The 57,671-nt window shown below is 42.6% G+C and carries 56 protein-coding genes (2 of these 56 only partly in view); 14 read left to right on the top strand and 42 right to left on the bottom strand.

Going from position 1 to position 57,671, the window contains the following annotated elements:
• The 22 genes from J4N37_RS01060 to J4N37_RS00955 all read right to left on the bottom strand — a co-directional run.
• Nucleotides 1-2,011, bottom strand: partial view of a secretin GspD/PilQ domain-containing protein gene (locus J4N37_RS01060; protein WP_252041508.1) — the 5' portion only. It extends 110 nt beyond the left edge of the window; the window shows 2,011 of its 2,121 coding nt (coding positions 1-2,011); its start codon is at nt 2,009-2,011; its stop codon lies beyond the left edge, outside the window.
• Complete coding sequence (locus tag J4N37_RS01055) at nt 2,008-2,535, bottom strand: hypothetical protein (protein ID WP_252041507.1); 528 nt, start codon at nt 2,533-2,535, stop codon at nt 2,008-2,010. Before J4N37_RS01055 ends, J4N37_RS01060 begins: the two co-directional genes overlap by 4 nt.
• A complete protein-coding gene (locus J4N37_RS01050; RefSeq protein WP_252041506.1) occupies nt 2,532-3,158 on the bottom strand; it encodes a hypothetical protein in 627 nt (208 codons plus the stop codon). Before J4N37_RS01050 ends, J4N37_RS01055 begins: the two co-directional genes overlap by 4 nt.
• Nucleotides 3,146-4,261, bottom strand: coding sequence for a PilN family protein (locus J4N37_RS01045; protein ID WP_252041505.1), 1,116 nt, complete (start codon nt 4,259-4,261; stop codon nt 3,146-3,148). The genes J4N37_RS01050 and J4N37_RS01045 overlap by 13 nt, the downstream gene beginning before the upstream one ends.
• A gap of 8 nt (nt 4,262-4,269) precedes the next feature.
• Nucleotides 4,270-5,214: a hypothetical protein gene (locus tag J4N37_RS01040; protein ID WP_252041504.1), complete on the bottom strand. Its 945-nt coding sequence runs from the start codon at nt 5,212-5,214 to the stop codon at nt 4,270-4,272.
• A complete protein-coding gene (locus J4N37_RS01035) occupies nt 5,215-5,922 on the bottom strand; it encodes a prepilin-type N-terminal cleavage/methylation domain-containing protein (protein WP_252041503.1) in 708 nt (235 codons plus the stop codon). It lies immediately after the preceding gene.
• Nucleotides 5,909-6,355 (bottom strand): type II secretion system protein, encoded by a 447-nt coding sequence (locus J4N37_RS01030; RefSeq protein WP_252041501.1) that lies wholly within the window; start codon nt 6,353-6,355, stop codon nt 5,909-5,911. The genes J4N37_RS01035 and J4N37_RS01030 overlap by 14 nt, the downstream gene beginning before the upstream one ends.
• The gene (locus J4N37_RS01025; protein ID WP_072604275.1) at nt 6,327-6,746 is read right to left on the bottom strand and encodes a prepilin-type N-terminal cleavage/methylation domain-containing protein; all 420 of its coding nucleotides are present in this window, start codon (nt 6,744-6,746) and stop codon (nt 6,327-6,329) included. The genes J4N37_RS01030 and J4N37_RS01025 overlap by 29 nt, the downstream gene beginning before the upstream one ends.
• Complete coding sequence (gspG, locus tag J4N37_RS01020; RefSeq protein WP_072604277.1) at nt 6,746-7,156, bottom strand: type II secretion system major pseudopilin GspG; 411 nt, start codon at nt 7,154-7,156, stop codon at nt 6,746-6,748. Before gspG ends, J4N37_RS01025 begins: the two co-directional genes overlap by 1 nt.
• 11 nt (nt 7,157-7,167) lie before the next feature.
• Nucleotides 7,168-8,349 carry a type II secretion system F family protein gene (locus J4N37_RS01015; RefSeq protein ID WP_252041500.1) on the bottom strand — a complete coding sequence of 394 codons (1,182 nt, stop codon included), beginning with the start codon at nt 8,347-8,349 and terminating at the stop codon, nt 7,168-7,170.
• Between the two features lie 11 nt (nt 8,350-8,360).
• Entirely contained in the window at nt 8,361-10,022 is a 1,662-nt protein-coding gene (locus J4N37_RS01010) for a GspE/PulE family protein (protein WP_252041498.1), read from the bottom strand.
• Between the two features lie 24 nt (nt 10,023-10,046).
• A complete protein-coding gene (locus J4N37_RS01005; RefSeq protein ID WP_010445188.1) occupies nt 10,047-10,832 on the bottom strand; it encodes an ABC transporter permease in 786 nt (261 codons plus the stop codon).
• A 286-nt stretch (nt 10,833-11,118) separates the two neighbouring features.
• The gene (rfbC, locus tag J4N37_RS01000; protein ID WP_010445186.1) at nt 11,119-11,655 is read right to left on the bottom strand and encodes a dTDP-4-dehydrorhamnose 3,5-epimerase; all 537 of its coding nucleotides are present in this window, start codon (nt 11,653-11,655) and stop codon (nt 11,119-11,121) included.
• 2 nt (nt 11,656-11,657) lie between these two features.
• A complete protein-coding gene (gene rfbA, locus J4N37_RS00995) occupies nt 11,658-12,542 on the bottom strand; it encodes a glucose-1-phosphate thymidylyltransferase RfbA (RefSeq protein ID WP_252041496.1) in 885 nt (294 codons plus the stop codon).
• A gap of 2 nt (nt 12,543-12,544) precedes the next feature.
• Complete coding sequence (rfbD, locus tag J4N37_RS00990) at nt 12,545-13,435, bottom strand: dTDP-4-dehydrorhamnose reductase (RefSeq protein WP_252041494.1); 891 nt, start codon at nt 13,433-13,435, stop codon at nt 12,545-12,547.
• The gene (gene rfbB / locus J4N37_RS00985) at nt 13,435-14,517 is read right to left on the bottom strand and encodes a dTDP-glucose 4,6-dehydratase (RefSeq protein ID WP_038883485.1); all 1,083 of its coding nucleotides are present in this window, start codon (nt 14,515-14,517) and stop codon (nt 13,435-13,437) included. Before rfbB ends, rfbD begins: the two co-directional genes overlap by 1 nt.
• Nucleotides 14,518-14,913: 396 nt before the next feature.
• Nucleotides 14,914-16,473: a hypothetical protein gene (locus tag J4N37_RS00980; protein WP_252041492.1), complete on the bottom strand. Its 1,560-nt coding sequence runs from the start codon at nt 16,471-16,473 to the stop codon at nt 14,914-14,916.
• Nucleotides 16,474-16,551: 78 nt separating this feature from the next.
• On the bottom strand, nt 16,552-17,517 hold the full coding sequence (locus J4N37_RS00975) for a glycosyltransferase family 2 protein (RefSeq protein ID WP_252041490.1): 966 nt from the start codon (nt 17,515-17,517) through the stop codon (nt 16,552-16,554).
• Nucleotides 17,511-18,428 carry a glycosyltransferase family protein gene (locus J4N37_RS00970; RefSeq protein ID WP_252041488.1) on the bottom strand — a complete coding sequence of 306 codons (918 nt, stop codon included), beginning with the start codon at nt 18,426-18,428 and terminating at the stop codon, nt 17,511-17,513. The genes J4N37_RS00975 and J4N37_RS00970 overlap by 7 nt, the downstream gene beginning before the upstream one ends.
• Before the next feature lie 217 nt (nt 18,429-18,645).
• Nucleotides 18,646-20,895, bottom strand: a complete 2,250-nt coding sequence (locus J4N37_RS00965; protein ID WP_252041486.1) for a DUF7657 domain-containing protein — start codon at nt 20,893-20,895, stop codon at nt 18,646-18,648.
• Nucleotides 20,896-20,904: 9 nt separating this feature from the next.
• On the bottom strand, nt 20,905-21,870 hold the full coding sequence (locus J4N37_RS00960; protein ID WP_252041484.1) for a glycosyltransferase family 2 protein: 966 nt from the start codon (nt 21,868-21,870) through the stop codon (nt 20,905-20,907).
• Nucleotides 21,871-21,882: 12 nt separating this feature from the next.
• Nucleotides 21,883-22,236, bottom strand: coding sequence for an SMR family transporter (locus J4N37_RS00955; RefSeq protein ID WP_072604294.1), 354 nt, complete (start codon nt 22,234-22,236; stop codon nt 21,883-21,885).
• A gap of 305 nt (nt 22,237-22,541) precedes the next feature.
• On the opposite strand from J4N37_RS00955, the gene wecA reads away from it, so the two are divergent.
• The 7 genes from wecA to J4N37_RS00920 all read left to right on the top strand — a co-directional run bounded on the left by wecA (nt 22,542) and on the right by J4N37_RS00920 (nt 29,851).
• Nucleotides 22,542-23,585, top strand: coding sequence for a UDP-N-acetylglucosamine--undecaprenyl-phosphate N-acetylglucosaminephosphotransferase (gene wecA / locus J4N37_RS00950; protein ID WP_252041482.1), 1,044 nt, complete (start codon nt 22,542-22,544; stop codon nt 23,583-23,585).
• Nucleotides 23,586-23,769: 184 nt separating this feature from the next.
• Nucleotides 23,770-24,711, top strand: a complete 942-nt coding sequence (rfaD, locus tag J4N37_RS00945) for an ADP-glyceromanno-heptose 6-epimerase (RefSeq protein WP_010445162.1) — start codon at nt 23,770-23,772, stop codon at nt 24,709-24,711.
• 113 nt (nt 24,712-24,824) lie between these two features.
• Nucleotides 24,825-25,799, top strand: coding sequence for a lipid A biosynthesis (KDO)2-(lauroyl)-lipid IVA acyltransferase (locus tag J4N37_RS00940; protein ID WP_010445160.1), 975 nt, complete (start codon nt 24,825-24,827; stop codon nt 25,797-25,799).
• Nucleotides 25,796-26,854 (top strand): lipopolysaccharide heptosyltransferase II, encoded by a 1,059-nt coding sequence (gene waaF, locus J4N37_RS00935; protein ID WP_252041481.1) that lies wholly within the window; start codon nt 25,796-25,798, stop codon nt 26,852-26,854. Before J4N37_RS00940 ends, waaF begins: the two co-directional genes overlap by 4 nt.
• Entirely contained in the window at nt 26,848-28,125 is a 1,278-nt protein-coding gene (gene waaA / locus J4N37_RS00930) for a lipid IV(A) 3-deoxy-D-manno-octulosonic acid transferase (protein ID WP_252041479.1), read from the top strand. Before waaF ends, waaA begins: the two co-directional genes overlap by 7 nt.
• Nucleotides 28,126-28,127: 2 nt before the next feature.
• Complete coding sequence (locus tag J4N37_RS00925) at nt 28,128-28,808, top strand: acyltransferase (RefSeq protein WP_083388891.1); 681 nt, start codon at nt 28,128-28,130, stop codon at nt 28,806-28,808.
• A 44-nt stretch (nt 28,809-28,852) separates the two neighbouring features.
• Nucleotides 28,853-29,851 carry a glycosyltransferase 52 family protein gene (locus tag J4N37_RS00920; protein ID WP_071234860.1) on the top strand — a complete coding sequence of 333 codons (999 nt, stop codon included), beginning with the start codon at nt 28,853-28,855 and terminating at the stop codon, nt 29,849-29,851.
• 34 nt (nt 29,852-29,885) lie between these two features.
• On the opposite strand, the gene pseI is transcribed toward J4N37_RS00920, so the two are convergent.
• From pseI to rffA, 9 genes are all read right to left on the bottom strand, one after another.
• Nucleotides 29,886-30,869: a pseudaminic acid synthase gene (pseI, locus tag J4N37_RS00915; RefSeq protein WP_407833100.1), complete on the bottom strand. Its 984-nt coding sequence runs from the start codon at nt 30,867-30,869 to the stop codon at nt 29,886-29,888.
• Nucleotides 30,870-30,934: 65 nt separating this feature from the next.
• Nucleotides 30,935-31,639, bottom strand: a complete 705-nt coding sequence (locus tag J4N37_RS00910; RefSeq protein ID WP_252041477.1) for a hypothetical protein — start codon at nt 31,637-31,639, stop codon at nt 30,935-30,937.
• A gap of 10 nt (nt 31,640-31,649) precedes the next feature.
• Nucleotides 31,650-33,839 (bottom strand): HAD-IIIC family phosphatase, encoded by a 2,190-nt coding sequence (locus J4N37_RS00905; RefSeq protein ID WP_252041475.1) that lies wholly within the window; start codon nt 33,837-33,839, stop codon nt 31,650-31,652.
• Nucleotides 33,826-34,950 carry a UDP-2,4-diacetamido-2,4,6-trideoxy-beta-L-altropyranose hydrolase gene (gene pseG, locus J4N37_RS00900; RefSeq protein WP_010445116.1) on the bottom strand — a complete coding sequence of 375 codons (1,125 nt, stop codon included), beginning with the start codon at nt 34,948-34,950 and terminating at the stop codon, nt 33,826-33,828. The genes J4N37_RS00905 and pseG overlap by 14 nt, the downstream gene beginning before the upstream one ends.
• Before the next feature lie 3 nt (nt 34,951-34,953).
• Entirely contained in the window at nt 34,954-35,646 is a 693-nt protein-coding gene (gene pseF / locus J4N37_RS00895) for a pseudaminic acid cytidylyltransferase (protein ID WP_038883463.1), read from the bottom strand.
• Nucleotides 35,646-36,821, bottom strand: a complete 1,176-nt coding sequence (gene pseC / locus J4N37_RS00890; protein ID WP_173399861.1) for a UDP-4-amino-4,6-dideoxy-N-acetyl-beta-L-altrosamine transaminase — start codon at nt 36,819-36,821, stop codon at nt 35,646-35,648. The genes pseF and pseC overlap by 1 nt, the downstream gene beginning before the upstream one ends.
• A complete protein-coding gene (gene pseB / locus J4N37_RS00885) occupies nt 36,818-37,831 on the bottom strand; it encodes a UDP-N-acetylglucosamine 4,6-dehydratase (inverting) (RefSeq protein ID WP_010445113.1) in 1,014 nt (337 codons plus the stop codon). The genes pseC and pseB overlap by 4 nt, the downstream gene beginning before the upstream one ends.
• A gap of 17 nt (nt 37,832-37,848) precedes the next feature.
• Entirely contained in the window at nt 37,849-38,967 is a 1,119-nt protein-coding gene (locus J4N37_RS00880) for a hypothetical protein (protein WP_252041473.1), read from the bottom strand.
• A 2-nt stretch (nt 38,968-38,969) separates the two neighbouring features.
• Nucleotides 38,970-40,106 carry a dTDP-4-amino-4,6-dideoxygalactose transaminase gene (gene rffA / locus J4N37_RS00875; RefSeq protein ID WP_010445111.1) on the bottom strand — a complete coding sequence of 379 codons (1,137 nt, stop codon included), beginning with the start codon at nt 40,104-40,106 and terminating at the stop codon, nt 38,970-38,972.
• 229 nt (nt 40,107-40,335) lie between these two features.
• Here rffA and J4N37_RS00870 point away from each other — a divergent pair, with 229 nt between their 5' ends.
• Nucleotides 40,336-41,013 (top strand): GNAT family N-acetyltransferase, encoded by a 678-nt coding sequence (locus J4N37_RS00870; RefSeq protein WP_010445110.1) that lies wholly within the window; start codon nt 40,336-40,338, stop codon nt 41,011-41,013.
• A 92-nt stretch (nt 41,014-41,105) separates the two neighbouring features.
• Nucleotides 41,106-42,356 (top strand): O-antigen ligase family protein, encoded by a 1,251-nt coding sequence (locus J4N37_RS00865; RefSeq protein WP_010445109.1) that lies wholly within the window; start codon nt 41,106-41,108, stop codon nt 42,354-42,356.
• Between the two features lie 38 nt (nt 42,357-42,394).
• On the opposite strand, the gene J4N37_RS00860 is transcribed toward J4N37_RS00865, so the two are convergent.
• The 3 genes from J4N37_RS00860 to J4N37_RS00850 are packed head-to-tail and all read right to left on the bottom strand — an operon-like array spanning nt 42,395 to nt 45,368.
• Nucleotides 42,395-44,227: a DUF3413 domain-containing protein gene (locus J4N37_RS00860; protein WP_252041471.1), complete on the bottom strand. Its 1,833-nt coding sequence runs from the start codon at nt 44,225-44,227 to the stop codon at nt 42,395-42,397.
• A 29-nt stretch (nt 44,228-44,256) separates the two neighbouring features.
• Entirely contained in the window at nt 44,257-44,976 is a 720-nt protein-coding gene (locus tag J4N37_RS00855; protein ID WP_038883451.1) for a 3-deoxy-D-manno-octulosonic acid kinase, read from the bottom strand.
• Nucleotides 44,973-45,368 (bottom strand): diacylglycerol kinase, encoded by a 396-nt coding sequence (locus tag J4N37_RS00850; protein WP_038883449.1) that lies wholly within the window; start codon nt 45,366-45,368, stop codon nt 44,973-44,975. Before J4N37_RS00850 ends, J4N37_RS00855 begins: the two co-directional genes overlap by 4 nt.
• Before the next feature lie 98 nt (nt 45,369-45,466).
• On the opposite strand from J4N37_RS00850, the gene J4N37_RS00845 reads away from it, so the two are divergent.
• Nucleotides 45,467-46,525, top strand: coding sequence for a glycosyltransferase family 9 protein (locus J4N37_RS00845; protein ID WP_252041469.1), 1,059 nt, complete (start codon nt 45,467-45,469; stop codon nt 46,523-46,525).
• On the top strand, nt 46,512-47,306 hold the full coding sequence (locus J4N37_RS00840) for a glycosyltransferase family 2 protein (protein WP_010445104.1): 795 nt from the start codon (nt 46,512-46,514) through the stop codon (nt 47,304-47,306). The genes J4N37_RS00845 and J4N37_RS00840 overlap by 14 nt, the downstream gene beginning before the upstream one ends.
• On the opposite strand, the gene J4N37_RS00835 is transcribed toward J4N37_RS00840, so the two are convergent.
• Complete coding sequence (locus J4N37_RS00835) at nt 47,275-48,309, bottom strand: glycosyltransferase family 9 protein (protein WP_029560900.1); 1,035 nt, start codon at nt 48,307-48,309, stop codon at nt 47,275-47,277. The genes J4N37_RS00840 and J4N37_RS00835 overlap by 32 nt on opposite strands.
• 83 nt (nt 48,310-48,392) lie before the next feature.
• Here J4N37_RS00835 and coaD point away from each other — a divergent pair, with 83 nt between their 5' ends.
• Nucleotides 48,393-48,887 (top strand): pantetheine-phosphate adenylyltransferase, encoded by a 495-nt coding sequence (gene coaD, locus J4N37_RS00830; protein WP_010445102.1) that lies wholly within the window; start codon nt 48,393-48,395, stop codon nt 48,885-48,887.
• Between the two features lie 49 nt (nt 48,888-48,936).
• On the opposite strand, the gene J4N37_RS00825 is transcribed toward coaD, so the two are convergent.
• From J4N37_RS00825 to J4N37_RS00795, 7 genes are all read right to left on the bottom strand, one after another.
• A complete protein-coding gene (locus J4N37_RS00825; protein ID WP_010445101.1) occupies nt 48,937-50,913 on the bottom strand; it encodes an LTA synthase family protein in 1,977 nt (658 codons plus the stop codon).
• A 150-nt stretch (nt 50,914-51,063) separates the two neighbouring features.
• On the bottom strand, nt 51,064-51,873 hold the full coding sequence (mutM, locus tag J4N37_RS00820) for a bifunctional DNA-formamidopyrimidine glycosylase/DNA-(apurinic or apyrimidinic site) lyase (protein ID WP_038883440.1): 810 nt from the start codon (nt 51,871-51,873) through the stop codon (nt 51,064-51,066).
• A 118-nt stretch (nt 51,874-51,991) separates the two neighbouring features.
• Nucleotides 51,992-52,468, bottom strand: coding sequence for a hypothetical protein (locus J4N37_RS00815; protein WP_010445097.1), 477 nt, complete (start codon nt 52,466-52,468; stop codon nt 51,992-51,994).
• Between the two features lie 176 nt (nt 52,469-52,644).
• Complete coding sequence (gene rpmG / locus J4N37_RS00810; RefSeq protein WP_004410866.1) at nt 52,645-52,815, bottom strand: 50S ribosomal protein L33; 171 nt, start codon at nt 52,813-52,815, stop codon at nt 52,645-52,647.
• A gap of 13 nt (nt 52,816-52,828) precedes the next feature.
• Nucleotides 52,829-53,065 carry a 50S ribosomal protein L28 gene (gene rpmB / locus J4N37_RS00805; RefSeq protein ID WP_005467944.1) on the bottom strand — a complete coding sequence of 79 codons (237 nt, stop codon included), beginning with the start codon at nt 53,063-53,065 and terminating at the stop codon, nt 52,829-52,831.
• Nucleotides 53,066-53,368: 303 nt separating this feature from the next.
• Complete coding sequence (gene radC / locus J4N37_RS00800) at nt 53,369-54,043, bottom strand: RadC family protein (protein WP_252041467.1); 675 nt, start codon at nt 54,041-54,043, stop codon at nt 53,369-53,371.
• Nucleotides 54,044-54,156: 113 nt separating this feature from the next.
• Nucleotides 54,157-55,830 carry a methyl-accepting chemotaxis protein gene (locus J4N37_RS00795; protein ID WP_045386255.1) on the bottom strand — a complete coding sequence of 558 codons (1,674 nt, stop codon included), beginning with the start codon at nt 55,828-55,830 and terminating at the stop codon, nt 54,157-54,159.
• Nucleotides 55,831-56,037: 207 nt separating this feature from the next.
• Between J4N37_RS00795 and coaBC the strand changes: the two genes are divergently transcribed.
• Nucleotides 56,038-57,240, top strand: a complete 1,203-nt coding sequence (coaBC, locus tag J4N37_RS00790; RefSeq protein ID WP_252041465.1) for a bifunctional phosphopantothenoylcysteine decarboxylase/phosphopantothenate--cysteine ligase CoaBC — start codon at nt 56,038-56,040, stop codon at nt 57,238-57,240.
• Nucleotides 57,241-57,396: 156 nt separating this feature from the next.
• Nucleotides 57,397-57,671, top strand: the 5' end (the start) of a protein-coding gene (gene slmA / locus J4N37_RS00785; protein ID WP_010445075.1) for a nucleoid occlusion factor SlmA. 316 nt of this gene lie beyond the right edge of the window; 275 of the gene's 591 nt are visible here — the first part of the coding sequence; it begins with the start codon at nt 57,397-57,399; its stop codon lies beyond the right edge, outside the window.

Here is a 57,671-nt window from a genome sequence, read left to right as displayed (position 1 = left end):
CTAGCTCAGTCGAGTTTTGAAGCTCTGAAGTGTACTTAAATAGATGGCCAATAACAGGAATGTCACCTAGGATCGGGACTTTCTTTTCACTGTTGTTGTTATCTTTGGATATCAAGCCACCCATGTAAATGGTATCGCCACTATCTGCGAGAACACGAGTTTGAAGTGAACGCTTATTGATCGGGATGCTATCACCAGAAGCCACCCCTTGCGAGCTGACCTCTTGGCTGATACTGAGTTCCACCAAGCCATTTTGGTTAATAGTTGGCGTGATATCGAGCGTAATACCTACATCCACATATTGATATGTGATGGTCGCTTTGGAGTCATCTCCACCACCAGACACCTCACCAGTTCGAACCTGAATTTGCTCACCGATGCTGATACGAGCGGGCTCTTGGTCCATCGCGATTACACGTGGGCTAGACAGAATCTGTGCTTTGCCGTTGTCCATTGCGGCAGTAAGGTTGGCTGTCACATCGCCAAATACACCCGTTAGATTCAGGTTACCAGCTTTGGTTAAGATCCCGTCAGTACCACCTGTAATATCCCCTCCAGACAGGGTAAATGATGTACCCAAGATAAACCCATCTTCTACTTTAACTTCGGCTACTGTTGCTTGCAGCAACACTTGACGCGGACGTTGATCTACAAACTTTAACAACTCAATTAAACGTTGGTACTCTGCGTATTGGCCTTGAAAGATCAACGCATTACGTTTGGTGTCGATCACTACACGGTAATCTTTAGACACCACGCTCATAGTTTGCTGTGCTGCTCTTTGGCGAGGTTGATAGCCAGTATTACCAGCGACAGCACCCTCTTGAGCGGATGCAATAATGTCTTGCGTCGGTGTTTCTGGCTGCTTTGACTTGGATTTACCATCACCAAAAATCGCTTCTACCATCTGCCATGCATCGGCCGCTTTGGTGTTTTTCATGTAGTACGCATAAACACCTTGGTTGCCTTCAACTGGTTTGGGGATGTCTAAACGCTTAATCCACTCTTTGGCATAATTCAACCAAGCTTTGGTGCTTGAGGTTATCAACAACTGCTCGGCGCTGATTTGTGACAAAATCACACCATGCGTACCTCTACCAATAGTCGCAGGGATTGAGGCCGCATCTAGAGCTGCTTTTAACTCTTTAGCAAGATCACCTGCCGTTGAGTACGTTGGTTTAATCAGTGTCATATAGTTGGATGACTTGGCAGGCACATCCAACTCTGCAAGTAACTTTTCAAGACGTTCAATATCATCCTGACGAGCTACCACCATTAAAGAGTTAAGATGGTTTTGGACCAACACGGTTCCGCCATTACCCTCGCGCAATAGGCTATTTGCCATGGTTGCAGCTTGGTTAATGGATAAATAGTAAACGGGTACCAACTGCGCCACCTTGCCATAACGCAACATAGGCTTAACCGCTTGGTTCATCAAGCTTGGCGTTTGATTATTGGTTTTGCTCGACGGTATAACTTTAATTAGGTTGTCTTCCAGTGCGAGTGCGACGCCGTTAACTTGTAATACCTCTTCAACTAACCCGAGTAATCGCAAAGGCTCCACAGGTTGGTTAACACGCATGGTAATCGGTGTTGTTTTTTTGGCCAAGTCAGTATCTACCACATAGTTCACGCCTAGCACATCGCCTAATGCAAGGTTGATGAAATGGTTCAGTGGCAGGCCATCGGCGTTCAGGCTTACGGGCTCTTTTGGCAGACCCAAAATGTTCTCAGAAGCGCTGCTTTTCTGTGATGCGTGTAGTAGAGGAGCCGAACGAATAGTGGTATCAACCTGAACATAACCGCCGTTCAGTTTACCTTCTTGCTGGTCTTCTTTTTTCGCATCAGCATCAATAACAGTGATTGAATTTTGATCATTGACCGATGGGGGCTGTGAGTAAACGTTTGGTGGTAAAGGAGCAAAGTTAGCACAGCCAGCCATCAGGCTACTGATCGCTACCGCCATCAGGGCTTTTTTATGTCGCCTTTCCATCATCAATAGGCCGTTCATTGTGTGGTGGTTTCCTCTTGGTTTGGAGACTCTTCTTTTGGTGTTAGATCACCAACTGGGAACAGTCGCCACTGCTTCTCTGCGCCATCAACTCCGGTTGTTGTCGCTTGATTTCCTGTAATTGAACTTAATGTACCGATAGCATCATTAAACTCACCTTCGGCTAATGCAATTCGCTGCTCTTTACCAACGAAGACAGCGTAGGTGTGCTCACCTTGGGTGACGATACTGACCATCACAAAGTCCCCGAGTGTTGCTTTCGCGGAGCGGGCGGCCTCTGCCGCTTGCGCTGCCGCATCAAGCTCAGCTTGTTTGTCGGCATCGACAGCGCGAATCACACGATCCACTTTGAATATATTGCCACTTGGAGCTTGAGGCTGATCTGCGTCCACTTTTGATTGATATGCTGACACACTGAGTAAGTCGTCGGCACTGTTACTAGGCGTTAAACTGACGTAGGTCATTCCCAAAGATGCAACGGCCAATGACGCCGCACCTAGTACTATTTTGGTCTGCGCTATCATTGTCTTGCTCTCATTTTCAGTTCTCTGATCGGTAGCTGACGATAACTGCGAATGTCTACCGCTACTTCGTAATTCGGCACTGTTTGATTACGCGTTGTGCGTCCACGTTTGATTTCAATCGATGTGGGCTCAATGATGGTACGTTGGTTTGCTAATGCATATAGCATGTACAAAATATCATCCGATGCACCTTCTAGGCGCCATTGCGATTCTACTTTCTCACCTAGCCAAGGATAGACATCTGGTTCACCAAAGCGACGACCGCTGAACTTTAGTCCGAATGGGCGATATACGTCTTCAAAAGCATTCACTTGGACCGATATCGCACGGCTATTGGTGCGCTCCTTGATCAGGGACTGCTCCGCAGCTTTGTAATTTGCCTTCAGTTGCGTAATAGAGTCAGTAATGACATCGCTACTCGCCTTCAACTGTTGCAGCCTTTCAAGCTGCAATGTTTTTTGCTCCAGTTGCCCAACAGTTTGAGAACGCCACTCGGTGTATGGGCTGATCGCTAACCACCAAACAAAGATGATGGCACAGAAAAATCCTGCCCACTGGACAACCGGACTCGATAACTCTTCTTTTAAGTTCGAGTCTTGCAGCAACTGATTTAGTTTTTCCATTGGTCTGCCTCCAACAAGATCAGTTCTGCACGGAACTCTTGTCTATCATCATCCACTGGCACGACTTCGCCAAGCAATCGTGCTTCTTTCACTCCTTTTAGAGACGACAACGTTTCTAACAGGCCCAGAGAATCTTGGATGGTACCTTGCAACACAATACGCTCCGGCTTGTATGTTAAGCGTTCTATGACAACGTCTTTTGCAAGCTGTGTAGTAAGCGCTTCAATGATCTGCACTGGTACTCTTTGTCGCAGTTGCGCTAGCTCTATCTGGGTCAGTACTTTACTCGTGTCCTGAGCTTCGCCACGTAGGCGCTGAAGCTGGAAAGTTTCTTGTTGTAACTGGGTAATTTCGTCTTCTATTTGCCCTTGCTTGAAGCTCACTAGAGTGGCATCCGCTCCCATATAAGCAAGCAGAACCAACAGCAGTGCCAATAACGTTCGCCAATATTGCCATGGATTATCCAGATCAAACTGGTTACTACATTTCCCTTCCGATAGCACTGCAGAGCGAGGGACTAGGTTCAGGCTTGCTAGCTCGACGCCTTGAAGTAATGAATGGTGGTCCTGGTTTGAGTAAACATGCTGTTGCTCACTGATTCGCTGTGCCACGGTACGCTGGTGTAGTGGTGAACGCATTGGATACAGTTGCTCAATGACTTTGCCACCTTGCCAAGTGATCGCCCACGACTGTGCCGAAGTATTTTGACCTTCTGTGTAAAGCAGTATGCCTTCAGGTGTATTGACTTTCGCAAGCTCACACGCCATCGCAGGAACGATATGCGTTACAGGCTGAGCAAAAGAAATCTCGCTTTTATCCCAAAACCAAACTGCAACTTGCCAGCGATCTTGGACTTTATTGATCCACGTATGACATTGGTATTCTGGCCAGTCAGCTAGCTGTTCTAACTCGTTATCCACACACTGACGGATCTCGCTTTGTGGTATCAGCTCGGTTTGGTAATAAAATACCTTAAAGAGACATACAGACTGAGGTACTAAGCCAATCACTTTATCCCATTGACGTGCATTTTCGACCGTTTTGGGTTCAAACTGACTTTGCTCAGGCCAAACGTACCATTGCCTTTGTAATTTATGTATCACCTTATTGCCTATGGTTGTGTATGGGTGAAATAACGATATTGGTCGGGAAAATACCACGATATACGAGGCACAGGAAGTGAGTATGCGTATATCTCATATTCACCTCTTGCTCGGACTCCCTTATATTGGAAGCGGATAGTGTAATCCACACTTGGGGACATACTTCCCTCACCAAAAGCCATGCCTAGTGACTGAAAAGTACTTTGGACCCCTCGCCAGTTTGCATTAGCTTTGAGTCGATCTAGCCTTTCAATATCATCGGCATTAAAGCCATATAGCGTTTGTAGTAGAATATCTGGCGTTGCAGCATAGTTAAGTTGATCTTGTCCACCAAGGGTGAGCAAGTCTCTTAATCCATACTTAGGTAGCGGCCTCAACTCATCCATTTCTGGTGAGGGCTCATCACTCGCAATATTCCATCGACCATTATAAATTTCAGGTGTAATTTCAGAGATCAGCATTAGCTCATCTAAACTACGAAACAGAGCTTGCCTAGGCAGCACTGTAGCATCAATAGGAAGCTGTCCCCCCGGCGTTTGCCAGTTAATGATGGCTTGTGTTGTATTGGTATCAAAACCTGGGCCTAAATATGCTCGAAATAGTTCGCTAAGCAATTTACGATCAATAAAACGTAGGCTCATTAAACCCGCATGATCTTGAATCGATACCCAAACATCATTGGATAATTTGGTTGGTGTTCCATCCGTCAACAACAGTGTTTGACCTAATTGATAGGCTCCAGGTTGTTGCTCTCCCGCCAACATCGCGTAAAACACACGTTGCTCTGCGTTGTGAATCTCTAGCCTTGCTTGCCATTGATCGCGCATGTTTTCCGTATCAGCGACTTTGTTTCGATCTCTCACCATTACCACGCTCGCCATTGCTGTGAGAATAGCGAGTATAATAAGAGTCAACGGCAATACGACGCCTGTTTGATGACGATTAATTCTCATCTAGAACACACTCAATCGAGTTTCTTGGCTATAAGCCGCTGTTTTTGTTGGTAGATAAAACTGCCATACGTATTCTTTGCCATTTTGAGTAAAATGAAGTTTCACAGTCTGCGGCACTTCTTGCTCAAAACGTGCATCATATTCCTGAGACCATAAACCTTCGGGTCTACGTCTAAAGGTGTTGTATTTGATTTCCCACGGCGTAGCCTCATCGCGCGGTGCTAGGTAGTACTCCCACTCCAAACTTTGAATGTCTTTAAGCAATACCAATGTGTTGGACTCGGCCGCCTCCTGCGGAATACTCAGGTATGGGTCACTGTATGGCCACTGACGAAATACTAACTGACTCATCCCATTACTCTGACTTTCGAGTGTTAAGTTAACACTCGCATATGTGCCCGGACCCGATATGATTGGTGCATTGCTAATGAACGACACGTCGTTAGCTGTACCTAAAAAATGTGGCGCTTCAGTACCATACGATATTTGAAATGTCGCGCTGTTTGCTTGAGTAAAGAGCTGTTGCAACCATTGCTTACGTTGAAACATATGATAGCTTTGATCCGTAGATCTCATTGCCCTATCCCATTGGCTTCTGCCTTGCTCCAAACCTATTAGGACGAGTGATACGACTGAAGAAAATACGACCAGTGCAACAAGTACTTCAATCAGTGTGAAACCTTTACTATGACGCTTAGCGGGATACACCGGTTTTCCTCTCCCACCCCATCTGATCAAATTCAAAACTGCGCTCTACTTTTTTTTCCTGATAGACCACATTAATCGTAAATATTTGAACATGATTCTGGTTGGTGTTGTCTTCGCTACGTAACCTCAATAGAGGACTAATTGGTGTTGCTCGCCACTGAAACGTGATATCACCTTGCGAGCCAACACCTTGTTGATTCGCCGATGGGTTGATATGTGACAACTCCATAAAAATGGATTGCTCGACATCGACTCGATGCTGAACTTGTTGAATTCGGTTTGCTGTAATTCCCGATTGCTGAAACATCTGGAAAATCACAGAGAAACCCGCGGCTAAAATCGCAAGTGCGACTAAAACTTCAATTAACGTAAAGCCACGTTGAGGCGTTTTACGAGCTTGTGAATTATCGGCGAGCAATGTTAACCGTTCCATCTGGCGTTGCTATTTCAATTTTCCAATACGCTTCTTTTGACTCCACTTGAAGGTTAATTGTACCACCAGCAGTAAAGCCATCCGCACGGACTATAATGACGTCACTTTTTTGTAAAGTAAGGTCGTATTCAGCCGCGAGCTTTTGCCATTTAGGATTTTGCTGCTCAAACACGAAGTTTTCCCCGTGTTTACGTAGCAGCACAGCTCGATCACGAACTTTTCCCCAGAATTTTTCAACTTGTTGCTGCTGTGCGAAGCGAGTGTATTGGCCCCAAAGCTGTGGGACAACAATGGTGCTGACTGCACCAAGCAGTGCAAGAACAACGAGTAGCTCGATCATGGTAAAACCACGAGTACTCTTGATTTTTGCCGTCAGCACCTTAGTTGGCATTACTTAATACCAACGTCTTGATCTTCACCTTCACCACCAGCTTTATTGTCTCGGCCTAAGGTGTATAGTGCGAACTCATAATTTGGTTTTAGTTCGTAATGGTATGCTCGGTTCCATGGATCAAGCGGGATTTCTTTCGCTAGGTATGGGCCATTCCACATAGTGGTATCGCCTGGGTTTTCCATTAGCGCATCAAGGCCTTGTTCAGTGCTTGGGTATTCACCCATATCAAGACGATAAGTATTCAGTGCTGAAGTTAGCAGTTCAATTTGTGCGCCTGCCACTTTAGTTTTTGATGAACCCACTTGGTTAAACAGTTGAGGACCAACCAAGCCAGCTAGCAAAGAGATTAGGACAAGTACGACTAGCAACTCTATCAGCGTAAAGCCACGTTGTTTTTGGTTATTCATTTTTTACCTCTTTATAGGCTGATATTGTTCACTGAAATAATGCCAGATATCAGCACGATCATAATACTACCTACGATCCCCCCCATGATTACAATCACTAAGGGCTCTAGTATGGTAAGGATTTGTTTCAAACCTTTAGAGAGACGACGCTCATACAAATTATGTATTTCTCGGAAACATGGCACGAGAGAAGCCCCCGCCTCGCCGGTATGAATGAGGCGAATAACCATAGGTGGAAATACATGATATTCAGCAAGTGAATCTGCAAGGCCTTTACCCTCGCGTACTTTTACTACGACGTGGTTTAAGCGCTTTCTTAATTGCGTGTCAGAAATGCTATTGAGTGTGATTTCTACAGACTCAACAAGTTCCACTCCAGATTGCAAAAGCTTTTGCATACTACTGGAAAATTGAACTATGTTCCATGAATCGATGAGGTTACGAAACATGGGGATTATGCATAAGGTTTGCATAGCATAATCTTTGAGGTTGCCATACTTTGCGCTGTAATAAACTCCGCCAATCAATGCAGACATTAAAATAAGAATAATAGTTAGGTTATCATTCAAAAGTGCTGAAATATCTAGCAATGTACCGAGTGCGCCGGCGTCTCCTCCACCTTGAACCATATTCTCAAAGTTCGGGATAACATAGAGGAACATGAAGAATACCGTCGCCACACAAACAACCAGCAGGAAAGCTGGGTAGGTCAATGCCGACTTTACTTCACTTACTAGCTTCTCTTCTCGCTCGATACGTTCAGAAATGCTAAATAGCGCCTCTCCTAGCTGACCACTTGCTTCACCCAAACGTAGCATTGAAGAGACGTAAAACGGGAAGGCATCGGGCTGAGCACTAATGGCTTCGGACAAGCTTGAGCCACTCTCAATGTCACTGTATAAACGCTTAAGTACTAACTCCATTTGCTTGTCTTCAACGTTTTCCAGCAAAGAAAGCATACACTGGTCTAGCGGCATGCCACTTTCTCGCAGTGTGGCGAGTTCGCGCAATGTGGTGATCAGGGTTTCACGGCCTAGATTTTTCGCACCACTGGAGCGCTGTTCAGTCAACATAACAACTTGTCGTTGCTGCTGTTGCAACTGCCGTTTCGCTTGCTGCTCGCTTTCTGCTTGTAGCCATCCGTCGATCAATGAACCGTCTTTTCGGCGTGCGACGTATTTAAACTGCTTCATTGGTTAATCCTTTAGCCTACAACACGTAGCACTTCTTCTAGCGTGGTGTCTCCTAATGCTGCTCGCATCAAGGCATCCTGACGTAAATTACGCATATTCTGCTTTTTAGCGACTTGCTGTAACTCTGTCATTTCTAGCTCTGCTGTTTCTTCCTCAGACCAGCCTAACAGTTCGAAAATAGCCAGACGTCCGTGGTAACCAGTGCCATTACATTGGTCACAGCCACACGCTTTGTACCAAGTGACCTGTTGTGGTAACAAGTGCCCCCAACGCGAGTAAACATCTTGGTATCCAAGTGACTGAGCCGCTTGCTCACCATGTCCATCTACTTGCTTACAATGCGGGCATAACTTACGCACAAGACGCTGCGCCATGATGCCAACGACCGTTGATTTAATTAAGTAATCTGGAATGCCGATGTCTTTCAAACGAATAAAGCTGCTTGGTGCATCATTGGTGTGTAACGTCGACAGTACGAAGTGACCTGTTAGCGCAGACTGAATTGCGATTTGTGAGGTTTCTTTATCGCGCATCTCACCAATCAACATGATATCTGGGTCTTGACGAAGTGCAGAACGCAATACGTGAGCGAAGCTCAAACCAATGTCTGAGTTGACTTGGATTTGAGTTAACCCCTTCATTTGGTATTCCACCGGATCTTCTACTGTGATGATTTTAGTTTGATCATCATTGAGCTGGCCAAGAAGTGTATACAAGGAGGTGGTTTTACCGCTACCTGTTGGTCCTGTTATCAGGAAAATACCGGTTTTCTTGCTCAAGATATCTTGAATAATGCCTTTTTGATCAGGCAGCATATCCAGCTCTTTGCGCTGCTGATCTTGGCTTTGCTTCTCGTTCGCAAGCAAACGAAGCACCGCATTCTCACCGTAAACGGTAGGTGTGGTTGCAACACGAATATCGACCTGTAGGCCAGATAGTCGAACACGGATACGACCATCTTGTGGCAGACGCTTTTCTGAAATATCCAAGCCCGCCATTAACTTAATACGCGATAAAATCGCTGAGTGCTGTGCCATTCCTGGCTGATCAACGGTACGTAAAACCCCATCAACACGGTAGCGCACAGAGAATTGTTGCTTGTTTACTTCAAAATGAATATCTGATGCGTTCTCTTTGATTGCACGTTGAATACATTCATTCACAAACTTAACGACAGGAGCCGAACTGCTGTCTTGCTCCGTTAATGCGGTTGCCGTTGTCTGTTGCTCATCTATGGTTGAGAGCAATTGACGCATTTCGTAGTTCGAGCACAACACTGGAATGACATGTAGGTTGTGCGTTCTTAGCAATGACTCAAATACGAAGTCATCCCAAATATCGCTTTGAGCAACAAGTAATTCGTTGTCGTTTTTTAAAAGAGGGAACGCTTGACGCTGCTGCCACCATTCAGCCGGATATAATGACAATGCCAACTCTGACGGTGGCAGATCGCTGCCATAATGCTGCTCTAGAATATCGGCAAGTAAAGGTAACTCTAGCTGTTCACTTAACGCGGCGAGGATATCTTGCTCAGAACACAAGCCATGCGAAACACATAGCTCACCAAAGCGAGCTCGCTTTCCTATCGGGGCTTGTTCCTGAAGAGCGATAATTTGTTCTATGTCCTCATCCGAGATGAGTTGCTTCTGTTTGAGTCGCTCACCTAAAAGCATGATTCCCTCATTTAACATGTTATTTTATAAAATATCTGAAAAGCTCGGACGTAAACGACCGAAGAATTTGTAGGTCATAAAGCCACATACAATGCTCACGACACCCAAAGTGAATAGGTGTGTCATATTTGGCATTTGACCGTACAAGATGCTGCGGATTGCATCCGCTATTGGACTTATTGGGTTGAAGTACAAAACTTGTGCCAGCTCATCTGGCGCAGATTGCGCCGAGAAGAAGACTGTACTCGTAAATAACAATACTGTGATCAAAACCGGCATCATTTGTGACACATCACGAATGAATAGGCCAAGCGCTGACACTAAATATGCGATTGCGGTCAAAGTGCAAACGTACACTAACAAGACCAGTGGCAAATAAATAATGTAGGTATAATCGGCAATGTAGTGGTTGAATGCACCGTAGGCAAATGCAAGCAGTAAACCAAATAAATAGTTCACGCCTGCACTACAAACGGAAATCATTGGCAGCATTGCAACTGGAAAACGTACCTTTTTCACTAGGTTACTGTTGTTTCTAATCACATTACTGGTTGTGGTTAGCACTTCTGCCATATAGGTATGGGTTAAAATACCCACAAACAGCATCAGACCGTAATCGGCTTGCTCTGTCGCTGTTAAATGCCACTTTGCTTTAAATACGGTCAGAAAAACAGTGGAGTAAATGGCAAGCATCATCAAAGGCGTTACAAGATTCCATAGGAAGCCTAGTAATGTACCTTGGTATTTTGCTTTGACTTCTCGACGCACCATAGTGCGGAAAAGTTGACGGTTTTCTTTGGTTGGAAACATGTTTTAGCCAAATTTTGCGAGTCGATATTAATAATGTTGTCTGAATCTGTTCCGTTCAGAGATTGGCTAATTGCCTGTTTTCGACTTTGTGTTCGGTTCTCTGTAGAGGCGAGCATGATACGAAATCTAACCAGAATTTGCACTTTTATTCGGCTATCTTTTGTATCCGCGGGTGTTTTGATAGGTATCAAGATGCAATGGTATTTGATGCATTTACAAAAAGCATAACTCGCCTACTTTTCTATAACGAAAAAGAAAAAAGTGAGGCAATGCCTCACTTCTAATCTTATTTCAGGGAGCTAAAGCTGATGCCTTGCTTGTCTTTCTCTGACAACGCGGGCTCACCCTCTAGCTGCCAGTCAATCGCTAGGTCTGGATCATCCCAACGAATGCTGCGCTCATACTGAGGCGCGTAGTAATCAGTGGTCTTGTAAAGAAACTCAGCGACCTCAGAAAGAACGCTAAAGCCATGTGCAAGGCCTGCAGGAATCCAAAGCTGGCGTTTGTTCTCTGCACTCAGGTTTACGGTAACAACTTTACCAAACGTTTCTGAGTCTTTACGAATATCAACTGCCACATCCAGTACTTCACCAACTGCACAACGTACTAGTTTGCCTTGTGCTTGTTGTTCTTGGTAATGCAATCCACGCAGTACGTTTTTTACTGAGCGAGAATGGTTGTCTTGAACAAATTCGACTTTTTGGCCGATCGCTTCTTCAAAGCGTGCTTGGTTAAAGCTCTCAAAAAAGAAACCGCGATCATCACCATACACTGTCGGTTCGATGATGAATACATCTTTGATTTCAGTAGGGATAACTTTCATGCTTATTCCTCTAGCATGCGCATTAGGTATTGGCCATAAGCATTTTTTGCCAACGGCGCTGCACATTTACGTACTTGATCTGCATCGATAAAGCCCATACGGTAGGCAATCTCTTCCGGTGCTGCAACTTTCAAACCTTGGCGATGCTCGATCGTTTGAATAAAGTTTGTTGCTTCAATCAAACTCTCGTGAGTACCTGTATCTAGCCAAGCATAGCCACGACCCATTCTAGCCACAGAAAGCTCTCCGGACTCTAGGTAAATTCGGTTTAGGTCAGTGATTTCTAACTCGCCACGAGCTGAAGGTTTTAAGCTCTTCGCACGCTCTACCGCTTTCTCATCGTAGAAGTAAAGGCCAGTAACCGCGAAGTTGCTCTTCGGTACTTCTGGTTTTTCTTCTAGAGAAACAGCTGTACCTTCGTCATCAAATTCCACAACACCGTAGCGCTCAGGATCATGAACATGGTAAGCAAATACGGTTGCACCCGAATCTTGGCTGCTCGCTTCCGCCAATTGCTTTTGTAGTGAGTGGCCGTAGAAGATGTTGTCACCCAGCACCAATGCACTCGGAGCACCGTTTAAGAACTCTTCTGCGATAATAAATGCTTGCGCTAGACCATCTGGTGACTCTTGCACTGCGTACTCCAGTGACAAACCCCATTGGCTACCATCACCAAGCAATTGCTCAAAACGTGGGGTGTCTTGAGGCGTACTAATGATCAAGATTTCTTGAATACCTGCTAGCATCAGTGTGCTTAGCGGGTAGTAAATCATTGGCTTATCGTAAATTGGCAGTAGTTGTTTACTTACGGCCATAGTTACTGGGTACAGACGTGTGCCTGAACCACCAGCAAGGATAATACCCTTTCTTTTTTGTGTATTTTGCATTTTTAAGACTCTGTTAATTCTACAAGCATTCGTTCTACGCCGTGCTTCCAATGGGGAATGTTAAGCTCAAATGTTTGCTCAAACTTGGAAGTATCAAGACGTGAATTATGAGGTCTTTGTGCAGGGGTCGGGAAGCTGCTTGTTGGTACTGCATTCACTTCTTTAACGGCCAACTCAATACCGCTACGACGTGCGTAGTCAAAAACGAATTGCGCGTAGTCGTACCATGTGGTTTCACCCGATGCTACTAGGTGGTAAAGACCTGCTACCTCTGGTTTATTTAGCGCAACACGTAACGCATTTGCTGTGCAATCTGCCAACAATTCTGCGCCAGTAGGAGCACCCACTTGATCGTTGATGATTGAAAGTGCTTCTCTTTCTTTCGCCAACTTGAGCATGGTTTTCGCAAAGTTGTGACCACGACTTGCGTATACCCAACTTGTGCGGAAAATCAGATATTTGCTGCAGTGCTGAGCGACTACCTGCTCACCTTGAAGTTTACTAGCACCATACACATTCAATGGAGCAGTTGGAGCTTCTTCTTTACGAGCATGCTCTCCTGAACCGTCGAACACGTAATCTGTAGAGTAGTGTACAAGCCATGCGCCAAGCTTTTCTGCCGCTTTAGCGATAACTTCAACGCTGCCCGCGTTTACTTGATAAGCAACAGCTTGATCATCTTCGGCTTTATCTACGGCAGTGTAGGCTGCAGAGTTAACGATGACGTTAGGCTTAAGCGCTAAAATTGTCTGCTCTAGCCCCTCTGGGTTAGTAAAATCACCACAGTAATCTGCGCTATCAAAGTCGACAGCCGTTACTTCTCCGAGACAGCTTAGGGAGCGTTGCAGCTCCCAACCAACTTGGCCATTTTTACCCAACAATAAGATTCGCATTACTTGCTAGCTCCATATTGCTGGTCAACCCATTGTTGGTACTCACCACTTTGAACGTTCTTCACCCATTCTTGGTTATCTAGGTACCATTGAACGGTTTTTTCGATGCCACTCTCAAATGACTCTTGTGGCTTCCAACCCAGCTCGCGTTCGATCTTGTCTGCGTCAATCGCATAACGACGGTCGTGACCTGGACGATCTTTTACGTAAGTAATTTGTTCTGCGTATGGCGTTGCTTTAGGAACTAAACGATCAAGGATTTTACAGATCGTTTGAACCACTTCTAAGTTTTGCTTCTCGTTGTGACCGCCGATGTTGTATGTTTCACCTACCACACCGTTTAGAACCACTTCTGTAAGTGCACGCGCGTGGTCTTCTACGAATAGCCAGTCACGAATTTGGTCGCCTTTACCGTAGATTGGTAGCGGCTTGTCTGCAAGGGCATTCAAGATAACTAATGGAATTAGCTTTTCAGGGAAGTGGTAAGGTCCGTAGTTGTTAGAGCAGTTAGTCACTAACACTGGCAGACCGTAAGTACGAGCCCATGCACGAACTAAGTGGTCACTTGATGCTTTCGATGCTGAGTACGGGCTACTCGGAGCGTAAGCCGTCGTCTCAGTGAATAGTGGTAGTTCACCGCCTTCAACTTCATCTGGATGTGGCAGATCGCCGTACACTTCATCTGTTGAAATATGGTGGAAGCGAAATGCTTGACGAGCATCTTCTGACAACTCATTCCAATACTTACGCGCACCTTCCAATAGGGTATAAGTACCGATGATGTTGGTATGGATAAATTCAGCAGGGCCGTCAATTGAACGATCAACATGTGACTCAGCAGCAAGGTGCATTACGGCGTCCGGCTGGTACTGTTCAAACAAACGTTTTACGTTGTCCGCATCGCAAATGTCGACCTGCTCAAAGGTGTAACGCTCTGAGTCTGCAACGCTAGCAAGAGACTGTAGGTTGCCTGCGTAAGTCAGTTTATCTACGTTTACTACGCTATGTTCTGTATTCTGAATTAGGTGACGAATAACCGCAGAACCAATAAAGCCTGCCCCACCGGTAACCATTATCTGCACAGCTGATTTTCCTTTGATTGATAATTACTAGATGCCAACTGAATAGCAATCGCGAGATCGTTTCAAACATGCAGCGTGTATTAGGCTACGTATCTGAGACCTCGATAAATATGAAAGACCCAAATCGATCGATAGGGGCATTCTTGATGAACTCTTTCACGAAAAGCCGTCCAAAATCGGAGTCTCTTCGCTCAACCTGTAATCATAACGGCTCTACCCATGAAAATAAAGCATGACCACTGCGGAGGAAAGACTCAATTGGAAATGCGTCAACGCCGTCAGGCAGCCTTGAGAAAATGTGTCAAGTGAGTGCTAATTTTACTTGTGATTACTATCAATTATTTACACACAACAAAAAAGCGCTCCAACAGGAGCGCTTTCGTAGTCAGAGTACTGCTACTTTTTGGTGTTATCCAACAGTAGGTAATCTTTGGTATCTAGAGTAGAAGCATGGTATTTAACATCATAGTCTGTCACCAAGAAACCGAAGCTATCTACGTTAGTATCTGAGTTGTAATCATCCTGTGCGATAGCCATTGGATCGCGATGTACTTTCAGGAACGTATCTTCAACACTTGTATCTGATGTGTAAAGCAATGACGCACTTGCTGAAACTAGGTTAGAACTCCAAATTGCGTCGACGACACTATTACCAAACGAGAACATACCTGGCATATCATTCGGCTTGCTGTAAATAGTGTGACGAATTTGGCCACCAGCATTGTCATCTACGTTTACAAAACTACGTTGAATACGCGCATTGCCTGTGTCTGGAGTCTGGTATGCACGTAAACAGGTGCCTACTTCAGACGCACTTGAACTACAAGCCATTAGCTCTAGTGGTGCGTGCATAGGAACATCTAACGCGCTCATTGAATTGGTTGCATCAATACCCGATGCAGGATTAGACACGCGATCTACTTGACTGAAGTTCCAGTTATTGAACGTACCTTCTGTTTGTAGGTAGTAGTTGCTGCTACCGATGCTGCTAGCAAAACTAAACTGCTCCGGAGCGTTCGGCAGTGCTTGCCACAAATATGAGTAGCCGCTGTACTTAACAAACAACTTCGCACTGTCGATTGTTGCGTCTTGTGGTGGATACCATTGCGGCTTGCTATCAGAATTTGAGTCACCGATTTCTTTTAACTCTAGTGGCTTAGTACCAAGGTTAGTACCTGTGATGAAACGGTACTCTTGAAGTGGACGATAGCGAGACTCTGCTTCTGATTCGTTGATGTTGTCTTGAGTATCGTCAACATGACGGTCGTAACGCACGGCTAGCATTGGTTTGTTACCCAACTCTAACTCAGCGTTAAGTGGTGATACTGACCAGTAGTTGCCGTCCGGCGTGTTAAAACCAAATACGCCTGTTGGTTCGCCACGATCATCGAAAGTTTGTTTCTTAGAAGTAAATGTTGGTGGCTTAGCTCCTGACGTAATACATTTTTTCTCTTGCGTCAGTGTTGCTGGCGGTGTTGTAAATGTCATTGAACCATTTAGTACGTTCTTTTGGTATGACACTGCATCTAAGAATACAATGTTATTGCGCTGAAGCAATTGGTAAGTTGTAAGGTAACCATTTGATGGAATAAGCGATTGGTTAAACGACAACTTGCCGTTTTTCCATTCTGCGGCACCAGGAACAAAGTCTTTGATCATTCGGCCGTTGGCATCGTGAATTGCCACACGAACTGATGGCGAGCTAACTTTTGTCGCTAGGACAACATTTTTGTAGTCAACTTCTGGCTCTTCATCAGGCTTAGCTGGATCAGGGTCTTCGTAGAATACCTCTTCCGCATAAACAGAACATGTCGAGTTACTGCTTGCCGCTTTCTCAACATAAAAAGAAGCAAACTCAATATTATATTTTGGTGCTGGTGCAGAGCCACCGCTACTACCACCACAACCGGCAAGAATTAATGGAGTCAGTATTGCTAAGGGAGTCAGTTTGTTCATCGAATTAAGCCTCGCCAAAAAGTTGTCGTAATTTCCTTTGCTACAACCAATAAGCAATATCGATGCCAAAATATCCAATTATAGTTTCAAAAGAACCACTATCATGAGAAGTACCGTGCCTAAAGCATGGCTACGACCTAACATACCATGTTGATATAGCGATATTTTTTTCATTAGGCTGGATCGAGGGAGCTCGGAAATCCCCCTCAATTGTTCAAGTTCTTTCTTTGCCTCTAGCTCATCCATCTCTTTGCCATATATGCGGAGAAAGGCTGCCGCCTGCTTGACCACATCATGCACACTTTGCTCAAAGCGTTGGAACTGCTTCCCTATCCCGCGTAGCGAGCGCTTTTTAGCTCCAATCGTGTTGAATTGATGCTGACGGTAGGCAATAAGGGGCTTTTCGATAAAAATCAACACTCCAAATTGCTTTGCCACAAGAGCCAACCACCAATCATGCATGTAGGCATCTGATGGGATAGGCAATGATTTATCTATCAAAGCTCGATTAAAAATACTGGTGCAACCAGATACCGTATTTTGCTGTAGTAAGTTGCCCCAATCTGATGGCCATGAATATGGGATGTTCTTGAACTTAAAGTAAGAGTCGGCAATTAACTGGCAACGGTTATCGACAATGTGCATTTCACTGTACGCTAGCGCAGGAATAGCTGAACCAATGTAAGGCTTTATGCTTTCATAGCTGGTAACAATTTTATCTTCAAACCAAACATCATCTTGATCGCACAACATGACTAAAGGGGCAGACGTTAACTCGATTCCGCGACAAAAATTGCCGCTAGGTCCCAAGCTTTTGCCGCTGGATGGCACCCACTTGATTAAAGAGTCAGAACTAGCGTAATCGGCAACAATCGCTTCAGTCGCATCTGAAGAGCCGTCATCAATGATAATGAAAGACTTAACCAAGCTTGAATAAGCTTGGTTATTTTGGATAGATTCAATTTGCTCTTTTAGGTAAACAGCACCGTTGTATGTCGCTAAAACAATATCAATACAAGGCTGAACTTGAAATACGTTTAACACGCCTCACGTTCCAACAGTTCATCTACAGCGCGAGAGCGACTTATTTCAATCGACTCCACCGCATTAATTGGCTTTACAACAACACGTGTGTTTGCGACAACTGGCTGAGCTGAACTGGTTGAGGCCGGAAGGTAAAGGTGAGAGCGCTTTGCTGCGACTTTCTTTCGACTAAAACAGTAACGAAACACACTGCTAACATGCCATACAAAGAACTTACTGAACATTTTTTTGCTGTCACGTTGACGCCAGTGAATCGCCTTTACGTCTTCCACTAACTCTACTGGAATACCAGCCTTTGATGCACGGTAGCAAAAGTCGATATCCTCGCAGTACATGTAATAACGCTCATCCAAACCACCAAGCTTCTTATATAGAGGTGCGTTTATAGCAATGAAAGCACCACTTGCCCAGTAACGCCCATCTTCAGGTAAGCCTTGTTTTCGGTCGATCATCGTTGAGCGGTTGCCTAAGAGGTAGGTTTTTGCAAACTGATACAAACGCGGATAACGCCTGATGTTGTCATCGGTTGTAGTAAAATCTTCATCGAGGAATAGATTACCAGCCAAGATACCTTGAGGCTTATCAGTCAGTGACTTACGAAGCTCTTGAATCGTTGTTGGTGTTAGCTCAACGTCTGGATTGAATAGCACAAAGTAATCATCATCTTGTGGTTCTAAGTGCTCTCGATAGTAAACAAAGTTCAAATTATTATTTACTGCATAACCACACGAATAACGATTCTCAATATAGATAATTTCATGTGCTGAGCAATACTCTCGAAGTCTTGCATCACCAGTATTATCTCGACAAATAACGGTTACATCTTCATTTTCTGCCAGTTGTGCAAGTGAATTTAATTTCGCGATCATTTCATAATGATTGTGTGAAATTGTTGAGATGATTATGCGCATTATTTGCTCTTATATACCTAGCTTCTGAATTTAATTTGTTATTGAGAGCAACTCTCAATAACAAGCCACCAACAGGCGAAATTACCAATTTCAGTACTACAGGATGGGTCAAGATTTCACTTATGGCAAATGTGACATCACGATGATAAAGCGACCTTACGCAGACTTCAACCTTACAAAGTCAGCATTCAGTTAACCTTTAACCAATCAAGTAGACTTAAAACTTACATTGATATCGGCCTAAACCTTGTCCAATATTTAATACAACATCACCAAACAAAGAACTTTTACTTACAATACAGAGCCCCGAGTTATCCAGTTTTGAAAGGTACTTATCTATATTTTGGACATATATTTCAAAGCCAGAATATGCCAGCCTCTTATCATTTAACGCTCGAGCAACATCTGGCCTGAATACACTCCTGGCAAACAAAATATCGTCCTTATCAAACTGCCCAATGAGATCTATTCTTTCGGATGGTGCCCACCCCTGAATTAGCATTTCGTTTTCTTTTAGAGAGACGACATCAATACTACCAGAACGCGAAGACGTACTTGAAAACTGAGCGCTCTGACCTGTTTCATAAGTTAGGTCAACGAACTTCAACTCTTCATGTGCATTTAAGTAAGACTTACTTGGTAAGACATCAACAATAGGCACTGTAACTACGTCAGGTGAAGTTGCTTCTGGGACATCAACTGAGTTAGAAAGCATGATATGAGCATAACGATTGAATGTCACATTCAAAGCTTCATCTGAAAGCTCTGGATACATTTTCGCAAAGAAAGGGATCTTCGGTTGAATCAACACTGTTGTAAACGAGTTCATCCCTAAACCGGATAAAATCGCCCCAGGATAATCTCTAGATACAACCCATTTATCACGTTTATTTGATGAATGAGCACCATCATCATGTTCAACAGCACCAGTAATTCGCTCAATAGGATATGCAGTTGAAGCTAGAGACTTCACTTCAGGTTTGTTATGTAACTCGAAAATTGGAAACGCTGTTTGAGCAGGATTAAACCAAGAATACGAGAGGGCATTAGGTAAGAGGGCAATAAGTAGAATAGCTAACGCGCCTTTTTGATGGCTTAGCGCACCCTTTTTAAATGCAAAGAAACACCAAATACCTAGCACTAATAGCGCTGATAACTCAAATAAGGACTTCTTACCCCAAGGTATCAAAGACAATATTGATGGCAATGAAACTGAGAATACAAAGAAACTCAAGAATAACAACACTCTCAGCGGCGTTAGGCGAATGGTCCCTGTAACCAAAACAACCAGAGATAGGTAGTTAATAACTAAGCCACTTAAAAATACCATCCGATTCGATGGAATTTGGTCTAGTAGCATTATTTTTGCTAGGAACGACGGTACAGGGAGTAGCATCCACGCAGTAGCGACTCCAAAGAGTATAAGAGAACATGTTAATGCGCGCTTAACGAGAGGCTTGGTTGTATCAGGCGTGACAAAGAAGGCCGTTGCAACAGGTAGTAAACTGGCTATTGCACCTACTTCGCAAATGTTCAACCCGATCAAATTATCAAAATTCGAATGTGTTAAGAATGGGACAATCGTAGATAACCACAATAACCATTCACTTTGCCCTCCGACTGAGACTCTTTGCCCCGGGTAAACCGTACCCATCATCGCAGGAATGATATCTTTGTAATAAAACAGCGTTATAGCTACAGCAAATAGGCACGCGATCGCGGTAAAGCATAGTTGAGGAAGTGATCGCTTCCACCAATCACTTTGATGAATAAACAAAAGGAGAACACCAAAGTAAGCAACAGATATGATTACAGGTGGGTATGTATGCGATAACAACCATACAACAGCAACAAAAGTCAGCTTAAAGTAGTGATAGACGGAATGTTTCCATTCTAGAACGACCAGCAAAAGCCAAGAGCTCAGAGCAAGTACTGGCCCCAAGGTCGTCCACCAAAACTGAACAAAGCCTGTAAAAAACAAGGTAAGAGCAAACAGTGCTGAGTAAATACCTCGCGCTTTGGTATCATCCACAAAATCTTCAAGACACTTACTCGCGAGTCGCTTCCAACCGAGTAGAAAGGCAACAATGATCAGCCCGTGATGTAAAGCAAACGCACGTGCTGGTTCAAATATCCAAAATGGCCACATGAGCGGCTTAAATACCAGCGCCCAGTCCCATAAAGGCAGCGCATTAAAACCTCGCAAGTCTTGGTGGTACACTGACAACTCATTAAACCGCTCAAAGCCGTTAAGCACTGCCATTTGCATGTAAGGTGTCCACACCACCCATTCATCAGAACGAATCATTCGTGGCGACGCCCAAAGCAAGCCTTCGCCTTTATAACCAAACAATTCCAATACAATACCGTACGAAGATGGTGTAATAGCAAACACTGTTATTGGGATTAATAATGCAACGCAAAACCAATCGAACTTATCAAGCGCTAGCCGTCTGAGAGATTTCAAATTATGCCCTTACTTTTTCTTTGCACCAGAAAACCAGCGTTGCAATGGCTTACTTGGGACATGTGTCATGTCATGATCAATTGCGCTCAGAAGGAGCTGGAAACCCATGATAATAGGCAATACTGCTAGCATTACAGTACCTGTGCTTGCTTCTTCTCCACTAACAATTGAACCAATCCAGTGGCTTCCACCCCAGAACGTTCCAAATATCATTAGCACTAAAGCAAGTACTAACTCCATGCTTGCACCATTAAAGTCACGCAAGAAGTAATTGTAAAACACGCGTTTGAAGAATGCTTTTAAATAAAGTGGCGGGAAATCTACAAGTACTTTTTTGACTGACAGGTTACTCACCTCATCGCCATAAATCGCGTCCATCGGAATATCTTGTACAACTGCACGTAACGTTCCTAAACGGAATAACATATCACTCTCGAAGAAGTAGCGACGACTTAGCTTCTCTAAAGGCATTAAGCGCAATGCTTGGGCATGGATAGCGGTATATCCATTTGTTGGGTCCATGACGTTCCAGTAGCCACTAGAGACTTTATTGATAAAGGAGAGTGCAGCGTTACCAAATTTACGAACAAATGGCATAGACGTAAGAGATTCAAGAGTAAAGAATCGAGAGCCTTTCGTGTAATCAGCACGGCCTTGAATGATAGGTTCAATGAAGTGAGGCAACAAAGATGGGTCCATCTGTCCATCACCATCTACCTTCACGACAATATCCATGTCATCTTCTAATGCCTGTTGGTAAGCCGTGACAATAGCACCGCCGACACCTTGGTTCTCAGAATGCCAAAGTACTTTAACTCGCTCATCTTGGTTGTTTTCAATCACAAAGTTTCCTGACTGCTCAGGGCAACAATCATCTACTACGTAAATTGTATCAACCTCAGTTCCAATACCTTCGATCACTGAAAGAATGTGAGATTTAACTTTGTAGCACGGGATGGCAACAGCGACTTTCATTTATATAACCCCTTAACGAACAATGACCAGTAGGCCAGAGATGATTAAGCCTGTACCAAACAATGTACGCCATTGAAAAGGCTCATTTAAAAACAGCATCCCTAATAACGGAACAATGACAAAGGCTAATGCCATAAATGGATAAGCAACAGAAAGAGGAACTAAGCGTAGTGCATAAACCCATAAAACAGTTGCCAATCCATATATGATCAAGGCAGAAAATAGGTACTTGTTAAAAACAAAACCTGTTAATGAGGCCATTGATATTGCTGTAGGAAAATATGGTGAGGCAAGTTTGAATAAGATCTGTCCTATCGAAATGCCTAGGACGCACACCAAGATGATCGCGATGTTAAAGAGTGTCATTTTGTGTCGGTTAGTAGTCAATTTATGCGCTAATTTAACACAACACGCAGAACAGTTTCATCATCAACAAGTAAAACTTCGTATTTGAGAAAGTACGATTACCGATTTCTGAGCACTATGACCTAAACAATAAGTTTATTAATAATACTTATCTTCAGAAGATTTTATATCGACCTAGATGATAACGAATAATAAGTACATAATTGATACAAATCTAATGCATGGGTAACTTTTACCTGAGGACAGTTTTGCGTTAAAATTGTCTCGCGACGCGTGACGCCAAGACTGCTAGGTTATCGATTTTTATGCTTGAAGAACTCTTTTATCTTTTTCTCTTTTCTTTTGCTGTTCAGCTGATTATGAGAAAAATTGCCAAAACAATTGGCTTAGCAGATCGCCCTAATGAACGAAAGCTTCATGAGGGGACATTCCCATTAGTAGGTGGCTTGTCTATTTGTATTGTGCTTGCACAATACCTTGTCTTCAGAACTCATGATGTTCCGCAAAGCAATATGTTCGTTATTTGTATCAGCATTCTGGCTGTTATTGGCGCATTTGACGATAAGTTTGATGTTAGCTTTAAGCTGCGCCTTGTGATTCAAGCTCTTGTCTCTATCGCAATGATAAACATCGCTGGTATTGAGTTACATTCACTCGGCAATATTCTCGGTTTAGGCTCCATAGAACTCGGTTTTATCAGTCCAATACTGACCGTACTGGCCGTAATTGCAGCCATCAATGCATTCAACATGATCGATGGTATTGATGGACTACTCGGTGGATTATCTATCGTAACTTTCCTATCTCTTGCTTACCTCTTGGGCTCAGATGCACATAAAGGGCTGAGCTTCCTTTGCTTGTTAATTGTCACCGCAATGCTGCCTTATACCATTATGAACCTTGGCCTATTAGGGAAACGCTGGAAAATTTTCATGGGCGACGCGGGTAGTATGCTGATCGGCTTTACAGTCATATGGCTGCTTCTAAGTGCAAGCCAAACACCAAGTACAACATCTATCCGCCCTGTTACGGCCTTGTGGTTAATTGCAGTGCCATTGATGGATATGGTTACCGTGGTTGTGCGCAGAGCCAAACGTGGTGATTCACCATTCCGACCAGACCGTGAACATATTCACCACATTTTGCAGCGAATTGGTTTCAGCTCTCGTCAAACATTAGCAATCATATGTACGCTCGCAACTGGCTTGGCAGGAATTGGAATTTTAGGTGAAATTTATAACATAGAGGATTACGTGATGTTCTACCTCTTTGTTTTTGCATTTTTAGCTTACGCAAAAATCCTTTCTTACTCACGAAAGACATTCACTCTTGCCAGTCAGAAAAACTAGTCGTCTGCATTAAGCTCAATGACTAATCTATGCATTCATGCCGCTTGATAGGTAAGCCTATCGGTTAATAGCTAGACAGAAGCACTGAGGTAAATACTGCTCTTTTGTTGAATTTCGTATTCTCGCTACTCCAGATATTCTCTGTTATCATCAAGTATTATTCGTTATTTATGGTGGATGTTTTATGATCATCGTAACTGGTGGTGCTGGCATGATTGGCAGCAACATTGTTAAAGCACTAAATGAAGCTGGCATCAATGATATCTTGGTTGTTGACAACTTAAAAAACGGCAAAAAGTTCAAAAACTTAGTTGACTTAGATATCACTGATTACATGGATCGTGATGACTTCTTGACTCAAGTTATGGCTGGCGATGATTTTGGCCCTATTGAGGCTGTATTCCACGAAGGCGCATGTTCTGCTACTACCGAATGGGATGGTAAGTACATGATGCTAAACAATTATGAGTACTCTAAAGAGCTACTTCATTACTGTTTGGATAGAGAAATCCCATTCTTATACGCTTCCTCTGCTGCCACTTATGGCGAAACAGACACTTTCATTGAAGAAGCTGAGTATGAAGGTGCGCTAAATGTGTACGGTTACTCTAAGCAGCAATTTGATAACTACGTACGTCGTTTATGGCTCGATGCTGAAGAACACGGCGAAAAGCTTTCTCAGATTACCGGTTTTCGTTATTTCAACGTTTACGGCCCTCGTGAAGATCATAAAGGTAGCATGGCCTCGGTTGCTTTCCACCTAAACAACCAGATTAACGCAGGTGAAAACCCTAAGCTATTCGAAGGTAGTGAGCACTTTAAACGTGATTTCATCTACGTCGGTGACGTTTGTAAAGTAAATTTATGGTTCCTTGAAAATGGTGTATCTGGTATTTACAACTGCGGTACAGGACGTGCAGAGTCATTTGAAGAGGTTGCGAAAGCAGTAATTACTCATCATAAGCAAGGGGAAATTCAAGCCATCCCATTCCCAGAGCACCTAAAGGGCGCATACCAAGAATTCACTCAAGCTGATTTAACTAAGCTTCGTGCGGCTGGCTGTGATGTTGAGTTCAAATCAGTTGCCGAAGGTGTCGCTGAATATATGGCGATCATTAATAAGTAATAGATACTTAGTAAGCCTCAATTTTCCAAAGTTGAGGCTTAATTCATAATGTCTCTCAGTTGTCATTCAAATAGCTTCTGTCCTTATAAATAACGTTTGTTATGAATACTAAAATGAATACTACTTCTAATGAGTATGAGCCCAAATTCCAATGGGCCTTTTTGCACCCTAAACATTGGGGGCTTTGGCTAGCCATACTTTTTATTTTGCCAATTAGCTTGCTTCCTTTAAAAGTTCACCGCGCTATTGCTCGATTCATTGCCAACAAACTGGCAAACAAACGTAAGAGTACGATTTTAAATGTGTGGGTTAACTTATCTTTATGTTTTCCAGATAAAAGTGATGAAGAAAAAGAAGAGCTACTGCGAAAAACACTTACCGTCGCCGGCACCTTCTTACTTAACTTTCCACTAGTCACTTTACTCGGAAAGAGATACCTAGAAAAAAATACGGTGGTTCATGGGTTAGAGCATCTAGAAGAAGCACAAGCGAAAGGGTACAACATTTTACTTCTTGCTCCTCACTCATGGCCTATTGATATCTTGCCAGTGTTTCTTGCATCTAAAGGTATGCCTGTCGCGGCGATGGCAAAGAAACAGAAAAACCCTATCGGCGATTGGTTGATGTACCGCCAACGAGTCCAGTTTGGTGGGCGCATTCATGAGCGTGACTTAGGCGTAAAACCATTCCTTAAGTCTATTCGCGAAGGCTTTCTCGGCTATTACCTACCCGACCAAGATCACGGTAGAGAGCTAAGTGTATTCGTGGACTTTTTTGGGGTGCCAAAAGCGACCTTACCAGGCATGGGAAAATTAGCTAAACTCAGCAAAGCAGTTGTTATTCCGACATTTTCTCGATTTAACATCAACACTGGTCAATATGAAATATCGATAAAAGAACCTTGGTATGACTTCCCATCAGGGGATGAACTGGTTGATGCTAGGCGTATGAACGCATTTATCGAAGACGAAGTGGTTCAAGACCCAACTCAGTACATGTGGATATTCCAATTACTCAGAAATAGGCCAGACCCAACCGAAAGCAACCCTTACCAACATGAAAAGTTCAAGAAGAAGATCGTAAAATGAAAAAGGTTTTAGTTATCGGTCCGTCATGGGTTGGCGATATGGTAATGTCTCAGGCGTTATATATCACTCTCAAACAAGCGCACCCAGATGTACTTATCGATGTGATGGCCCCTGGCTGGTGTAAACCCATTCTAGAAAGGATGCCTGAAGTTAACCAAGCTATCGAAATGCCTCTTGGTCATGGTGAATTCAATTTCTGGGGGCGTCGAGAGCTAGGTAAAACTCTACGTTCCAACAGTTACGACCACGCTTTTGTCCTACCAAATTCAGCTAAGTCTGCGCTGATACCTTGGTTCGCGAATATCCCAACAAGAACTGGGTGGCGAGGAGAGATGCGTTATGGCCTACTCAATGACCTTCGACCGAATAAAAAGTCATTCCAGTTCATGGTGGAACGTTATGTTGCACTAGCCTACCCTCTGGCGGAAATGAAAGACTCATCGTCTCTTCCTGGGATTGAAAACCTTCCTCGACCTAAATTGTCTGTTGATGAAACGCAACTACAAGATACCATCGCAAAGTTTGGACTATCTCAAAACACTCCGGTTCTAGGTCTGTGCCCTGGGGCTGAGTTTGGGCCAGCCAAAAAGTGGCCAGAAACACACTACGCTAAAGTCGCTGAGGCAAAAGCAAGCGAAGGCCAACATGTCTGGCTGTTTGGTTCTAAAAAAGATTTGTTAACTTGTGAGAACATAAAATCTAACGTAAGTGATAAGTATAAGGACAACATTCATATTCTTGCTGGAGCCACCAGTTTAATTGAAGCTGTTGATTTACTATCAGCCTGCCAAACAGTTGTAAGCAATGATTCTGGCTTAATGCACGTAGCAGCGTCTGTCGGCTGTAATGTGGTAGCAGTGTATGGTTCAACCTCACCTAAATACACGCCTCCCCTCGCGGAAAAAGTCGAAATTGTGCACACCGACATTGAGTGCCGACCTTGTTTTAAACGTGAATGTCAGTTTAAACACCTCAAGTGCTTAAGCGACCTAAGCCCTGAACAGGTCCTAAACAGTATCAAAAAGTTAGAAGCGATAACGGTAGAACCATGCTAATACGAGCCTTCTATACTGCACTACTTTTCATCGTATCCCCTTTTTTACTAATGGGGCTTTACAAGAAAAAAAACAATAAACCCCCATTTGGTTCTCGTTGGAAAGAACATTTTGGTTTCACTCCTCGAATAACCCAAAAACGAGAGGGAAAACCTATCTGGATTCATGCGGTGTCAGTGGGTGAGAGCATAGCAGCAACGCCTTTGATTAAAGCAATCAAAGAGAAAGATCCAGAACAGGTCGTTGTTGTAACTACCACAACGAGTACAGGTGCGGCACAGATTTCTAAGCTGGGCAGCTTGGTTGAGCACAGATACATGCCAATTGACTTCAGCTTCGCAATAAAAGGTTTTTTAAGAGCGATTCAGCCGAAGCAAATGTTAATCATTGAAACTGAACTTTGGCCAAATACGCTTAATACTGTTCATAAGGCAGGAATCCCAATTACGGTTGTCAATGCACGTCTATCAAAGAAATCTTGCAGTCACTATAAGAGGGTTCAACCACTCTTCAATCTTATGATTCCTTGCTTAGATAAACTTCTTTGCCAATCAGCATCTGATGAAGCTCATTTCGCAGAGCTAGGAGTGCCTCAAGATAAACTAGCCGTGACTGGGTCCATTAAATTCGATTTAAAAATTCCTGAAAATGCAATCACCGAAGGGAACCATCTGAGAGCTGGAATTGGTGAAAACAGACCGGTTTGGATTGCTGCGAGCACTCACCCCAAAGAGGATGAAATCGTACTTTCAGCACACTCTAAGTTGCTAAAACATATACCAAGTGCGCTTCTTATCATTGTCCCTCGCCACCCCGAACGATTTGAGCATGTGAGTGATTTGATTACTAAGTCTGGATTTACTAGTGAGAGGCGATCTCAATGCACACAAATCACGCCACAAACTCAAGTCTACCTAGCTGATACAATGGGTGAAATGCTGACTTTGCTACAAGCTTCCGATGCATGCTTTATGGGCGGCAGTTTAATTGGAGAGAAAGTCGGTGGTCATAACGTTTTAGAGCCAGCAGCGCTAGGCATTCCTATTGTTAACGGGCCGAGTTACTATAACTTCAATGAGGTTGTCCCTGAATTGATTAAAAGAAAGCTAATCAAGATATCATCTAATGATGTCGAAATTGCCGACACAATTGGTGAACTACTCACCGACAAAGAGATGTCTATAAATCACCAGCAGGAGCTAAAAGAATTTGTAAGCGATTTTCAAGGCTCTATTTCAAGGACCCTCAACTTTGTTTATAAGAATATATAAAAATGAAATTAGTTAGCAAACTGTACTATTACATTAGAGCTATTCCAAAAACCTTATTGTTTAATTTCTATTACTTACCGTTCAGCCAGGCTATTAAACTGCCCATTATCGTATGTCATAAAACAAAGTTTGAGTCATTAAGTGGGAAAGTGGCACTTATAAATGAACCTTCTTTTGCAAGAGTTCGACTAGGTTTCGGGAAAATTCAAACCATCGATAGTACCAGAGCTAGATTTATATGGAATCTCAGTAAAAGCGGTCAAGTCTCTTTCTCTAAGAATGTCAAAATCGGTGTTGGCAGTAAATTACATGTTGATGGACACCTTTTTTTTGGAAGCTATTGTAACTTTACAGGCGATGTCACGATTATATGTAAGGACAGAATTCATTTTGAAGGGCACAACTTGATATCATGGCAGAGCTTGTTTATGGATACCGACTTTCATCCCATTATTGATAACTCTACTTCATTGCAGGTGAATAAAGACAAGCCAATATATATCGCAAAGCAGGCCTGGTTTGGAACGCGAACCACAGTATTGAAAGGAACAAGGGTAAACACTAATACGATAGTGGCTGCGGGTGCTGTGTTGACAGGAAAAGAGTACCAAGGTTCCTCATATCTAGGGGGAAACCCAGCAAAAGTTATTGGTGATATGAATGGTAAACATTTTGTCGACTAGTATTAATACACTCGCAATAAAAGATTGTTGCAGAGGAGTCTAAAGTGAACTTGTTTTTAGTAACTTCACCATTTCAATATATTTGTGCCTTAGAGGCCAAGAGAGAATACGCTTGCCAGAATAATATATTACTGCTTGTCGACCAGGACTCTGAACCTGGGATATCGCAGCAAGGCAAACTATTAGACCAAAATGAATGGGATTATATCATCCAAATCCCAAGAACCAATAGAAGCAAACAAGTACCGATTGCAATAAAAAAAATAAAAAAAATCTGTAACGATAAGTTCATAAGCTATTTCTTTCATGCTGAATATAATGCATGGAGAACAAAATTAATCCTAAAAAATCTTATTATAAATACTGAAGTTTACTTTGATGATGGCACATTAACCATTAACGAGTATGAAGAAGAAATTCGCCATAAAAGTACTTATTTTAGACCTAGGTTTATTCAGGACATCATGATACGTCTAAATGGTCTGAAGCCTATAGGTAAACTTGAACAAAGTAGTAACTTGGAAATATTCACTATCTTTGACATTCCAAACCCAGAACATGTCATTATAAAAAATTCACTTTCTGTATTAAAAGATAGATTCAAAATTACAAACTTATTCAATCCTAATGCCCCAATTGGTTTTATTGGTCAGGGTGCGATTGGCCACAAAAGACGAAAAACCATTGATGAGTATGTAAATGAAATAAAGCACTTTGTGGAAACGTATAGTAAGCCTATCATTTACTTCCCTCATAGAACCGAAACTGAAGAGATTAAAAATAGAATTTTAGAAATTCCAAACGTTACTTACCATTACAGCGAATTTCCACTTGAGATTGAGCTAATCGATAAGAAGATAATGCTTTCTGGTTTGGTTGGGGTTTTATCAACAGTTCAATACACAGCATCACTCCTCTATACTGGTATGCCTGTCTACAACTTAAGCTCTCCACATATTTCAGAAAATACTTTGATCAAAGATCGAGAACAGAGAATAAAGAAAGCATTTGAAAAGATAGGTGTTATTGAGACAAAACTATAAAAATCGCCGGTCAGACCGGCGATTTTTCTTTCTGTTACTTTTGGTAGTGGGAGAAGCTTAAAGGTGTTCCAAACTTCAAGTCTACCGTTGCTGTACTCCCAAGAACTTCATCTAAGAACTTAGGTAATATTCCATTACCAGGACGTATGGACCGAACATGTTCTTCCGTGAAGATCTCACCTTGTTTAATATCTTTTACTACATACAAAGAACGGCGATGACATTTAGTCTGAAGCTCTGCCTCCGTGCTAACAAAATTTGGCTTACCAATAGCTTCATAAGCCATGGTGCAATTTACCACTAAAGATTTAAGCTCCTCTTTTTCAAGAGAAAATGCCGAATCTACACCACCATCTGCGCGCGATAAAGTAAAGTGCTTTTCAATAACACATGCGCCCAATGCTACCGCTGCTACAGACACGCCGATATCCATCGTATGATCTGACAATCCAACCTCTACCCCAAAGCCATCACGCATTACTGCCATTGTCGAGATGTTCGCCTGAGAAGCTGGCGTTGGGTAACCACTGGTACAGTGTAGCAAGACGATATCCTGTGCCCCTGCCGCTTTCGCCGCTGCTACAGCTTCTTCTATCTCGCCTAAGTTCGCATTTCCAGTTGACATGATCATAGGCTTCCCTGTGGAAGCAACTTTTCTAATTAAAGGAAGATCAATCAACTCAAATGAGGCAATTTTGTACGCTGGTGCATTCAAACTTTCCAAAAAATCGACTGCTGTATGATCGAAAGGAGAGCTGAAAATTGTTATACCAACTTCTTCAGCTGCATCAAATAATGTCTTGTGCCACTCCCAAGGTGTATGTGCTTGCTCATACAAATCATAAAGCTTAGCGCCATCCCAAAGCCCCCCACGAATCATAAACTCTTCACTATCGTGGTTAATTGTAATCGTATCGGCTGTGTATGTTTGTAACTTGACGGCATCTGCACCCGCTTCTTTCGCAGCCTTGATCAGTGCAATTGCTCGATTGATGTCACCATTATGATTACCAGACATTTCTGCGATAATGTATGGCTTGTGTCCTTGACCAATTTGTCGGTTTGCTATCTTCATAATTGCCTTTACTTTTTCGACAGGTAAGCGTCTATCTTTTCTAATGAATTTAAAGAGGACATGTCTGCTGCTGGTATTTTCAATTCGAACTGTTTTTCAACTTCCATCATGAGAAGTAAATGCTTAAATGAATCCCACTCAGCGCAGCTTTTCATATTTACTTTGTTGAACTCTGTTTCTCTATCGCCAACTACATTATTATAAATTGCCAGTAATTTATCTTTTTGCACGCATTGCTCATCACTTTGAAGGTGAGGAATATCAAAAGCAATTGAACTAGGGAGACTTTCCAGCAACTTGAAAAGTCCATGTGATGGGTGCTTTAAGAATGCTGATCTCCGACCATCAAAGGCAACCTCGACTTTTGGTGATTCAACAAGTACGGCGTCAAATCTCTCTTCCGCAATTTTAATTGCGCTATCTAAATCTTGCACTGTATAGCAAAGGTTATATGCCCCACCTCCAGAACTCGCGTGCTCAGTAATTGGAGAGTTATCATTAGTTGGCGATAGGATTTCTACAACTCCCATCCCATTGAGCTCAACGAATGCATAAAGCGCATTGCGATTAAGATCTTCGCCTGGCCCACGGAGTAACTTTGTATTAGGGATCGATAAGAGATCTTTAAGTGTATCCATTAAGTCTCTAGTTGTGACTGTATAATGGTCAATATACAAGACACCTAAAGCGGAAAACATTGTATTTGAATTCATACTCATACTCTTACATATTCCAATGTAACTTCATAACTTCTGTTCTTTCAGGTAATGACTTATTATCCAAATCAAATAGCCAGCAATCATCATTCTGCTTTTCAAAGTCGTTCTTTGAGTATAAATGTTCCACTGGTATGTTTTTTTGACTCTTAACGTAACGCCCAATAACTGAGCTTATGTTGATAGCTTTCGCTTGATGGATAAGCTGTTCAAGAATCACATTTTCAATATCTCTACCCATCACTCGACACGACATTACAAAGTTATCGATAACCCATTTTTTGTTATCACAAATGATGACTAGCGCAGCAACACCTTCATACTCACTTGAGTACTTATCTTTTACTTGAACATGCAAAACTTGGTGCTGACTCGATCCGAGCCACCTCTGCAGCTCCTCTTTGCTGTAACGTATAGTCGTCGTGTTGAACTGATTCGTTTTGCTAAAGAGCTGGTAAGTTCTATCAAAGTTTGACTCACTTAATGGCTCAATGCGGACATCCATTTCCAAGCTTGCTAAAAACTCAGTTCTATCAGCAAAGTTAGCCTGAGCTTTCTGAATATCAACTCGCTTTTTATAAAGCTCTGCCCGACGCTTATCCGATTCATTGATTTGAGCAACGTAGAGCTCAGGTAAGTAACAGATATAGTCATACCAATCTGCTGGGTCTTCAGGTAATTCAGGAACAAAAATACCTGGGACGTTACGGCGAACTTCCGCACGTTCAACTGGATTATCGTCAATAAAGCAGAGAGATTGAACGCCAAGATTTAATTCTTGAGCCAACTCTTTTATGTTCTGAGATTTTGGTACCCAGTTAATACGATGAGCAACAAAATCACCTTTCCTTAAGCGCATCTCGGGGTGAGACTCAATGGCATCTAACGCTACTTGCTCTGTGTTCTTACTACAAATGGTAAGTAAGATACCACGCTCTTTCAAGGCGAGGAAAAGTGATTGGAGCTCCTTATAGATATTACCTGGGTAATCCCCACCTAATGCAATACCTTCCAACCCATCATCACCGATAACTCCCTGCCAAAGTGTATTATCTAAATCTAGAATCAAAGCTCTAGCTGATAGTGCTTGTGATGCGAATACACTACCTAAAATAGCCTGACTGTAAGCTTCCAAACACTGAATAGAGAAAGGCGCTCGTGCCATATACCAATATTTATTTGAAAAGGAGTGTCCGACTCGTTGGATGACCTGAGAATATGGAACGATTTCAATAAGGTTTTCAGCTTTAAGTGCTTGAAGAGAATCATTCCATTCCCCAACTAAACGCTGGAGTTTTGAACCTGTAAACTGCTCTTCTAAGGAATAAGGAAAACCCTTTTGAAGGCAGAAATCAGCGACATATACTTTGTTATTACCACGAGTTGCAATTTGTCGAATAAAAGAGAGATACTCTGCAATACGCTTCTCTGTCTCTAGAAGAGAGGACTCCGTTGGCAATGTATAAATATCAGGAAAAAGATCTTCTATACGCTCTAAAAAAACATAACAAGAGTCTTGATGATTCAACTCCACATTGGACTCGTCCAATAAGTCTAGTTGATAACGTCCAAACTCAAGCTTCTTTATTTGATAAGGAAACTGAGGATAATGACCACTTTTTCGACACAATGCATCAGTCAAGAAGTCCGTATTATGCGAAGCACAGAGATAAAGCCTTGATCTTAAATCTGGTTTATTCTTTGTCCACGTGTATTTTAGGTAGCGTATTGGACGGTTTGTCTCGACGAGACCAGCAGGTGGTTCACACTCCTCAAATCCAAACTTTTTATGCAACTCAAAAACAGCTTCGTTTTCATCTACCACATCTCCATACATCTCGTGCAGATTTAGAGTGTTGCCAGCGTAGTCCAGCGCTAACTTTTCAGCTTCAAACCATATCTCTATCTTATTATCTTTTTCCAAGCTGGCGTTATCTAAATAAAAAGCCCACCATGCTGTTTTCTTTATTTGATCTATTCGATTAAATATAATTACACCAACAGGCTGACCCAATCGTTCTAGTATGAGCAAACATCGATCTTCGGAAGCTAACGTAGTATCCCACCATGTTGAGTGCTCCTCAGGCTGAATGACATGATTGGTCAGCATCACCGCCCTAACGTCTGGGTGGTTGCGCCAATCTAATACCATCCATTTATCTTCATTGGTAGCTAGGCGAATACTAAATGTAGTCATTTCTTGAGATCTCTTCTAACTGTTTAACAACTCTTTCGCAGCCTTTACCATCAATAAGCTCAGCGCATAATTTAGATTGAGTATGAAGTAATGCAGGCTCCGAGCTAAAAAGCTTATAGGCATTGGCATAATCACTAGAAGTTAGGTCTGTATTTAAACCTAAATAATGATGCCCCCCTATTTGATGTAAATTTATTGCTAGATCTTTTTGGTTATCCGCAACTGAACATACTATCCCAGGAAGTGCCAATACACATCGCTCCCATGTAGTAGCGCCAACTGCGCCGATGTAGAGATACGCTGATGAAAAGAAGTCCATCATGTTCTCTACTTGGATGTGGAGAGTCACTCTATCCAGATGTTTTTTACACAGTGCCGTAAGCGCTTCTCTATGAGGATTGTTCATCCCAATAATAACGTCAAAAGAGTCGTCACTATCTACACTTAAAAGGCCTTTTAAAGCTTTCTCTGTTTCGTTGGCAATGTCTACACCACCAAAAAACAAAACGACTTTTTTCTGCATTAATCTTGATTGATAAGCTGGAAGGTTACGTCGCGACACAGCAAACTCTTCCCGAAGCAACGCATACCTAGGACCACATAGACGTAAACTTTCTGTTGGGAGAAGACCGTCATAGCGAGCCTCGCCTGAACGATAGAAATTTTGGTCTAGCAATACATCGCATATATGTTGCCGATCAGCTAAGTCATCAATTTGTAGAATGTCCTTGCTATGCGGCTTAAGCGCTAATTGAAAATCCTTCTCAATTGCATAGTGATCGATGACAAGCCAATCCAGTTGGCTTCGCCCTTTACTTTTTAGGTATGAAGTTAGAGCGTCTCGCGTTTGAGTGATTTCTTGATCGTACGAGACTTCTAACCAAGCTGCGTGTCCGCAGTGTGTGCTAGGAACAAAATCAACATCAGGTTCCGGCAACTCTATTACGGAGTGCTTTTCTTTGACTAAAGCAATCAGGTTTCCTTTGAGTCGACGACTAATGAAGACTATTTCATGCCCTTTTTGCTTTAATCTACTAGCCAGCGTTAACATTCTGAATGTATGGCCCGTTCCCATTTTCAGAGAAGCGTCAACCCGAATACCGACTAACAATGCTCAACTTCCTTGTAACGCTTTAGATAGAAGCAAAGCAAATTCCCAATCTTCTTGGGTATCCAAGTCTACCACCCGATTTCTTGATACAGGCAAGGCAATCGCCGTATTTGAAAACATTGGAATATTATCTCGATATGCCTTTGGTTTACCCCAATAAAACTGCCCTATATCGTGGTAGCCAGTCTCTAAATCTTGAGAGCGAGTATTAAAATGTTCTGGTTGAAACATTTCAACTCGATTGCCAGCAGTTAACTTAACGCCTCTCTGAATTGGGAAAGGAAATTCACACACAGGAAAACAGTAGTTTGCTGCAGGATCTTTCAGGAGCATTTGATAGGCTAACTGAATGTCTTCAATAGCAATAAATGGCGCTGTAGCATAGATGCAGCAAATATACTCTATAGAAATGGCTTGCTCTTCAAACCAATCAAGTGCATGTAAAATGACATCCGCCGTAGTCGCATAGTCATTTGAGACCGCTTCAGGGCGAATAAATGGGACTTCTGCCCCGTACTGCAAAGCAACATCAGCTATTTCTTGATCGTCAGTAGAAACCACGACTTTATCGAAACAGCCTGACTCAAGGGCTGCTTCAATTGAGTAGGCAATAATCGGCTTGCCATTAAATTCCTTAATATTCTTACGTGGGATACGTTTACTACCACCACGCGCTGGAATAATCGCAACTTTCATTAGTGCCCCTGCAATATTTCTGTTAGCACTTGAACAACTGTATCTTGCTGCTCTTCACTCATCGCATGGAACATAGGAAGAGAAATAGCCTCACGATAATAACGCTCAGATTCCGGAAAATCACCTTCACTGAAACCCATTTTTTCATAGTAAGGTTGAGTGTGGACTGGAATATAGTGCAAGTTCACTCCAATACCTTTGTCTCTCAGTGCGTCAAACACCTCTTTGTGTGTTAAAGAGATCTTATCCAACTGCAAACGAATTACATAAAGGTGAAGGCCCGAGTAGGTGTTTTCCAATTGATATGGCAATACCACAGGTAAAGACTTCAATAGTCTATTGTAACGATCTGCAAGGTGATGGCGAGCGGCAATAAAATCGTCTAAGCGTTGCATCTGAGACACACCCAGTGCCGCTTGAAGCTCTGTCATGCGGTAGTTAAAGCCTAAATCGACCTGTTGGTAGTACCAACCACCATGGCTTTCACCCTCCATTTTCTCAAGGTCACGAGTAATGCCATGGCTGCGAAGCAAAGTCATCTTGTCAGATAAAGCTTTCTGGTTGGTCATTGCTGCGCCACCTTCAGCTGTCGTTACAATTTTAACAGGATGAAAACTAAAGACCGTGATATCCGAATATTCGCAATTCCCTATCGGTAAGCCTTGATATTTGCCGCCGATTGCATGGGAAGCATCTTCAATAATTTTGAAGTTATACTCTTTTGCCAGTCTAGCGATCGCCACCATATCGCATGGTTGACCACATAAATGAACAGGCACAACGACTTTTGGAAGCTTACCTTCAGCTTTCGCTTTGATTAGCTTTTCCTCAAGGCGCTTTGGACACATATTGTAAGTGCTCGGATCAATATCAACGAAATCGATCTTTGCACCACAATATAAACCACAGTTTGCTGACGCTACAAAGGTGATAGGAGAAGTCCAAAGCCAATCTCCTTCCCCTAAACCTAAAGCAAGACAAGCGATGTGTAATGCTGACGTCGCACTATTCACCGCCAGTGCATAACTCGCACCAGTATGATCAATGAGCGCTTGCTCAAACGCTGGCACTTGAGGCCCCTGAGTCAGAAAGTCCGACTTCAAAACATCAACTACACTATCAATGTCTTGTTGATTAATATCTTGCTTACCGTAAGGAATCACAACTGTTCTCACACTGTAAAGTTCGGATCAACGTGCTCTTTAATTAGCTCGCGTAGGCTTTCAATACTTTCCCACTCTGTGTTCGTACCTGAGTTGTATTTAAAACCAAATGGTACTTTTTCAGCTTTGTGGTGTTCGATATATTCTTGCTCTGTATAAGTGAACGATACAGAAGGCAGAATTGCGTAGTATTTGCCAAGATCGATCGTATTTAGAGAGTCTGTATCCGTAATCATTTCTTCATGGAGCTTTTCACCTGGGCGAATACCAACAACCTTAGTTTCGCATTTAGGTGCAACCGCTTTGGCTACATCCAAAATTTTGTATGATGGAATCTTTGGTACAAAGATTTCTCCACCGAGGTGGTTTTCTAAAGCATACATCACCATGTTCACGCCATCTTGCAATGAGATATTAAAGCGAGTCATCTCTTCATGAGTGATCGGTAAAACACCTTCTGCACGTTTGTTCAAAAAGAATGGAATCACTGAACCACGAGAACCCATTACGTTGCCATAACGCACTACACTGAAACGGATATCTTTCGAACCTTTGATGTTATTTGCCGCGGCAAACAGCTTATCTGAAGCAAGTTTGGTCGCTCCATAAAGGTTAATTGGCGCACACGCCTTATCTGTTGATAGAGCTACAACATCTTTAACGCCGCATTGCAGTGCTGCATGAATAACATTCTCTGCGCCATCCACGTTAGTTCGGATACATTCTGTTGGGTTGTATTCAGCCGTATCTACCTGCTTGATCGCTGCTGCATGAATGATCACGTCAACACCTTCACAAGCTTGAATCATTCGCTGTTGATCTCGGACGTCACCGATGAAAAAACGTAATTGTGGGAAGTCATGTCTCGGATACTTTTGTTTGAGCTCGAACTGCTTTAGCTCATCTCTAGAAAATATTATGATTTTTTTCACTTCAGGGAAGCGCTCTAGAATAGTCTTGATAAATTGTTTACCAAATGAGCCAGTACCACCTGTGATAAGTACCGATTTACCGTTTAACATAATTGAGACCTACTTTTTTATGAATATGTTTGCGATAGAACTTTTATTGATCGCAATTCTTCAATTTTTGTTGCTTCAGCATTAGACGTAATATCAACTTGTTGCCCTACAAGTTTTTCAACTAACTCATCAAAGGAGCTGTATTCCAAAATATCTAGATCCAATGCTGATTTGAAACCGTAATGATTGGGCGTACCTTTTTCGATACAAACAGCCCCATAACCGTTCTTGATATAGGGCCTTACTGTACTCGCGCCCCCTCTGCGTTGGAGCAATATGTGAGAGCATGACATTACTAGAGAAGTATAAGCTATGGGGTTAATAGCCGTGACATAACTAACATCAAAAGCTTGGCGTTTAACGTTTCTTAGCCAGATCAAATATAAGTCCGTGAGAGCTCTCTGCCAACGAGACTTTTTGTGCCACATGATTAGTAATTTGAAGTCTTTTGCTTTTTTGTTTTTTCCAAGAGCTTGCAAGAACTTTCTAATTTCAGAACAAGAAAATGCCTTTTGCTTCGTTCCGACTAAGATACGCTTTTCATTACGCGCCCACCCTTGGCAACTCATCTCTGCCTGAGCCAAATAATGAGCTGAATCACATGGCAACGTTTCAAAAATCACACTTGCATCTATGAAGCCAACATCTCGATTTAGCAGGCGATCAAGCTTAGGCTTAAACGTTTTTTCATGGCCAATAAAACGATCTATTTGAGTCAAGCAAAACAAGTCATCTTCTGCTATATGAAGCTTGAGGTCAGGTTGAATGTCTCCCTTATTCTTATAACAAATTTCCCAGCGATCGACCTCGTCATCAGTTAAAAAGACACACATTTTATCTTTCATGCCAGCATCTAACTGAAGAACCTTTTTCATATAGGGTGAGTTAAATCGGTTCAGAGACATAAACGTTACTGTTTGAGCAGTTATTGCCTGGCTTAACAACTCTTCAGAAGCATCTAAATACGTAACTTTTGATACGGGTATTTGTGACTCTTTCCCTTTACCATCGACTTCAAAAACAAGTGCTACAATGTTTTCAGGTAAAACCCCTGCTTTTTTGATTAAAGCTTCTGCATAAAGGTAAAAAAAGAAGTCAGCACCAGAAATGATGAATAGGTGTTTGTTTTCGAACATTGCTAACTCTTTATAAAATAAGAAAACACGGTCTCAATGACTTGTCGTTGTTCTTGCTCAGTCATTGAATAATAAAGCGGCAATCTTACCAGTCTTTCACTTTCAGATGTCGTGTAGTTGTCACTCCCGTGAAAATGGCCAAATTTTTCCCCTGCAGGAGAAGAGTGGAGAGGGACGTAGTGAAAAACAGCCATCACATCATTCGCTTTGAGATACTCAATGAAACGTTCTCTCTCTTCTAAAGAGCTTAACTTTAGATAAAACATATGGGCATTGTGCGCACATTGTTCAGGAACTAATGGAAGAGATACGTTGCCTTGACTACGTAATGCATTGAAAGAATTGTAATATCCCCTCCAAATCTCAAGGCGCTTGTGATTAATATCCTCTGCACTTTCTAGTTGAGCCCACAAATAAGCAGCTTGGATCTCACTTGGAAGCATGCTGCTTCCTAAATCGACCCAAGTGTACTTATCCACAGCACCTCTAAAAAACTGACTACGGTTTGTGCCTTTTTCTCTTAGTATTTCAGCTCTTTTGATAAATCGATCATCATTTATCAAAAGTAATCCACCTTCCCCACCGCTGGTGTAATTTTTAGTTTCATGAAAACTAAAAGCTGCTAAATGACCAATAGAACCCAAAGGGCGGCCTTTGTAGGTTGACATCATTCCTTGAGCGGCATCTTCGATTACAAACAAGCCATACTTTTCTGCAATAGACATGATTGCATCCATTTCGCAAGCAACACCAGCATAATGGACAGGAACGATCGCCTTAGTCTTTTCTGTTATAGCCGACTCAATTAGCTTTTCGTCAATGTTCATTGTGTCAGGTCGAATATCAACAAAGACGACCTTTGCCCCACGCAATACAAAAGCATTTGCAGTACTGACAAAGGTATAGCTAGGCATGATTACCTCATCCCCTTCACTCAAATCTAAAAGCAATGCAGCCATTTCTAATGCATGAGTGCAAGAAGGGGTTAGGAGCGTCTTCAGACTCGAACTTTTTTCGGCAAACCACTGCTCACATTTTTTCGCAAAATACCCGTCTCCTGACAGCTTTTGACCAAGAATCGCTTCTTGAATGTAATGAATTTCTTTTCCAGACACTGCCGGTTTATTAAACGGAATCATGCTAATTTACTCATAAAACATTTCATACTAGAAAGCGCTAATCACATACCGGACCAATAACGTTAAACTCATGATTTAAAATAAGCACTTAATTGTCTAACCTTTGCCTTCATATCGAGAACCGGATAAAACTTACTCATACCCTTTGTCCAAATACAAGACTATTTCAAAAAGAGTTTGTCCCACTTATGATAACATCAACACCATGCTAGCGTTATAGGTAATCATTATGACAAGTTACTTCTCTGTAAGTGCCAGAGAGTGGGACTCTTTTTTCTTTAAACGTAATATCTGTGACGTAAACTGGTCACAGGCACCGTTACCATCCAATACCCATTTTGAGCTCATTACAACTAAAGTACCTTGTACTGATGCAGAGAAGTTATCGTCATTAAACAAGCACGGCTTTTCATATTGTGAAGGTGAACTGGTTTTTACTAAAAAAGTATCCAAATCAACAAAAGAATACACAGAAGTGGCAACAACAGCACATATGGAGGGACTACTGGCATTGATTCCTAACCTCTATCAACACAGTCGCTTCAAGGCCCCGTGGTTTTCACCACAAGAAAGGGATTATTTTTATCAAGAGTGGCTGCAAAAAGCCATTATTGGTGCATTTGATGATGTCTGCTTAATCATTAATCAAGATAACTTAATTAAAGGCTTTATCACTTTAAAAGTGCGCCAACAAGAAGCGGTTATTGGGCTTCTTGGAGTAAACCCTCTATTCTCTCGAAAAGGGGTCGCTCGCATGCTCTTAGATAGTGCTGAATGGTATGCACATTCACGCGGAGCAGCAAATATCAATGTTGCTACGCAATCTAGCAATATCCCTGCAATGAACCTATATCTAAAAAGCGGTTATTCTATAAGCAGCTCTCATGTATGGTTGTATAAAAGCTAACCTCTAATTTCAACTTATAGCAGCTCAGTCAAAGATCACATGAGATATGTCTAAAACAATAACTTTACCTAATGATATGAACGTACAAACATATGCAAACTAAACACAATTTTTCTTCCGTTATACAAAAATTTGAGCATCTAACGTTTTTTCTATTCAGTTTAAGCATTTTTATATCTAAGGCAGGCTTGAATATAGCGCTTGTGCTCGCTCTGATACTGATGATAGTGAAAACTTTAACTCAGCCAGAATTTAAAGCCTTCCTCACGACGAATAAGGTAGCAAGACTTTCTTTAATTTGCTTTGTGGTTGGTCTTATCGCGGGTTTACTGTCTCCCTCCCACTTAAAAGGCATGGGAAATTTCTTCAATAAAGCGGGATTTTTGCTCATATTCCCTCTCTTCATATCCTACTTTTCAAATGCCAAAAACAGACGCTACGCAATTATTGCAATGCTAGCGGGGTTTGCTATCGCTCTGCTTTATAGCCTTTCTTTATTTTTGTCATTTGATCACTGGAGAGGACAAAGAGTTGCAAGTTTCTGGACCGTAGGGCGATGGGCTGAGCTACTGATCTATATGTCCTTACTTTGTGTGGTTTGGCTGACTAAGCGTAAGAACAACACTTGGGAGTATCTCGCTCTGCTGGCTACGCTAATTGTCGCTGTATTCTGTATCGCTATTAATGGCTCTAGAGCTGCGTTTCTTGCTCTTGGCCTTATTCTGCCAGTTTATTTTCTATTCAATAAAAAGAAGGTCATTTTACCCGCCATTCTATTTGGCTTCATCGCAACCGTAGCCGTTTACTTCGTTGCTCCAAGTGTTGTAAAGCAAGCAGAGACTCGAATTGTTAGTATTACTGATACTGAGAAAAACATGTCCAATACCGCCCGTCTTACATCCTGGAAGGAAGGTATTCTCTTTCAACTAAAAACTATTGAGGAAGAACCTATAACTTACATGACCGGTTATGGTGTAAATGGTTTTGATCAACAACTCAAACAGTTTTTAATCGATAAAGGTATTTTCCAACACCTGATGGAATCGACAGACAATCAGTTTTCCTACAACGATCATCACAACGGACTACTTAACATCATTAGTACCAGTGGAATAGTATACTCGGCAATATTTGTTTATTTGCTAGTTGTTATTTTCAAAAGCCTTCCTGGTGACGATTGTTGGCTAGTTTTCTGTAGATATTTGATGATGACTTTTTTACTCGTCAGCATTTTCTATACGAACTTTATGGATTTCCAAACAATAGGAGTCTTTTTTATGCTCGCAATAGGGCTTGGCATCCAAGTCGAGCAAAGAGCATCGGAAGATAATGGAATACAATAGAACATAAAAAAACGGCAGTATTTAACTGCCGTTTTTTACTATTTTCGATAGCGACTTATTTGCTCTAATGCCGCCTGAACATTATCAAAATCCATTTCACCTTCTTTTGGTCGATTTGACTTATCAAGATACTGATACTGCCCTCCACCACCAACTTCAACAATGCTGCTGTCAGTGATGATTGCATAGCCGCTATAGTTGGATGATAGCACCCAGTCACGCTTAATCCGCTCACCTAGTAAGTCCTCACCTACAGAGTAATCTTTACTATCGTTAGTCACTCCCAAGTAGTGTTTCATAAGTGTTGGCACAACATCTTGGTGACTCGTCAAATCACTGCTCTGCCATTTCAAGTTGTCCTTGCTGATACCTGGACCGAACATAGCAAACGGTACATTCACTTGTGCGTTAGTAAAGTTACCGTTGTGTCCCCAGAAATTAAGCTTGTTATCGTTCATTTCCTGCCCATGGTCACCCGTAATGATGACTACTGTGTTCTCCAAATCACCGCTCGACTGCAGTTTATCCAACACTTTCTTCGCCATGCTATCTACATAGTGAACACTTGTTTTGTAACGATTAAAGAAAGGCTCAGGATCACTGTCGTTGTTGAGCTTCAGATAGTTAACTTCCTTGAGCATCGGCTCATACTTATGGGCATAATCTTTTGGAAAGTCATAACCATGTGGGGCATCGTAAAACAAAAAAGAGAATGCTGGCTTAGACTTATCTCGAGCGTCATACCAGTTAAGCCAATCTTTTGTTAAGTCTGCGTCTAACTCTGATGGGGTATCCCCAACGGAGCTCATGCGAAGATTATCTATATTGGTAAACACTGTTTGGTTAAATTCTGGCTTTCTAAGCTGAGCTGCAGTGAATATCCCAATGTCGTAACCCATTGCTTGCAAACGGTCCATAAAAACTGGACTTTGCTGGTTAGCAAGGAAGCCATGCCAATACGTACCTGGGATACCATAGAACAAACCAAAAATACCTGTTCTAGTTGCATTGCCAGTGGCGATATGATTATGGAAAGTCACACCTTGTTCCGCATATTTCCACATATTTGGTGTATTTTCTGTGTTGAATGTATCCGCGCGCCAAGAGTCGACAACCAAAAACATAATGTTGACTGGTTTCTCTATAGTTTTAGTTTTGAGTGGAGATAACGGGTAATTCAGATCACTCTTTCGATTCAAAGTTAGGGCTTTTTGACGCTCAATTGCTTGCTCATCAATCCAACCATACTTACGCATCATACTGTTTGAAGTCGCAGGGTAGAATAACGGCAAATATCTTTTAACTGTCGTAACTGGTTGATAAGCATGGGCAGCAGCCCAAATGTGAATTCCATTAGTCGCAAGCAAGGATAGGAAGGTAAGGAATGCAAACTTGCGGCCTAACTTTCTGGTGCGAATTTCAGGGCCATTTTCAAGCCAACGCAGTACAACAAACTCGATTGCAAACGCAATTGAAACCCCTACTAACACCATGACCCATGTAACAAGTGGAAAGCTGACAATCTGTCCAGATAGCAACAAATCCAAAACCATTGCATTAATGTGGAATCGATATTGAGCAAAAACAATGGTATCGATAAATAGTGTCACGACTCCGATAGTCGCAATCAATGCTTGTACTGATGTTCGAACTTTTTGAGGTAGCAATAGGGCAGGTAAGGCCAAAATACCAACCACAAGCGCTAATAATGTCATTTGCCCAAATGTGCCAACGACGATAAAGATAGCCCCTAAAGGTTCACTTGGGAACTCGGGCAGAAAAGCAAAGTAGCGGGTAGAGATCAGCATCAACACTAAAGCATTGATTAAGATATACCAGCCGTGAATATGCAACTTTTGCTTAAAAGTCATGAGATGAATATCCTGATTTGGTTTTGTGATTATGGCTGAGCCATAAATTCTTGATACCCAGCCTTAAGCTCGGTGAAGTCTTGTTCTGACCATTGTATTTGACGTTTGTTCTGCTCTTTTCTAAAAGAGCGTAATAGTCGCTCTAAGTTCGCAGACTGCCAGCCATTTCCAACTTGCTTTTTACATTTGTCAAAATCGATAATCCAAACCTTTTCATTGTTATCAATCAGCAAGTTATGAATATTTAGGTCTGTGTGGTTTACCTCTGCTTTATGCATCCGGGCAATTTCTTGACCAACAAGACGATAGACTCTCGTAGGTAATTTGCGTTCAATGAGAATAGAGACAAGATCTTGTGCATTCTCAATACGCTCACTTAGCAAATCGGCAGTATAGAAGCATCCTATTTTTATCACTCTTGCAGCCACTGGTTTAGGAACACTAACCCCAGCATCAATAAGTTGATTAAGCAATTGGAACTCCGCAATGCTTCGAGCACTCTCCCATCCAGAGAACCAATAAGAATCTCGTATGACTTTACCCCACAAGCCGCCTCTGTTGTAGTGACGTAAAGCACCCTGTATTTCAACTAGTTGTAAAAACCAAGTTGTTCCACGCCCTTTTGCCTTCCCGGTAATTTTCCCTTCGGCCTGCCAATATTCGGAATCAAAGATAGGCAGTGTAGGGTCTGTTATATATCGAGAGTCATACAGCACTACACAATTGTTATCTTGATATCGTTTGATCATTGTCCCCACCAATAGTGACTACCGATAATGTAGAGCCAAGAGCCTCCGGCAAGCATCAACATCACTAAAACTGCTGCTGAACCAATGTCTTTGGCACGACCACTCAACTCGTGATGCTCAACTCCAACTCTATCCACAACCGCTTCAATTGCCGAGTTTAGAAGTTCCACCACGAAAACAAGCACAACCAACGCCATCATGATCACTTTTTCTGTCACACCCACGTCTAACCAACATAACAAGCCAAATGCAAGAGCCATAAGGGCAATCTCTTGCCTAATCGCGGCCTCGTGCTTAAATGCTGCTTTCAATCCTTGAACAGAATAGATGCCAGCTTTAAAGATGCGTTTTAAACCAGTATTTCCTGGTTTACCTTGGTTAGATTCTGTCATAGCCAAATTTACACAATGTCGTTGAACGAAAGTCAGTCATTTTACATTTAACTTAGGTATCTGCATAATTTAGTCAGTTTTTTTTTAGAGCTCTCCCTATGCCTCTCTTTGCACACGAACCAAAATCATTATGTTTTTTACGTCTTTCTGCTATTGGCGATGTGTGTCATGCCGTTGCCGCAATTCAAAACGTACAAAAGCACTGGCCTAACACAAAAATCACTTGGGTTATCGGAAAAATTGAAGCTCAGCTTTTGGAGGGTTTAAACGGTGTTGAATTGGTTGTTTTTGATAAAAAGCAAGGTATTAAAGGCATGCAAAGTGTCTGGCAAACACTAAAAGATCGAAAGTTTGATGCTTTGATACATATGCAGCTCGCCTTACGTGCCAGCATACTCACAACGGGTATCAGAGCACGCTACAAAGTCGGTTTTAATTTCAAGAGAGCGAAAGAAGGGCAGTGGTTATTTACGAATAAAAAGATACCTGACACACAGTCGCAACATGTTCTCGACAGTTTTTATGCCTTTACTGAATATTTAGGCGTTCCCTCTCAAAAACCGACGTGGCAACTCCCGTTAAGCAGAGAGGATCATGCATTTGCTACTGAACAGTTGACTCACAAAGCAACCGTCGCGATTTGCCCAGCAGCAAGTAAAGATGAACGAAATTGGCTGCCAGAACGCTATGCTCAGTTCGCTGATTTCGTGTACTCTCAAGGATACCAAGTCGTACTTTGTGGCTCACCAGCGCAGCGTGAAGTAGACTTGGCGAATAGCATTATTCAGCAAACCAAATCGCCAATCATAAGCTTGGTCGGAAAAACGAGCCTAAAACAATTGACTGCGGTTTTGAGCGCTTGTGAGCTAGTCTTAGCTCCGGATTCAGGGCCAGCACATATAGCAACGACACAAGGAACAAAAGTACTGGGCCTGTATGGTCACAGTAATCCCAAGAGAACGGGACCTTATAATAATATTGACAATGTCGTTAGCGTTTACGAGAAGTTCGCAGAAGAACAGAATAAACAGCCTGTAGAATCCCTGCCTTGGAGTACTCGCGTTAAGGGGGCTAACGTTATGCAAGCCATCTCGCTCAATGACGTAGTTGAGGCATTTAATAAACTAATTAAAGGTGACATCGATGTCAGAAACTAGCACCAGCAAACCAACTTTAGCGGTAGCGTTAATTGTTAAGAATGAAGCCGAAAACTTGGACGCATGCCTAAAAACTGTACATGGATGGGTTGATGAGATCGTCATCTTAGACTCGGGTAGTACGGATAATACAAAAGAAGTTGCAAGCCAATACACAGATAAATTTTACGAAAATACCAACTGGCCAGGATTTGGTCCTCAACGACAATTGGCTCAGAAGTATGTTACCTCAGACTTTGTACTTTGGCTCGATGCAGATGAACGTATAACACCTGAACTACAATCTAGTATTCAGCAAGCTGTAAGCGAAAACCAACCCAATACCCTTTTTTCAATTTGCCGTTTAAGTTGGGTTTTCGGTAGATACATCCGTCATTGCGGCTGGTACCCAGACAGAGTGGTTCGCCTTTACCCGACTCAACTCACTGAATATGATGATTCTCTCGTTCATGAAAAAGTGAAAGTCGATAACTCTATGGACATTAAACAACTTCAAGGAGATGCACTGCACTATACCTACAACGACTTACACCACTATTTAGTGAAATCTGCAGGCTATGCAAAAGCGTGGGCTGAACAGAGAGAAAAGCGTGGTAAAAAAAGCAGCATCGGAAGTGGAATACTTCATGCTCTAGCCTGCTTCGTTAAGATGTATATTGTTAAAGCGGGCTTTTTAGATGGAAAGCAAGGCCTGTTGCTTTCCATCTTATCGGCACATTCAACATTCGTGAAATATGCCGATCTTTGGATTAGGACAGATACCGAGCAACCCAAGGGTTAAGCGTCTCAAGTGCCGTATCAACATTGATGCGGCTCATATCCGCTTCTAACTCTTCTCCCCCTCCTTTTGGCGGACAAAAAGCGAGATGGCGCCCCTCAGAATTGATTGGCAGCCACCTTAATGGCGTAGAGGAGCGCTTGCTTGGAAAGAAGCCTACCGTTGGTATATCAATAGTTGCCGCAATATGAAGCGGCCCTGTCGAACCTGCAATGAAGAGCCGAGCACATGCAATGGATCGCGTGAAGTCAGTCAAACCATCATTTTTGCTATAAACAACGCCTTTCTTACCTTTGCTCTTTATTAGCTCAAGTAGCTGGAAGGCTTTCTCTTCTTCTCCTGGCCCTGCTGTCACGATCAGTTGAAAGTCGCTCTCAATACCAATGATTAAATCTGAATACTGCTCTAGAGACAGATTATTTGCCGAGCCCCCAGTCCCTGCATGGACCATTATCCATGGCAGAGAAGTATCGATATCTAGCTGCTGAGAAAGTTTACGTTTTTGCTCTTTCAGAATCTCAGCTTCAAAAGTTAAGTATGGAGCCTGAGGTTCTACAATCGTAATGTTTTGCTCATTTAAAAATGCTCGGATTAGATCTAAATTATATTGAAACTCAGGCTTGGCAGACTGTGAACGCCTCTGCTTAATACGATGGTTGTAAAACAACTGAGCAAATTTGGTTGCTGGAGCAAGTCGGTACTTTATACCTGCTCGCCAAACAAGAAGCGCATTATATGTTGTGGAAAACAGATTAATCGACGCATCAAATTTGCCTTTCTTTATGCTTTCCAGAACAGCCCTTCGTTCTGACGGATCACCATTTTTTGTCGGATCTAATAAAACATCATCAATCCAAGGGCATAACTTAGCAAGTTCAATGGTATATTTCGGAACCAAAGCAGTGACGTGACAATCCGGCATTGATTGCTTAAGCATCGCAAAACTAGGCCATGCCAACATAAAATCACCTATTTTGTCATTTCGGATCACTAGTATTTTTTTCATTGCATTTTCACACTTAATTTTTGTCGTCATCAAATCGGCATATTGATAGCATGTAGAAAGTTCAAAGCTTACGAGTATGGCCCATGTCTAAAAAAAACATTTCTAGAGTTGTTTACCCTGGTACTTTTGATCCAATCACAAATGGTCACCTAGACTTAATTGAACGCGCATCCCATATGTTTGACGAAGTCATTATTGCTGTAGCCGCTAGCCCAAGTAAAAATACCATGTTTGCTCTTGAAGAGCGCGTTGCTTTTGCCACAGAAGTGACAAAACACCTTGATAATGTCACGGCTCAAGGCTTTAGTGGCCTAATGGTCGATTTTGTAAAACAAGTCAATGCTAACGTTTTAATCCGAGGCTTGCGTACAACCGTCGACTTTGAATACGAGTTTGGCTTAACCAATATGTACCGCCGTTTACTGCCAGATCTAGAAAGTGTGTTCCTAACACCATCGGAAGAATACGCCTTTATTTCATCGACCATTGTTCGGGAGGTCGCCATACATGGCGGCGACGTCAATGCCTTTGTCCCTGATGTTGTCGCACAGGCATTACACAACAAGCGACAGATTTAAGAGGCTGTCTAACGTAAAAATGATGAGAAAGGCCCTATATAGGGCCTTTTTAATATGCCTGAAGTTGAGAGCGTAAATAGTAGTCCTGGAGTTTATTGTACTCTACCCCCCAAACGGTATCTAAGCCTTCAAGTCCTTGTGCTGAAGAATAAAGCGCAGTAGACCATGGGTAAACTAATGCTCCTTCTTTGTTATTAAAAGCACCTATAGAAGTAATTGTGCGTAACTTATTGTAGCCGATATTAGCCGTTGGCTTAGATGACAACATATTCTCCCCACCAAGGCTAACGTATGAGCTATCTGACAAGCTATGGTGATACAGAGTTGGCAAAATGTCTCTATGAGAACCAATTCGCTGCTCGTCATAGACAATGTCAGACTGCTGTTTAATTACATCAGGCACATACAAGTAAAAAGGGACGCCATAGGTTAAGCCATATTCCTCAGACTTATCAGTCGCCAAATAACGCATTCTGTGATCGCCGGATGCTCCAATTAAAGTTTTTACTGCCAAAGGTGAGGTTTTCACTCCTTGTATAAACTCCCCTAGGGCGTTGTTGCTGTATTGGTACGTATGCAACATAGCTTCAGCTTCATCAGAAAGCGGGCCTAACAGATTACTGATTCTGGCACTCACAGTAATTGGCTTAGCTGCATAATTGTCAGGAACCATAAAAGGAGAATGGTTGGTAACCGTCATTATGTAAACAAAAGTTGGCTTACTCGCTTCATCAAGGATTTTTCTTGCAAACTTAAATGTGTACTCATCTGGAATCCCCCAAGTACTCTGATAACTTTCAGCTTCCGGGAATGCTTTTATGATAGAGTTCTCATCAAAGACTCGATCAAAGCCTTGCTTAGGAAGGTAATTAGCTAAGTTTCGCCACATGCTGTTTCCACCGTAAATAAAAACAACGTCATACCCTGCCGCCTTATATGGCATTACGGCAGAACTTGGCAATGACGTCTTTTGTGCCATAGAGTGGCTCAGTGTTGCAACATTGCTGTGAAACAACATCATGACGATGCTATCTATTGTGGCTGAGGTCCCCGCTAAAAAACGCTTGTATACATAATCTTGCTCAAAATGCGGCCGCAAAGCACCCAGTAGATCATTCTTATGTGGATCATCCTCAATAAGCACGTTATTTCCCATTCCTTCCATTAAAGCCATTACAACATGAGGAGGGTTCTCTGCTAAATAATCGTTTTGAGGAGTCTGATATTGAGGGTTATCTTTCCCCAGTACCTTTATCATCTGCTGCTTAACTACTGCTTCAGGTACGGGTTTAAAATTAAACTGTTCAGTATAATCGCTTCTTGCCCAGTCTAACGCCATGAATGCGTTAGGACTAAGTACATTGAGAATTTTGTGTTGCGATACGCTCGCGTGGTAGCGCTTTAATGGAAGCGATCCAAGCGATCCTCGAGCACCAGCAACGTAGCAAAAAATAACGACAACAACACTCACCGTAATTAAACCCGCATGATGCCTAGGCCATTTCCATTTCTCAGAACACTTGACACCATAGGAGGCATATTTGTAGCTCAGATAAGCAATACCTAGGGAAAAGAGCAGAGATATTAGAATTGGGTAGTCAGCCCAAACACTCGACAATACTGCCGCAGTATCGTCATCAAATAATCCAAACGCGAAGAGGTCAAAATGATTCCCATAGGTCACGTAGTAATAGTAGTTACCAATAGAAAATATACACAACAAGAAGAAAACACTGGCGGTGTAGGAGGGAATTGCTGCTTTTACAATTCTAAACTTTCTAGAAGAAGATCCACATATTAAGCCAGAAAGAAATAATGGCGCAAAAGCAATTGCAACGACTTTAAGATCGAACCTTCCCCCAACCCAAAACATTCTCCAGATATCATCGCTAGCAATACTAATTAAGGAGTATCCTTCAACCGCTAGGAAAAAGACCATTCGGCATAGTGATAAAAAAACAACTGCTGAAAAGATAGAAGCAAAAATAAGCTTAACTAACGTTCGATAGTTATGCTGAAAACTCATAGGTACTGCTTAATACAAAATAATTATGATAATAGTGATAATTCTATCATAAGTATGCAACAGGACCGTCACAGCAAGTTCAAAGAAAAGACATCCCTTTTCAGTAAAAGCGTGAAGTTCAGCAACTTCCTAGACATTGACTCACATTATCTATTGCTGGCATCCACCACAGAAGAAGGTATTACGTTGCCCTATTTTCTGTTCTTGGATAGCTTCACCGCATTCTGGGCATGGCTCTCCGGCTTTTCCGTAAACTAATAACTCTTGTGCGAAGTAACCTGGTTTACCATCTGCTTGGGAGAAGTCTTTCAGTGTCGTTCCGCCTTGCTGAATGGCGATCTCAAGCGTGGCTTTGATGTTCTGCACCAGTAATCGCCATTCTTTCTTAGTTAGTTTTCCTGCAGGGCGAGTTGGGTTAATACGTGACTTAAACAAAGACTCATTGGCATAAATATTTCCTACTCCGACAACAACTTTGTTATCCATAATAAACTGCTTAACCGCAATGCGCTTACTTTTGGCTTTGCCTGCTACGTAATCAGCATTGAACTCTTCATTTAGAGGCTCTGGTCCCATATGACTCAAAACTGCGTGAGATTCATTTGGCGCACTCCAAAGCCATGCGCCAAAACGGCGCGGATCGTTATAGCGCAGCACTTTTCCATTACTCAACTTGAGATCCACATGATCGTGCTTTGCGGCAGGAAAGTCAGCATCAAGCACACGCAGTGAACCCGACATGCCCAAGTGAACGATCGCTGTCCCCTCATCCGTTTCAATCAGCAAATACTTAGCACGACGAGTGATATTACGAATCACATGCCCTTCTAACTTTTTAAGTTCCTGAGGGATGTCCCAACGTAATTTCGGTGTTCGGAACACAAAGACCTTGATCGTTTGACCAATCAAATGTGGACTGATGCCCATTCGGCTAACTTCAACTTCTGGTAATTCAGGCATTTGATTCTCCTCACAACACTAAGAACTTTGATACTGGATGGCTAGCATAATCGAAAAGAGTTAAGACAAATACAGCCTTTACAAAGGGTTATTGGTTAGAAATCACTTGGTTATTAAGCTATTTGGGCATGATGTAATTACCATCGACAGAAATCGCAATCCATTTTTCCTGCCAGTTTTTAAACAGCCAAAAATCGTCAAGACGATAAAAAGTCACTCGCTGCGGCTCTTCGAGCCCTCGATACCAAATTTCGATGCTTTCAGGTGATGATAAGTGTGGTTTCAACTGTTCATATTGCTCTGGTGTCAGCTCCGTACCTTCCAATGATTGCCAGCGAGTCACAATATCTTGTACGGGAATATTGGCTTTAATGTTTGAGCTCCACTGACCATTTTGTTTCTCAAGTTCCCAACCTGAAAAATAAATCGCGCTAACTTCATGATCTGAGCGCAACAAATTTGGGTAAGGATCCACTTGTTCGTCAATAAGGTAAGTTTTGATCCAAGTTGGGGCATTTAGGATCAGCATAAAAGCAATGATGCCCAATATAAGAATGTTGTTCCAACGACGACGACGAGCCGGGCTAACGCGCATAGTAGTTCCTAATCTCATATGATTAGAGAACAAACTATCAAAGCTCATCAATCTTGACTAGAGCATCCGCACTCAAACACGGCGAAGGTAAGTATGAAGTAAGAAGAGAAATTTATAGTAATAAAAAACCCAGCTCGAGAGCTGGGTTTTTTTAATCGTCAAAGAGACTCAATCAATTACTTGATTTTCGCTTCTTTGTACATAACGTGCTGGCGTACAACTGGATCAAATTTCTTGATCTCAAATTTGCCTGGCATGTTACGCTTGTTCTTATCAGTTGTGTAGAAGTGACCAGTACCTGCTGAAGATACTAGACGGATTTTCTCACGAACGCCTTTCTTTGCCATTGCCTATTTCCTCTTAAACGTTTTCGCCACGTGCACGAATATCAGCAAGAACAGTATCGATACCTTTCTTGTCGATGATGCGCATACCTTTTGCAGTAAGGCGTAGTTTAACAAAACGTTTTTCGCTCTCTACCCAGAAACGATGAGTTTGTAGGTTCGGCAGAAAACGACGCTTAGTAGCATTTCGTGCGTGTGAACGGTTGTTACCCGTTACTGGACGCTTACCAGTTACTTGGCATACTCGTGACATGAATGTCTTCTCCAAAATCGTTTCAGCTCGATATCAACCTTGGTGGCCGAACCTCTCTATTTCTTGGAAAGAAGTTAGAGGTTAAGAACCGCTATGGAAAATCCATACAAGGCTATCAAAGGTCGCGCATTATACTAACTTGATATGCATTGCTCAAGACCCGAACAGATCCTTTTTACAGGTTTTCGTGATCTTTTTTTAGACAGCAGGTTTTTTCTAGCAGTCCAAGCTGAATTCAGTTAAAAATTTAGTGGCGAGGATGATAGCAGATTTTTAGCAACTAACAACCTAAAAAATGCACAGTTATATCCACCCTCTTTCTGCAAAAGAAACGCTTTCGCCATCACCGATAACGAAATGGTCCAAAATTCGAATATCCACCAGCGCTAAAGCGTCGATTAAACGCCGGGTAATCCTTCTATCTGCTTGGCTAGGTTCCGCCACACCTGACGGGTGGTTGTGAGCCAAAATCAATGCAGCGGCGTTGTGGTGCAAGGCGCGTTTGACTACTTCTCTTGGATAAACCGATGCAGCATCGAGTGTTCCTTCGAATAAAATCTCATCTTTTATTACCCGATGTTGGTTATCTAGGAAAAGAATGTAAAAAGCCTCTCTTTGGCGATCTCTTAATATAGAAGAAAGATAAAGTTTAGTTTGCTCTGGGCTGGTTAATGCGTCACCACGCTTTAGTGTTTCTGCTAAATAGCGTTGCGTCATTTCCAAAACGGCTTGTAACTGCACATATTTCGCTTGCCCTAACCCTTTATGTTGGCAGAACTCTTTCTCTGAGGCAGAAAACAACTGGCGAAGTGAGCCAAAATCTTGAATGAGAAAATCTGCCAGCTCAATGACATGCATTCCTTGCGTGCCAGTACGAAGGAAGATAGCCAGTAGCTCTGCATCGCTCAATGCTTGTGGCCCTCTATGAAGCAGTTTCTCTCTTGGCATCGATTCACTGGACAAGGTTTTAAGTATCATCAATGGGACCTGTTCGTTAAACTGCCCCTATTGCACTAAATAAAAAGCGAAAGCCGAAGCCGACTTTCGCTTTTTTCGTTAGCCACTACTTTTCTATGTAATAAAGAGATCAATCAGAGTTTGAAATGCCCTACAAGATCGTGCATTTCAGATCCTGATCGAGATAACTTGGTACTAATATGCTCTGAGTTCTGCAATGTATCATTGATGCGATTCACAATTTGCTGTATCGCCACCAAATTCTGATTAATGTCTTCAGCCACAGCACTTTGCTCTTCTGCAGCTGAAGCCGTTTGAATCCCCATATCACGAATAGTACCGATGGAATGATGCACACCAGATAACGACTGCTGGATCAGCGATGACTCCTCTACCGTCTTCACTCCTCGCTCTTGGCTAGCCGCCATCGTCGTTACCGCTCTAGAGACACCACTTTGCAACTGCTTAAGCATATCGCCAATTTCATGAGTGCTGTTTTGTGTTCGACTCGCCAGTGAGCGTACTTCATCTGCAACCACAGCAAAACCACGGCCTTGTTCACCCGCTCGTGCAGCTTCAATAGCGGCATTCAAAGCCAATAAGTTGGTTTGCTCTGCAATCTCACCAATCACATCCAGCACCTTGGTGATTTGCTCAGTTTGTTGGCTTAATTCAGAAATCGCTTCAGACGTACTATTTACTTCTTCGACCAACTTGCTGATACCATCAATGGCTTGATCAACTTCACGCTGCGCTTCCGTCACCTGATCATTGGCATCATCGATCGCCTGCGCTGTCGCATTCGTATTGGTCGCGACCTCTTTCGCTGTCATGCTCATCTGCGTCACAGCCGTCACTACCTTTTCCGTTTCTAAGCAGTGATTTTGCATCTGCCCACTCGCTTGAGATGTTTGCTGATCAAGTTCACCCGATACGGTTTGCACCGTGGTGGCAGAACGATGAATATCCTGCATTAGCGGGTGAAGCTTATCCATAAAGTCATTAAACGCCGTCGCGACTTCACCTACTTCATCTTTGCTTTCGATTTTCAGGCGCGCCGTTAAATCCCCTCCACCAGCAGCAACATCTTTTAGTGATGTAGCGATATGTTGCAAAGGTTGGATACCTTTGGACACCGCAATACTGGTTAGAATACTTGTGATGATCAGACCAATAACCGAGATGGTAACTGCCGACAACGTATGCTCATTCAGCTCTTGTGTCCGCAATTCACGCTGTATGGCCACTTGCTGATCGATATCATCAATATAAATCCCTGTTCCCAGTACCCAATCCCATTTTGATAAATACTCTGCATAGCCAAGCTTTGGAGCCTGTGCATCAATTGACGGTTTATGCCAAGAGAAGTAAAGGAAACCATCGCCATTTTTAGAGGCGTCAATCAATCCGCCAATGACCGCGACACCATTTTCATCTTTCAAGCCAATGAGGTTCTTACCTTCCAAAGATGGTTTAATCGCATGCAGCGTGTTCACTCCTTTAGAATCGTAAGCAAAGAAATAGCCATCACTCTCAAAGCGCATTGCTTTGAGAATTTCTTTTGCCGCTTCTTTGTTGCTGCCATTCACATCCGCATCGTAAAGCGGTTTTATCGCCGTCACCCCCATCATCATATAGGCTTGTAGCTCTTTCTTACGGCTCTCTATTAACTCCTGTCTATCCCGAGCTAACTCCGCCTCTAAGCTATTACTGCTGTTGATGTAGTACACCACAGAGATCAATGTGGTGATCAATAGCAAAGGGATCAGAGTGACCAGCAGCAATTTACTTCGACTTTTCAATACCATTTTTATTTTCCACTACCTTGTTATCGTTCTTTTCTCTCTATCTTGCCGAGCACACGAGAATTGTCTGTGAAGTAAACAAAACTTTTATATAACGTTCGGTCACTATTATTCTGTTGTTTGATGTGGATTAGCTTCTGGACAGATTTGCCTGGGCGATGAAAGATTCACTTGTGCTAAACTCGTCGCCAGAAAAATTGGAGATCTCACATGCAAACACTAGCAGGAAAGAAAATTCTACTCGGCATCAGTGGCGGTATTGCCGCGTATAAATGTGCGGAGCTAACCCGTCGCCTAATAGAAAGAGGCGCGCAAGTTCAAGTAGTGATGACCAAAGCGGCGAAGGAGTTCATTACTCCCTTGACCATGCAGGCAGTCTCTGGGCGTCCAGTATCGGATAGCTTGTTAGACCCAGCAGCAGAAGCATCGATGGGTCACATTGAACTGGCAAAATGGGCAGATTTGGTTCTTCTTGCTCCTGCGACTGCCGACTTGATTGCACGTATGTCGGCTGGCATGGGTAACGATTTACTGACTACGCTCGTACTTGCGACAGATTCACCAATCGCGGTATCTCCAGCAATGAATCAGCAGATGTACCGCAACATCGCGACCCAAGAAAACATCGCGACCCTAGCACGCCGCGGTATGCACATTTGGGGCCCTGCGGCCGGTGAGCAAGCATGTGGCGATGTAGGCCCAGGTCGAATGCTAGAACCAATGCAACTTGTCCATCTGTGTGAACAGTTTTTCCAACCAAAACTGTTAGCTGATAAGTCGGTGCTGATCACTGCAGGTCCAACCCGAGAAGCCATTGACCCAGTGCGTTACATCTCTAACCATAGCTCAGGAAAAATGGGGTTTGCGTTGGCGAGTGCTGCGGCACAATTGGGCGCTAACGTGACACTTGTCAGCGGTCCAGTAAGCTTGAGCACGCCAGTCGGAGTTGAGCGAATTAATGTGGCTAGCGCACAAGAGATGCACGATACAGTAATGGCTCACGCAGCAAAGCATGATGCCTTCATTAGTTGTGCTGCCGTAGCCGATTATCGCCCTGAAGATGTCGCGTCTCAAAAGTTGAAAAAGACTGAAGACAATGATCAGATGACCATCAAAATGGTCAAAAATCCTGATATTGTTGCGGCTGTTGCAACGATGACCGAACAGCGCCCATTTACGGTGGGTTTCGCTGCAGAAACGAATGACGTTGAGACGTACGCACGTGGCAAGCTGGTGAAGAAGAACCTTGATATGATTTGCGCTAACGATGTTTCAGTTAAAGGTCAAGGGTTTAACAGCAACGACAACGCCATTACTTTATTCTGGCCACAAGGTGAACAGGCATTAGCATTGGAATCCAAAGAAGCCCTAAGCTTCAAAATCTTAGAAAAGATGCATGACTTAATGCAATAACCCATTCGTTTTCATCGAAAACTGGCACAAATTTGGTATAAACATGACAACTGAGGGTGTTAAAGCTCCCATTACACCCTCACTAGTCTAGTTTGATGCTAAATAGCGTCTTATAATCCCCTCCGCTCAATTTTGTATTTTGAAAGGAAGTAACTAATGGCCGGCAGTAAAAAATCCAACCGTCGTGAAGAAATCTTGCAAGCTCTCGCACAGATGCTTGAATCTACAGAAGGCGCTTCACGCATTACTACGGCAAAATTGGCGAAACAAGTCGGGGTATCAGAAGCCGCGCTTTACCGCCACTTCCCTAGTAAAGCTCGAATGTTTGAGGGTTTGATTGAGTTCATTGAAGAAGCTTTGATGACGCGAATCAACCGCATTTTGGATGATGAGAAAGACACATTAGAACGCATTCGCATGGTGATGCACCT

The organism is Vibrio sp. SCSIO 43153 (genome assembly GCF_023716625.1).
In the GTDB taxonomy this organism is placed as follows: Bacteria; Pseudomonadota; Gammaproteobacteria; order Enterobacterales; family Vibrionaceae; genus Vibrio; species Vibrio rotiferianus.
Note: the sequence above shows the minus strand (reverse complement) of the source record. Positions and strands in the feature narration are given on the sequence as shown.

What these genes read in the sequence shown, in the direction of transcription:
- rfbD (WP_252041494.1), bottom strand. Translation starts at nt 13,435, where the DNA reads ATGCGAATCTTATTGTTGGGTAAAAATGGCCAAGTTGGTTGGGAGCTG.
- rffA (WP_010445111.1), bottom strand. Translation starts at nt 40,106, where the DNA reads ATGATTCCGTTTAATAAACCGGCAGTGTCTGGAAAAGAAATTCATTAC.
- J4N37_RS00925 (WP_083388891.1), top strand. Translation starts at nt 28,128, where the DNA reads ATGAAATTAGTTAGCAAACTGTACTATTACATTAGAGCTATTCCAAAA.
- J4N37_RS00850 (WP_038883449.1), bottom strand. Translation starts at nt 45,368, where the DNA reads ATGACAGAATCTAACCAAGGTAAACCAGGAAATACTGGTTTAAAACGC.
- J4N37_RS01010 (WP_252041498.1), bottom strand. Translation starts at nt 10,022, where the DNA reads ATGCTTTTAGGTGAGCGACTCAAACAGAAGCAACTCATCTCGGATGAG.
- J4N37_RS01040 (WP_252041504.1), bottom strand. Translation starts at nt 5,214, where the DNA reads ATGAGAATTAATCGTCATCAAACAGGCGTCGTATTGCCGTTGACTCTT.
- coaBC (WP_252041465.1), top strand. Translation starts at nt 56,038, where the DNA reads ATGCAAACACTAGCAGGAAAGAAAATTCTACTCGGCATCAGTGGCGGT.
- J4N37_RS00860 (WP_252041471.1), bottom strand. Translation starts at nt 44,227, where the DNA reads ATGACTTTTAAGCAAAAGTTGCATATTCACGGCTGGTATATCTTAATC.
- J4N37_RS00845 (WP_252041469.1), top strand. Translation starts at nt 45,467, where the DNA reads ATGCCTCTCTTTGCACACGAACCAAAATCATTATGTTTTTTACGTCTT.
- rpmG (WP_004410866.1), bottom strand. Translation starts at nt 52,815, where the DNA reads ATGGCAAAGAAAGGCGTTCGTGAGAAAATCCGTCTAGTATCTTCAGCA.
- waaF (WP_252041481.1), top strand. Translation starts at nt 25,796, where the DNA reads ATGAAAAAGGTTTTAGTTATCGGTCCGTCATGGGTTGGCGATATGGTA.
- J4N37_RS00870 (WP_010445110.1), top strand. Translation starts at nt 40,336, where the DNA reads ATGACAAGTTACTTCTCTGTAAGTGCCAGAGAGTGGGACTCTTTTTTC.
- J4N37_RS01015 (WP_252041500.1), bottom strand. Translation starts at nt 8,349, where the DNA reads ATGAAGCAGTTTAAATACGTCGCACGCCGAAAAGACGGTTCATTGATC.
- J4N37_RS01005 (WP_010445188.1), bottom strand. Translation starts at nt 10,832, where the DNA reads ATGTTTCCAACCAAAGAAAACCGTCAACTTTTCCGCACTATGGTGCGT.
- rfbC (WP_010445186.1), bottom strand. Translation starts at nt 11,655, where the DNA reads ATGAAAGTTATCCCTACTGAAATCAAAGATGTATTCATCATCGAACCG.
- J4N37_RS00855 (WP_038883451.1), bottom strand. Translation starts at nt 44,976, where the DNA reads ATGATCAAACGATATCAAGATAACAATTGTGTAGTGCTGTATGACTCT.
- J4N37_RS01030 (WP_252041501.1), bottom strand. Translation starts at nt 6,355, where the DNA reads ATGGAACGGTTAACATTGCTCGCCGATAATTCACAAGCTCGTAAAACG.
- J4N37_RS01055 (WP_252041507.1), bottom strand. Translation starts at nt 2,535, where the DNA reads ATGATAGCGCAGACCAAAATAGTACTAGGTGCGGCGTCATTGGCCGTT.
- J4N37_RS00825 (WP_010445101.1), bottom strand. Translation starts at nt 50,913, where the DNA reads ATGAGTTTTCAGCATAACTATCGAACGTTAGTTAAGCTTATTTTTGCT.
- wecA (WP_252041482.1), top strand. Translation starts at nt 22,542, where the DNA reads ATGCTTGAAGAACTCTTTTATCTTTTTCTCTTTTCTTTTGCTGTTCAG.
- J4N37_RS00865 (WP_010445109.1), top strand. Translation starts at nt 41,106, where the DNA reads ATGCAAACTAAACACAATTTTTCTTCCGTTATACAAAAATTTGAGCAT.
- coaD (WP_010445102.1), top strand. Translation starts at nt 48,393, where the DNA reads ATGTCTAAAAAAAACATTTCTAGAGTTGTTTACCCTGGTACTTTTGAT.
- pseI (WP_407833100.1), bottom strand. Translation starts at nt 30,869, where the DNA reads ATGTCTGGTAATCATAATGGTGACATCAATCGAGCAATTGCACTGATC.
- J4N37_RS00955 (WP_072604294.1), bottom strand. Translation starts at nt 22,236, where the DNA reads ATGACACTCTTTAACATCGCGATCATCTTGGTGTGCGTCCTAGGCATT.
- pseF (WP_038883463.1), bottom strand. Translation starts at nt 35,646, where the DNA reads ATGAAAGTTGCGATTATTCCAGCGCGTGGTGGTAGTAAACGTATCCCA.
- J4N37_RS01025 (WP_072604275.1), bottom strand. Translation starts at nt 6,746, where the DNA reads ATGCCAACTAAGGTGCTGACGGCAAAAATCAAGAGTACTCGTGGTTTT.
- J4N37_RS00815 (WP_010445097.1), bottom strand. Translation starts at nt 52,468, where the DNA reads ATGCGCGTTAGCCCGGCTCGTCGTCGTCGTTGGAACAACATTCTTATA.
- waaA (WP_252041479.1), top strand. Translation starts at nt 26,848, where the DNA reads ATGCTAATACGAGCCTTCTATACTGCACTACTTTTCATCGTATCCCCT.
- J4N37_RS00970 (WP_252041488.1), bottom strand. Translation starts at nt 18,428, where the DNA reads ATGCGCATAATCATCTCAACAATTTCACACAATCATTATGAAATGATC.
- J4N37_RS01050 (WP_252041506.1), bottom strand. Translation starts at nt 3,158, where the DNA reads ATGGAAAAACTAAATCAGTTGCTGCAAGACTCGAACTTAAAAGAAGAG.
- J4N37_RS00910 (WP_252041477.1), bottom strand. Translation starts at nt 31,639, where the DNA reads ATGAATTCAAATACAATGTTTTCCGCTTTAGGTGTCTTGTATATTGAC.
- mutM (WP_038883440.1), bottom strand. Translation starts at nt 51,873, where the DNA reads ATGCCTGAATTACCAGAAGTTGAAGTTAGCCGAATGGGCATCAGTCCA.
- J4N37_RS00840 (WP_010445104.1), top strand. Translation starts at nt 46,512, where the DNA reads ATGTCAGAAACTAGCACCAGCAAACCAACTTTAGCGGTAGCGTTAATT.
- radC (WP_252041467.1), bottom strand. Translation starts at nt 54,043, where the DNA reads ATGATACTTAAAACCTTGTCCAGTGAATCGATGCCAAGAGAGAAACTG.
- J4N37_RS00835 (WP_029560900.1), bottom strand. Translation starts at nt 48,309, where the DNA reads ATGAAAAAAATACTAGTGATCCGAAATGACAAAATAGGTGATTTTATG.
- rpmB (WP_005467944.1), bottom strand. Translation starts at nt 53,065, where the DNA reads ATGTCACGAGTATGCCAAGTAACTGGTAAGCGTCCAGTAACGGGTAAC.
- J4N37_RS00880 (WP_252041473.1), bottom strand. Translation starts at nt 38,967, where the DNA reads ATGTTCGAAAACAAACACCTATTCATCATTTCTGGTGCTGACTTCTTT.
- rfbA (WP_252041496.1), bottom strand. Translation starts at nt 12,542, where the DNA reads ATGCAAAATACACAAAAAAGAAAGGGTATTATCCTTGCTGGTGGTTCA.
- J4N37_RS00940 (WP_010445160.1), top strand. Translation starts at nt 24,825, where the DNA reads ATGAATACTACTTCTAATGAGTATGAGCCCAAATTCCAATGGGCCTTT.
- pseB (WP_010445113.1), bottom strand. Translation starts at nt 37,831, where the DNA reads ATGTTAAACGGTAAATCGGTACTTATCACAGGTGGTACTGGCTCATTT.
- J4N37_RS00980 (WP_252041492.1), bottom strand. Translation starts at nt 16,473, where the DNA reads ATGAACAAACTGACTCCCTTAGCAATACTGACTCCATTAATTCTTGCC.
- gspG (WP_072604277.1), bottom strand. Translation starts at nt 7,156, where the DNA reads ATGAATAACCAAAAACAACGTGGCTTTACGCTGATAGAGTTGCTAGTC.
- J4N37_RS00795 (WP_045386255.1), bottom strand. Translation starts at nt 55,830, where the DNA reads ATGGTATTGAAAAGTCGAAGTAAATTGCTGCTGGTCACTCTGATCCCT.
- J4N37_RS00960 (WP_252041484.1), bottom strand. Translation starts at nt 21,870, where the DNA reads ATGAAAGTCGCTGTTGCCATCCCGTGCTACAAAGTTAAATCTCACATT.
- rfaD (WP_010445162.1), top strand. Translation starts at nt 23,770, where the DNA reads ATGATCATCGTAACTGGTGGTGCTGGCATGATTGGCAGCAACATTGTT.
- J4N37_RS00905 (WP_252041475.1), bottom strand. Translation starts at nt 33,839, where the DNA reads ATGACTACATTTAGTATTCGCCTAGCTACCAATGAAGATAAATGGATG.